The following is a 56,691-nucleotide window of genomic DNA, read 5'->3' on the forward strand; positions in this document are numbered from 1 at the left end:
CACCACGCGACCATCACGTCTGTGGCAGACAGTGCACACGGTGGCCTACGACCTGGTGTCGCTGATGTCGTTGAAGGAGAGCACGTGATCACCACGCGACCATCACGTCTGTGGCAGACAGTGCACACGGTGGCCTACGACCTGGTGTCGCTGATGTCCTTGAAGGAGAGCGCGTGACCGTGTCCCGCACCGGCGGTGATGTCGTCGTCGAGACGTTGGAGGCTTTGGGCGCGAGCACCGTCTTCGGCATCCCCGGCCAGCACGCCCTCGGCCTGTTCGACGCGGTGCGGCGCTCAAAGCTGCGGTACGTCGGCAGCCGGACCGAGGTCAACGCCGCGTTCGCCGCCGACGGCCACGCGCGGATCACGAGGTCCGTGACGCCGTTGCTCGTGTCGACCGGGCCGGGTGCCCTGCAGACGTTGGCCGGTCTGCAGGAGTCAGCGGCCGCATCGGCGCCCGTGCTGGGCATCTCGTCGCAGATCCCGCTGGCGGGCCTTGGTGGCGTGCGCGGCGGGTACCTGCACGAGCTGACGGACCAGCTGGCGTCGTTCCGCCACATCGTGAAGCACGCGCGCGTTGTCCGGCGTGCGTCGCAGATCCCGTCGGCGTTGGCCGAAGCGTGGGAGATCGCGCTGACGGCACCGCACGGGCCCGTGTGGCTGGAGATCCCGCAGGACGTGCTGCTCGGACCGGCCGGGGTTCCGCCGGTGACGTCGGTGTCGTGGTCGCCGCGCGCGCTGCCCCCGCGGCCGGAGCTGGTCGCGGAAGCGGTGCGGTTGCTGGACGGTGCTGAACGGCCGGTGGTCCTGGCCGGCGGTGGAGCGTCCGGGCCGGAGCTGGTGGAGCTGGCCGAGAAGCTGCGCGCGCCGGTCGTCAGCACGTTCGGCGGCAAGGGCAACTTCCCGTGGGAGCACCCGCTGTCGGCGCAGTCGTGGCTGGAGGACCGGCACACCACGGAGTTCCTGGCCGACGCGGACGTGCTGCTGGTGGCCGGCTCCGGCCTCGGCGAGCTGTCCAGCAACTACCGCACGTTCCGGCCGCGCGGCACGGTGGTCCAGGTCGAGGCGGACCTCGGCAAGCTGGAGGCGAACTACCCCGCGCTGGGCATCCACGCCGACGCACGCCTCGCCCTGCGCGCGTTGGTCTCCGGTGTCACGGCCAGGGCCGCCGACGGCGTTGCCGAGCGCCGCGTCGCCGAGCTGCTGTCCCGGGTGCGCGAACGCTTGCGCGGTCAGGACCTCGACCTGGAGCTGGAGGTGCTGCACGCGGTGCGCGCCGCCGTGCCCGACGGCACCCCGACCTGCTGGGACATGACGATCCTCGGCTACTGGGCCTGGTCGGCCTGGGACCCGCGCGGTGGTGCGCAGTTCTCCGCCCAGGGCGCGGGCGGCCTCGGCTACGGCTTCCCCGCCGCACTCGGGGTCGCGGCGGCGGGCGGCGGACCGGTGCTCGCGGTCTCCGGCGACGGCGGTGCCATGTACGGCATCTCCGAGCTGGCGGTCGCCGCCCAGCACGGGTCGCGCGTGGTGTGGCTGATCGTCGACGACGGCGGCTACGGCATCCTGCGCGAGTACATGACCGACGCCTTCGGCCAGGCCAGCGGCACCGAGCTGGCCCGCCCGGACTTCGTCGCGCTGGCCGCGTCGTTCGGCGTGCCCGCCACCCGCAGCACCCCCGGGACGCTGCGGGAGGACCTCGCCAAGGCCTTCGCGGACGGCGGACCGCACGTGGTGGTCCTGCCCGCCGTGCTGCGCATGTTCGCCCCCACGCACCTGGAGCACCCGTGATCGTCGCGAACCTCGTCAACGGCACCTCCGCCCCGGCCGCGGCCACCTCGCCGCTCGTCGACCCCGCGACGGGCCTGGAGACCGGCCGCGCCGCCGTCTCCCGCGCCGCCGAGGTCGACGCCGCCGTCGCTGCTGCCGCCGCCGCGTTCCCCGGCTGGTCGCGCACCACCCCGGCGGACCGCCAGCGGGCCCTGCTGGAGCTCGCCGACCTGGTCGAGGCGAACGCGGACGCCCTCGCCGACGCCGAGGTCCGCGAGACCGGCAAGATCCGCTCGGTGCTGCTGGACGAGGAGGTCCCCCAGTGCGCCGACCAGCTCCGCTTCTTCGCGGGCGCCGCCCGCGCGCTGGGCACCGCCGCGGCCGGCGAGTACCTGCCGGGCCACACCTCCTACCAGCGCCGCGAGCCGGTCGGGGTGATCGCGCAGATCACCCCGTGGAACTACCCGCTGATGATGGCCGTGTGGAAGATCGCCCCGGCGCTGGCCGCGGGCAACACGGTGGTCCTCAAACCCGCCGACACCACCCCGTCGTCCACGGTGCTGCTCGCGTCGCTGGCCGCACAGGTGCTGCCGCCGGGCGTGTTCAACGTCGTCCTGGGCGACCGCGACACCGGCCGGCTGCTGGTCGAGCACCCGGTGCCGGCGATGGTGTCGCTGACCGGCTCCACCCGCGCCGGCGTCGAGGTGGCCCGGTCCGCGGCCACGACGGTGAAGCGCCTGCACCTGGAGCTCGGCGGCAACGCGCCGGTGCTGGTCTTCGACGACGTGGACGTCACCGCGACGGCGGAAGGCGTTGTGGCAGCGGCGTTCTACAACGCCGGGCAGGACTGCACCGCCGCGTCCCGCGTGCTGGTGCACACCGCGGTGCACGACGAGCTCGTCACGGCGTTGGTGCGGGCCGCCTCGGCACAGGTGCCCGGAACGGACTTCGGGCCGCTGAACTCGCAGGCCCAGCTCGACCGCGTGCTCGGGCTGCTCTCCCGGACCACCGGGACGGTCCACTGTGGAGGGAAGCGGCACGGCTCTGCCGGGTTCCACCTGGAGCCCACGGTGGTGTCCGGCCTGTCCCAGGACGACGAGCTCGTCCAGGAGGAGGCGTTCGCGCCGGTGATCACCGTGCAGCCGTTCACCTCCGACGACGAGGCCGTGGCGCTGGCCAACGGCGTCCCGCAGGGGCTGGCGTCGTCCGTGTGGACGCGGGACGTCGGCCGTGCCACCGCGGTGAGCGCCCGGCTCGACTTCGGCATCGTGTGGGTGAACACGCACGGGCTGGTGGCCTCGGAGATGCCGCACGGCGGGTTCGGGGCTTCCGGTTACGGCAAGGACCTGTCGATGCACAGCCTGGAGGACTACACGCGCATGAAGCACGTGATGATCGCGCACTGACGCGCTGTTGACCTCCACTTAGCTGGAGCTCCTAGCGTTCGTGCCATGTTCGCGATTCGGCAGCACGAGTTCGGTCCGGCGGAGAACCTGCGCTTCGAGGAGGTGCCCGACCCGGAGCCCGGTCCCGGTCAGGTGCGCGTCACCGTGGCCGCCGTCGGCGTCCACTTCGTCGACACCATCATCCGCAAGGGCGGGTTCGGGCCCGTCGACTTCCCGACGACCCCGGGGCGCGAGGTCGCGGGCGTCGTCACCGCGGTCGGTGCCGGGGTGACGAGCGACTGGGTCGGGCGCCGGGTCGTGACCCACCTCGGCATGGGCGGTGGCGGGTACGCCGAGCTCGCCGTCGCCGCGGTGGAGGCGCTGCACCCGGTGCCCGACGACGTTTCGTTCGAGGCGGCCGTCGCGATGATCGGCACCGGCCGCACGGTGGTCGGCGTGCTGGACGTGGCCCGGCTGACGGCGGACGACGTGGTGCTGGTGACGTCCGCGGCGGGCGGCATGGGCACGTTGTTCGTGCAGGAGGCGCGCGCCGTGGGTGCCCAGGTGATCGGGCTCGCGTCGGGCACGAAGCTCGACCACGTGATGGCCAACGGCGCCGACGCCGCCATCGACTACACCCGGCCCGGCTGGGGCGACGCGCTCAAGGACATCACCGTCGTGCTCGACGGCGTCGGCGGCGAGGTGGGCACGGCGGCGCTGAGGACGCTCGGCGTCGGCGGACGCACGATCATCTACGGCTGGGCGTCCGGGACGGCCACCGACACCAGCGTCGACAACCTGTACCCGAAGTCGCTGACCGCGGTGGTCGCGCTGGGGCCGGGGCTGCTGCGGCGCGGGCTGCGGGCGCTGGAGGACGAGTCGATGGCCGGGCTGGCGAGCGGGCGGTTCGTGCCCGCGGTCAACCCGCCGTTCGCGCTCAAGGACGCGGCACGGGCGCACGAGGCGCTGGAGTCCCGTGCCACCGTGGGCAAAGTGGTGCTCAAGCCGTGAAGCAGGGGCCGTTCCCGCGAACGGGAACGGCCCCTGCACCAGCGCTCCGTCAGGCCTGGACCGGCACCTCGACGAACTTCTTGCCCGCGGTGTTCTCGACGACGACGGACTTGACGTCGTTCGGCGCGACCAGCGCGGAACCGTCGAGGTTCGTGCCCTCGGCCGCACCCTTCTTCGAGACGAGCCAGGAGCCCGCCTCCTGCCGGGTGCCGTCCTTGGCCACCACGAAGATGCGGCACTTCTCGCCCTCGGGGATGCCCGCGATCGCGAAGTTGGTCCGCACCCAGCCGGTGGCCGGGACGACCTTCACGGTCATCGACGCACCGGTCACCGCGTCGGTGGCCGTGGCGAGCTTCGTGCCCGCCGGGTCGGGGGCGACGCTCTGGGTCGGCTGGGCGATGCCGCCGTCGCCGCCGGGCGAGGTGGCCTTGCCGACGAAGACACCGGCACCCAGGACCAGGGCGGCCACCACCGCGGCGGCGGCTCCCAGGGTGATCTGACGACGGCGGGCGACACCGCCGCGTTCCGAGCGCACCTGGCGCAAGGTGCGCTGCAACACCAGATCTCCGCCCTCCGGCGGGCCGTCGAGCATCGCCTCCGGTGGCACCTCGCCGAGGAAGGCCTCCATGGCGCGGAGGTCCTCCAGCTCACGGGTGCAGCCGGGGCAGGACGCCAGGTGCTGTTCCACCTCGCGCACCTCCTGCTCGTCGAGTGCTCCGAGGACGTAGGCACCGAGCAGCTGCGGATCGTGCTGCGTGGTCATCCGGCCACCCCCTTCAGTGCGACCTGCTGACCGCCGAACGTCTCCCTCAGGGCCCGCAACGCGTAATACGACCTGGACTTCACCGTTCCCGGTGGCACCCCCAGGGCCTGTGCCGCCTCCGTGACGCTGCGGCCGCGGAAGTAGATCTCCATCAGCACGTCCCGGTGGTCGGACGACAACCGGTCGAGCGCTTCGAGCACCACCACCGAGTCGACCACCTGGTCCGCGTGGTCGCGCTCGACCGGGGGCGTGGCCGGCGACTCGGCCACCTCCTGCGGGCGCGCCGCCTTCGCGCGCACCCGGTCGGTGACGATGTTGCGCGCGACGGTCAACAGCCAGCCGCGCACCGATCCCTTGCCGTTCACGAGGGCGTCGGGGTGGCGCCACGCGCGGACGAGGGTCTCCTGGACCACGTCCTCGGCCGCCGCCCGGTCGCCGGTCAACCGCGTCGCGTACGCCAGCAGCGCCCGACCGTGCTCCTCGTAGAGCGACCGGATCAGTGCCTCGTCGGCCGCTGTCTCCCGTTTGCGGGAGAACAAAGCCGCCATCCACCCACTCCTCCCCGCCCACGAACACCTCGTGTGGGCGTCCTGTTCCAAGACCTCAGCCGACACACGAGCGGGCACGGGCTTCGGTTCAACGGAGTTCCGACGAAAGTGAGGCGGATGGTAGCGGTGGCGGTGCCGCGGCTCACCGCATCCGGTTCAGGTGCGCGGCCAGCTCCCGCATCGCCGCGTCGGGCATGACGTTGATGAACATGCCGTGGTCGGTCGCCGGGTCGCGCAGCTCCTCGGCGAAGCTGTCGATAGCGAACGGGCGGCCCGCGGGGATCTCGTAGCCGACGGTGACGTGCAGGCGCGGAACGGGGAACGTCTTGGGCGGGCACGCGCCCCCGGCCGACGCGAACACCACGTGCGTGCGGTGCGAGGCGCTGTCGGTGTTGTTGCCGTCCCAGCAGCTCGGGAAGTCGTAGGTGCGCAGGGTCCGCACGCCCGGCGCGCACAGCGGGTACTTCGTCGTGTACCGGTCCGGCTGGTCGGCGCAGCCCCACCTGGCCCGCGCGTTCGGGCCGTAGCCGGTGGTGAACGCGGTCGGGTCACCGGTGATCAGGCGCAGGAACCGCGGCATCGGCAGCACGTCGCTGACCGGGCTGCCGTCGTAGCGGACCTCCACGCTCGCCGGGGGCAGCACCTCGCCGGTGTTGCCGTGCAGGCCACCGCCGTCGGCGTGCGCGTCGTGACCCGTTCCGTCGGTGAGCCGCAGCACCGGCCAGTAGTAGGTGGAGCGGTCGTCCTCCTCGCACGTGGACGAGGCCTGTGCGAGAGAGGCGTTCGTCGACATCGCGTCGGCCGACTCGTTGCCCACGTACTCGTGGGTGTGGTGCGCGCCGAACGGGATGCCGGGCGACACGACCGGGTTGTCGGCGTTGAGGTGGCGCTTCTCGTTGGTGCCGCAGCGGATCACCACGCCGGGGGTGTCCGGCTCGGTCCACGCGTGGTCGAGCTCGCTCACGAACATGTCGGCGCCGGGCGTGCCGTTCGAGGTGCCGCCCAAGAGCACGACCCCGGCGGCCACGACGACGATCACCGCGAGCACCGCGACGACGACGGTCGTCGGTCTGGTCGGTGCCACGGCACCAGCCTGCCCTGTGCGGTGCGGCGGCGACAGACCGGGGTTCCGCCCCGGGGTCTCCCACACCGGCCGGGTGGCGTGGGAGATCCGCCCGTGCGGTCAGGAACGCCGAGGTCAGCCCGCCGTGATCAGCGGCTGCCGGTCGTGGTCGACCACGCTCACCCCGGACACGTCCGCCGCGCGGACCATCGCCGACCCTGCCAGCGTGACCTCGCCCTCGTCCGCACGCCAGGAGCCGGCGGTGAACGTCCGGCCGTCCTTCGTGTGCACGACCAGCCAGCAGGCCTTCCCGTCCGGCACGCCGTCGACCGTCGCGACGAGCCGCAGTCCGCCCTCGGTGTCGGTGACCGCCACGGCCAGATGCGCCCCCTCGGACGAGGTGCCCCGCAGGACCGCGTCAGCGGCCTCGGAGCCGTGTCCCAGCCACACTCCCCCAGCCAGCACACCCGTGACCACGAAGGTCGTCGTCAGTGCCGTGATGCGTCCTCGGCGCCGCACGGCGTGATCTCTCTCTTGGCGGACCGTGCCCAACGTGCGCTGCAGGACGTGGTCCGCGTTCGGCGGTGGACCGTCGAGCGAGGCCTCCGGTGGTGGCTCATCCCTCGGCAACGGGCACGGAACGCGGGAACGCCGCACTTCTTCTCCTCTTCCGCAGTACCGCGCTCTCGCGGTGACCGACACCTTCAGAACGGGTCGCGGAGGAAGTTGGTTCACCGTGGACACAGAAAGGTGATCAGTCCCGAAGTGCGTTCTTGACCGGGCCGCTGAGCAGGCCATACGGTGTCATATATGATATATGACCGACCGGGAGCACCTCCCGCGTCGCGCACGGACTTCGTTCTGGAATCGATCAAAGAAGCGATTCTCAACGGAAAGCTGAAGCCCGGTCAGCCGCTCGTGGAAACAGATCTCGCCGCGTGGCTGAGCGTGTCGAAGACGCCGGTGCGGGAGGCGCTGAAGACCCTGGCCGGGTCCGGGCTGGTCGTCCAGAGCCCGTACAAGGGCGTCGCCGTGCGCACGGTCGACGCCGCGCTGGCCACCGCGGTGTACGACGTGCGGGTGCAGCTGGAACCCGAGGCGCTGCGCCGCGCGGTGGTGCTCGGGGCGTCGTTCGAGGAGGCCGGGCTCGCGCTGGAGGACACCGGCGACCTCGCGCGCCGCAGCCTCGCCAACCGGCGGTTCCACCGCGCCCTCTACGCCGGCTGCGGCAACCCGCTGATGGTGCAGATCCTCGACGGGCTGCACGACCAGGCGGCGCTCGTCACCGTCGCCGGGTGGGGCATCCGCCCGACCTGGGAGGCCGAGGCCGCCGAGCACCGCGCCGTCCTCGCCGCCGCCGTGGCCGGTGAGAGCAGCCGCGCCGCCGTGCTGCTGCGCGACCACCTGAAGACGTTCGCCGACCGAGTGACCCAGGAGCTCGCCGATGTCGTTCGATGACCTGTCCGAACAGCTCGCGTCCGTCGTGGCGGTCACGGTGACGCCGTTCGACGCCGAGGGGGCCGTGGACGAGAAGGCCTGCGCGACCGTGGTCGACCGGGTGGTCGACGGCGGGATCACCGTCGTCACGCCGAACGGCAACACCGGCGAGTTCTACGCGTTGTCCCCGGCGGAGACCGAACGCGTGCTGCGGGTCACCGTCGACACCGCCGCCGGACGGGCCTCGGTGCTCGCCGGTGTCGGGCACGACCTGGACACCGCCGTGCGGGCCGCCCGGTTCGCCGACGCGCACGGCTCGAACGGGGTCATGGTCCACCAGCCGGTGCACCCGTACCTGTCGCTGGAGGGGTGGGTCGGCTACCACCGGGTGATCGCGGACGCCGTGCCCGAGCTGAGCGTGGTGCCGTACGTGCGGGACCCGCGGATCGGCGGCGAGCAGATCGCCGCGCTCGCGGACGCGTGCCCGAACGTGGTGGGCGTGAAGTACGCGGTGCCGGACCCGGTGCGGTTCGCCGCGGTGGCGCGGGACGCGGGCCTGGACCGGCTGACCTGGGTGGCGGGGCTCGCGGAGCTGTCCGCACCGGGCTGCTTCGCCGTCGGCGCAACGGGTTTCACCTCGGGGCTCGCGAACGTGTCCCCGCAGCTGGCGGTGCAGCTGCTGCGCTGCCTGCAGGCCCGTGAGGCCGGTGCGGCGATGCAGCTCTGGGAGTTCGTGCGCGGGTTCGAGGAGCTGCGGGCGGCGGACGGGTCGGCGAACAACGTGTCCGTGGTGAAGGAAGCGCTGGCGCAGCTGGGTGTGTGCCGCCGGGACGTGCGCCTGCCCGCGAGCGTGCTGGACGAGGCAGGCCGGTCGGCCGTGGGTGTGGTGCTGAGCTCGTGGAGCCTGCTGTGACGCCTTCCGGGAGGAGGTTGCGCAGCGCCGCGTGGTTCGAGGGCGAGGGGCTGCGGGCGTTCTCGCACAACGCCCGGATGCGCCAGCTCGGGCTGAACGCGCAGGAGCACCTCGGCAAGCCGGTCATCGCGATCCTGAACACGTGGAGCGGCATCAACCCGTGCCACATGCATCTGCGCGAGCGCGCGCAGCAGGTCGAACGCGGCGTGTGGCAGGCGGGCGGGTACCCGGTGGAGTTCCCGGTGTCCACGCTGTCGGAGACGTACCAGAAACCGACGCCCATGCTGTACCGCAACATGCTGTCCATGGAGGTGGAGGAGATCCTCCGCTCCTACCCGGTCGACGGCGCGGTGCTGATGGGCGGGTGCGACAAGACCACGCCGGCGTTGCTGATGGGGGCGGCCTCCGCCGGTCTGCCCGCGATCTTCGTGCCGGCCGGGCCGATGCTGCGCGGGAACTGGCGCGGGCAGCGGCTCGCCTCCGGCACCGACATGTGGCGGTTCTGGGACGAGAAGCGCGCGGGGACGATCACGGACGCCGACTGGGCGGAGATCCAGTCAGGGCTCGCCCGCTCCCCCGGCACGTGCATGACGATGGGCACGGCGTCGACGATGACCGCGGCGGCGGAGGCGCTCGGCCTCACGCTGCCCGGCGCGTCGTCGATCCCGGCCGTGGACTCGGCGCACCACCGGATGGCGGCCGCCGCCGGTCTGCGCGTCGTCGAGATGGTCGGGGAAGGACTGGCGATCGGTGACGTGCTGTCGCGCGAGGCCTACGAGGACGCGGTGCGCACCGTGCTGGCGCTCGGCGGGTCGACGAACTCGTGCATCCACCTGATCGCGATGGCCGGGCGGTCCGGAATCCCGTTGTCGCTGACCGACTTCGACCGGCTGTCGCGCGAGGTGCCGGTGCTCGCGTCCGTGCAGCCCGCCGGCGAGCACCTCATGGAGGACTTCCACTACGCCGGTGGGCTGCGCGGACTGCTGTCGCGGTTGAGGGACACCCTGCACCTGGACCGGACCACCGTCACCGGTCGCACGTTCGGCGAGGACCTCGACGGTGCCGAGGTGCACGACCCGTCGGTGATCCGGCCGCTCGACGACCCGATCTCACCCGAGGGCGGGCTCGCGGTGCTGCGCGGCAACCTCGCGCCGGACGGTGCGGTGATCAAGTACGTGGCGGCGGACCCCGCGCTGTGCAAGCACACCGGTCCCGCCGTGGTGTTCCACGGGTACGAGGACCTGCGGGCGCGCATCGACTCGCCCTCGCTGGAGGTCGCGGAGGACTCGGTGATCGTGCTCGCGGGAGGTGGCCCGAAGGGCGGGCCCGGCATGCCCGAGTACGGGATGCTGCCGATCCCGGACAAGCTGCTGCGGCGGGGTGTCCGGGACATGGTCCGCGTGTCGGACGCCCGGATGAGCGGAACTTCTTACGGTGCCTGCGTTCTGCACGTCGCACCGGAGGCCCACGTCGGCGGGCCGCTGGCGTTGGTGCGCGACGGCGACCTCGTGACGCTGGACGTCGAGGCGCGGGTGCTGCGCGTCGAGCTCCCCGACGAGGAGCTGGACCGGCGGCGGGCCGCCTGGGTTCCGCCGGCGCCGACGTTCGAACGCGGGTACGGCGCCCTCTACTACGAGCACATCACGCAGGCGAACGAGGGCTGCGACTTCGAGTTCCTGGCCCGCCCCGGCACCACCCCCGACCCGAACGCGCGCTGAGCGCCCTACCCCGGCTCCACCGGCAGCGAGGGGAGCACGGCGCTAGGCCTTGGACTCGACGCTGCCGATCGTGGCCGGAAGCCGGTCCTGGGCCTCCTGCCAGTCGTTCATGCCGTAGAGCTCGGTGCGCAGGTAGGCCACCACGAGCTCGCGGACCGCCTGCACGCGCTGCGGGTTCTCGTCGGTGGTCTCGGCGACGTCGTAGCCGGAGACGCCACCGAGACCGTGCTCGCCGCCGGCGAGCGTGAGCAGCGCCTTGCGGCCGGGCGCCAGGTGGTACGGGTCGGCGTGCCACGACGGACCGGCGGTGGTGAGGTGCTCGGAGCCGTCGTTGTCCCCGGCCACCACGAGCGCAGGGGTGGTCATGCCCGAGAAGTCCGTGGTGGCCATGAACCCGTAGTGCTCCTTGACGAAGTCGGTCAGCGCGTCACCACCGCCGGTCGCGGCGAGCAGGACGCCGGCCCTGACCCGCTCGTCCCTCAGGCTGACGCCCTCGGTGGTCATGCCGAGCAGCAGGCTCGCGGTGTGGCCGCCCATGGAGTGCCCGACGACGGCGACGCGGCCGGTGTCGAGGCGACCCTGCAGCTGCGGCACGGCCTTGACGACCTCGTCGAGCCGGTCGAGCAGGTGCGACAGGTCCTCGGCCCTGGAACGCCAGAACAGCGGTGCCCCCGGCGTGTCCGCGGGGAGGTCCAGGGTGCGGGAGCTGAGGTGCGTCGGCTGCAGGACGACGAAGCCCTGCTCGGCCCAGTGGTCGGCCAGCGGCGCGTAGCCGTGCAGCGAGGACAGGTGGTTCGAGTAGCCCTGCCCGTGCGACAGCAGGATGATCGGCAGCGCGGTGCCCTCGGTCGGCGCGGAGACCTTCAACTGCAGGTCGACGGGCCTGCCGGGGATCTGGAGCACGACGGGGCTCACCGTGAGGACGGTCATGGGTTTCCCTTCGAGTAAGCTTCAGCCGCGTAATCGGAGCGACGTTCCGGAACGATACGGAGCACTGTTCCGCTTTGTCAACCGTGCCTCGGAGAGGAGTGCCGTGCCACCACGCAAGCGGTCCGACGCCGTGCGCAACGAGCAGACCCTGCTCGCCGCCGCGGCGGCCGTGTTCGTCCGTTCCGGCGTCGACGCCCCGATCAGGGAGATCGCGGCCGAGGCCGGCGTCGGCATGGGCACGATCTACCGCCACTTCCCCACCCGCGCCGACCTCGTCGTGGCCGTCTACCGCCACCAGGTCGAGTCGTGCGCGGCGGCGGGCCCGGAACTGCTGGCCGCCGCGGACTCCGCGTTCGTCGCATTGCGACGGTGGGTCGACCTGTTCGTCGACTTCCTGGTGACCAAGCACGGCCTGGCGCAGGCGCTGCAGTCCGACGACAGCGGGTTCGCCTCGCTGCACGCCTACTTCCTGGACACGCTCGGGCCGGTGTGCCACGCGCTGCTGACCGCGGCGGCCGACGCCGGGGAGGTTCGCGGGGACGTCCAGCCGTACGAGCTGATGCGCGGCATCGGGAACCTGTGCATCGGGCAGGCCGACGAGCGGTACGACCCGCGGCGGCTGATCGCGCTGCTGCTGGACGGGCTCCGCTGGACCTGACTCCCCGCACCGCCCCTGCCGGGACTTGACGCCGACCGCCCTGCGCACCCGTCATGATGGGCCCAACCGGCAGCTGAGGGCGAGGTACCAGTGGCAGTCACCATCCGCGACGTGGCACGCAGGGCGCACGTGTCGGTCGCCACCGTGTCGCGCGCGCTGACCTCACCCGAGCTGGTGCGCCCGGAGACCCGGTCGCGGGTGCTGGCCGCCGCCGCGGAGCTGGGGTACCAGCCCAACCGCGCGGCACGGGGGTTGATCACCGGCAAGACGGGCAACATCGGCATCGTCGTGCCGGACCTCGACAACCCGTTCTTCACCGGTGTGCTGAAAGCGGTGCAGGCGCGGGCTTTGCAGGCGGACTACGCGGTGTTCGTGGCCGACAGCGACGAGGACCCGGTGGCCGAGGCGCGGCTGGTGCACGCGATGGCCAAGCAGGTGGACGGGGTCGTGCTGTGCGCGCCGGGGCTGGAGGACTCGCAGGTCTACGAGGTGGCCGGGGCGACGTCGCTGGTGCTGCTGAACCGGCGGCTGCCCGGGGTGCCGTCGGTGCTGATGGACTCGGCGGGCGGGATGCAGGCGGTCGTCGACCACCTGGTCGCGTTGGGACACCGGCGGATCGCCTACCTCAACGGGCCGCGCACGTCGTGGTCCAACCAGGAGCGCCGGCGCGGGCTGCTGACAGCGGTGGCACGGCACGGGATCGAGCTCGTCGACCTCGGCCCGTTCGCGCCGCGCTACGAGGGCGGGTTGCAGGCGGCGGACCTGGCGGTGGCGGCGGCCACGACGGCGGTGGTCGCCTACAACGACATCATGGCGCTCGGGGTGCTGGCGCGGTTGCGGGACCGCGGGATCTCCGTGCCGGGCGAGGTGTCGGTGACCGGGTTCGACGACCTCACCTACGCGGCGCTGTGCTCGCCCGCGCTCTCCACCGTCGCGATGCCCGTCGCACAGGCCGGGCGGACCGCGGTGAACCTGCTGCTGGACTGGTTCGACTCCGACCACGACGAGGTGCCGCAGGTCGTGCTCGGCACGCAGCTGATCGTGCGCGGGACCACCACACCGCCGAAGAAGTAGGGCCCGGCAAGCAAAAGGCGGCCCCGGCCAGCGCCTGGGGGGAGTGCGCTGAAAGCCGGGGCCGCGAGAGCGGCTGGGCCCGAGGGGGGAGGGGGCCGTGCGCCGCTGGTGCACCACTCTGCCCTGGGATCGGGAAGAAAGCCAGGGTGGATGTACCTGTTTTTGGATTTCTCGTACGTACGGGTTACGCGTAGAGACCTTCGTACAACGGGGAGTGAAGGCGGTGCACCACGGACCGCTTGACCTTCAACGTGGGCGTGAGCTCACCTTCCTCCTGCGACAGATCCCTTGCCAGCAGCACGAACTTCTTCACCTGGGAAACACCGGCGAAGTGCGAGTTCGCTTCGTCGACGACTTCCTGCACGAGCGCGCGCACGTCCGGGTGAGCCACCAGTGACTCGATGTCGCCGGGAAGTCCACGCGACGCCGCCCACGGACCGATCTCGTCCGCGTCCAGTGTGATCAGAGCCACACAGTACGGTTTGCGGTCGCCGTACAGCACCGCGTGCGAGATCCACCGGGACTGGCGCAGGGCGTTCTCCACGTTGGCGGGCGCGATGTTCTTGCCGCCCGCGGTGATGATGATGTCCTTCTTGCGCCCGGTGATCGTCACGAAACCGTCCTCGTCGATCTCGCCGAGGTCGCCGGTGTGCAGCCAACCGTCCTCGATGGTCTCCGCCGTCGCCTCGGGGTTGCGCCAGTAGCCCGCGAACACGTGCGGGCCGCGCATCAGCAGCTCGCCGTCCTCCCCCAGCCGCATCTCCAGCCCCGCGATGCCGGTGGCACCGACCGAGCCGAGCTTGAAGCGCTCCAAGGTGTTGATGGTGCCGATCGCGGTCGACTCGGTCATGCCGTAGCCCTCCAGCACCGGCACCCCGGCCGCGTGGAAGAACCGCAGCACCTCGGTGGAGATCGGCGCGGCACCGGACAGCGCCTGCTCCAGCCGGCCGCCGAACACCGCGCGCACGTTCGCGAACAGCGCGTCGGCCTGCTCGAACGCCGCCGCCATCTCGGCGGGCACCGGTTCGCCCGCGGCCCTGCGGCGCCGCACCTCCAGGCCCAGCGCGACCGCCTGGGACAGTTGCGCGGGCTCGACGGCCGACGTGACGAACGTGTAGATCTTCTCGAAGATCCGCGGCACCGACGGCAGGAACGTCGGCCTGACCTCGGCGAGCTCGGGGATGACCGCCTTCATGTCGCCGCCGAAGTAGGCGAGCTCGCCGCCGCGGTACATCGTGCTGAACATGACGATCTGCGCGAAGACGTGCGCCAGCGGCAGGAACAGGTAGACCGTGCCCTGCATGGCGTCGATCCGGGTCTCCTCGGCCAGCAGGCACAGGGCGACCCAGTTGCCGCTGGTCAGCACGCACCCCTTGGGCGGGCCGGTGGTGCCGGAGGTGTAGATGATCAGGCTCGGGTCGTCCGGGTGGACCGCCGCGCGGCGGGAGTCGAGCTCGGCGGCCAGCGGCGAGGTGCGGCCGGTGTCGCCCAGCTGCGCCACCGTCGGCCGGTCGCCGGCGGGCTCGATCGTGAACACCGCGCGCAGCTCGGGCAGCTCACCGCGCACCGCCTCGACCTTGGCGCACTGCTCCTCGTTCTCGGCGACCACGACGGACGCACCGGAGTCGCCGATCACCCAGGCGATCTCCTCCGGCGTGCTGGACGGGTAGATCGGCACGACGATGCCGCCCGCCGCCAGCACGGCCAGCTCGACCGCCACCCACTCGTACCGGGTGCCGGCGAGCACGCACACCCGGTCCCCGGAGGACAGTCCCGCGTGGACGAACCCGGACGCGAGCTCCAGCACCAGCTCCGCGACCTCGGCGAAGGTCCGCTGGTGCCACCGGCCGTCCTCCTTGTACCGCCACGCCACCGCGTCGCCGTACGCCTGCTCCGCGAGGAACGGCAGGTCGGCGGTGCGGCGGACGGCTTTCAGGGCGTTCGGGCTGGTGACTCCTGCGGTCATTGCGGCTCCTGCGCGCGTCGGGGTGGGGGGATCAGGCGGGAACGACCTGGACGCGGGTGCCGTTGAGCACGGCGGTCCCGGAGAGCGGGTCGATCCGGAGGTCGTCGGTGAGGAGGTTGACGTTCACGCCGGCGTGCTCGCGGGCCACGGACATCCGCGTGCCGGGCTGGTCGTGGCCCCAGCCGTGCGGCATCGACACGACACCGGGCGCGATGTCGGCGGTGACCTCGACGAGCACCTCGACCTTGCCGACGCGGGAGGTCACCTGGGCGGTGCCGCCGTCGGTCAGCCCGATCCGCTCGGCGTCAGCGGGGTTCACCTGCAGCGTGCACAACGGCTTGCCCTTCACCAGCGCGGGCACGTTGTGCATCCAGGAGTTGTTGGTGCGCAGGTGCCTGCGGCCCACGAGGACCAGGTCGGTCTCGGGCGCGGTGAGCGCGGAGAGCACGCGCGGCAGGTCGTCCACGACGGCCTGCGGGGTGAGCTCGACCTTGCCGGACGCGGTGCGCAGGACCTCCGGCAGGCGCGGGGTCAGCGGACCGAGGTCGATGCCGTGCGGGTTCTCCAGCAACTGCCGCAACGACACCCCGTACGCGCCGGTGCGGAGCTTGAGGTCCAGCAGGCGTTCCTCGCGCGTCTCCCCCTCTGGCTCGAAGTCGGCGCCGGCCTTCTCCTTCAGCCCCGCGAGCTGGACCGCGGCCACCGCGTCGAGGTCGGCGTCCGGGCCGAGCCCGCTGAGGATGGTCGCGAGCCGGAAGAAGATGTCCGCCTCGTCGACGCGGTCCTCCTCCAGCGGGATCGGTGCGCGCGAGTACTTCACGACGTTGCGCACGGAGTTGCTGAAGAACGCGAGGTCGTAGTGCGCGCGCCGGGACGGCGGCGGCGTGGGCAGGATGACGTCCGCGTGCCGGGTGGTCTCGTTGAGGTACGGGTCGACGCTGACCATGAACTCCAACGACGCGAGGGCGTCGCTCACGCGTGCGGAGTTCGGCAGCGACAACGCGGGGTTGCCGCCGATCGTGAACAGCGCGCGCACCTGGCCTTCGCCGGGCGTCTCGATCTCGTCGACCATCGTGACGGCGGGGAACTCCCCCATCACCTCGGGGTGGCCCTTGACCCGGCTGTGCCAGCGGCCGACGCCGAACCCCTTGCCCCGTCCGGGGCCGCGCCGGGTGTGGGCGGGCAACGGCCACATCACGCCGCCCGGCCGGTCGAGGTTGCCGGTGAGGACGTTGAGCGTGTCGATCGCCCACGACGCGACCGTGCCGAACTCGACGGTCGTGGTGCCGATGCGCCCGTAGACGGCGGCGCGCTCGGCAGCGGCGAGCTGCCGGGCCAGGGCGCGGATGGTCGCCGCGGGCACGCCGGTGCGCTCCGCCACGGCGTCCGGGCCGAAGCCGGCGACGAGCGCGCGGACCCGGGTGTGGTCGGTGACGTGCTCCGCGAGGTCCTTGAGGTCGACCAGGTCCTGCGCGAACAGCTCGTGGACGAGGGCCAGCAGCAGGAACACGTCGGTGCCCGGCCGGATCACCACGTGCTGGTCGGCGGCAGCAGCGGTGCGGCTGCGGCGCGGGTCGACCACGACGAACGACCCGCCGCGCCGCTGCAGCTCGCGGAACCGGCCCGGCACGTCCGGCACCGTCCACAGGCTGCCGTTGGAGGAGAACGGGTCCGCGCCCAGCACGAGCATGAAGTCGGTGCGGTCGATGTCGGGCACCGGGATCGAGAAGACGCTGCCGTACATGTGGCCGCACTGGACCTGCTTGGGCATCTGGTCGACGGTGCTGGCGGTGAAGACGTTGCGGCTGCCGAGCGCCTTGCGCAGCGGTCCGGCGTACAGGCCGCCCGCGAGCGAGTGCACCACGGGGTTGCCCAGGTACATCGCCACGGAGTCGCGGTCGGGGAAGTCCTTCAGCCGCTCGTCGACGTGCGCGAACGCCTCGGCCCACGTGACCTCGACGAACTCGCCGTCCCGCTTGACCAGCGGCGCCCGCAGGCGGTCCGGGTCGGCGTCGAGCGCCCCCAGCGAAGCGCCCTTGGGGCAGATGAAGCCCCTGCTGAACTCGTCGTCGCGGTCACCGCGCACCTTCGTGATGCGGTCGCCGTCGACCGTCAGCTCCAGCCCGCACGTCGCCTCGCACAGCGGGCAGGTCGTGAACACGGTGCTCATGCGTCCCCTTGTCCGGCTTTTTTCCCCAACGCGTACCGATCGGCGGCCACCGGGCGCAAGCGCCCTGCCGAGGTCAACCCGAACAGCTCACTGACCGCCCCCGCAATCATGTCGGGCCGGCGCAGGGTGTGCTCGAAGCGGAAGCCGACGACCGCGCGCGAACCGCCGAGCAGCCCGGTCAGGTGCACCGACTCGTCCTGGTCGGGGCCGTGGCAGACGACCCGCCCGAACGGCGCCAGAGCGGCCAGGGAGGCCTCCAGCGCGCCGCCGGGGTCGAGCACGACGTCGACCCGCTGGTCCTCGTTCGCCCGGACGAGCCGCGCGGCCAGACCGTCCCGGCCGGAGTCGACGGCGACGTCCGCGCCGAGCGCCACCGCCGTTCGCCGACGGTCCTCGCTCGATTCCGTGGCGATCACACGGCCCGCTCCGAAGCTGCGCGCGAGTTGGACGGCTATCGCACCGACCTCGCTCATCGCGTCGTGCACGACGATCGTCTCGTCCGGCCCGAGGTGCGCGCACGTGCGGAGGAGGTGCCACGCCGTCGTGCCCGCTCTGGCCAGCACCAGTGCTTCGTCATCGGTGACACCGGCGGGGACGGGCAGGTGCACCCGGCCGGCGATGACGACGACACGACGGCCACCGTCCTCGACCCGGACCTCGTCGACCGCCGCCGCTGTGCGCATGAACCCCATCTCAGGGGTGCGCGGCGCCGGGCTGTAGTGCGGCTTCCACAACAGCTAAGGAACCGGCGCCCCGGTGCGGCCGGGTGAGCCCACCACCCGGCTGGGACCCCGGCTCAGCGCTGCTGCCGGGCGTCCAGGACGCGGGCGAGCTCCAGCCGCGACGACACGTGCAGCTTGGCGTAGACGCGGGACAGGTAGACCTCGACCGTGCGCGGGCTGTAGTGCAGGGCGGCGGCGATGTCCCGGTTGCGCATCCCCTGCTGCACCAGCCGCGCCACGTTCTCCTCGGCCTCGGTGAGCAGCCCCGGTGCCTTCGACCGCGCTCGCGGCACCTTGGCGCCCAACGCCCGCAGGCGCGTTCCCGCCCGGCGGCGCAGACCGTGGACGCCGAGCCGCTGGAACGTCGTGTACGCCTGCACGAGCGCCGGCACCTCGTCGCCGGTGACCTCGCCGAGGGCCAGCTGCGCACGGGCCTTCTCGAACTCCAGCCCGCCCAGCGCGGCCTCGGTCACGGCCTCCCGCACGGGGTCCGGATCGCGGTGCACCAGGCCGGTGACCCGCCGCAGGGTCGTGCGCGACCACGGTGACACCCGCTGCGACGAGACGGCGGTGAGCCGGTCGAGGGTGTCGAGCGCGCTGTCCGTGCGGCCGCGGTCCAGGTCGAGCTCGATGGTGCGCGCGACGAGGACGCACGAGTAGGGGGCCTCGAACCGGTCGCCGACGTCGGTCAGCAGCAGCGCGCAGGCGTCCTGGACGGCACCGCGGGCGACGAGGTGGTCGGCCAGCGCGATGGTGTGCAGCCGCGCCATGTTCACCGACCCCGGCGCGGGCAGCTCCGCCAGCCGCGCGGCCACGTCCAGCTCGCCGCGCCACGTGCGGATGGAGAGCTCGACCGCCTGCAGCACGCCCAGCGCCTGGTCGGCCCGCGCGGCCTCGACGTCGGCCCGCCAGCGGCCGATGCCGTCGAGCGCCGCGTCCCAGCGCCCGCCGAGCCAGTCGAGCATCACGCGGGCGGAGGCCCGTTCGGCGCGGAACCCGTGCGAGCCCACCTGGTCGACGAGCTCCTCGGCCCGCCGCAGCCGCCACGACGCGTCGTGCACCAGCCCGGTCAGCGCGCTGGTCGAGGCGCACACCGACAACGCCTGCAGCTCCAGCATCGGCTGCCCCGCGCTGCACGCCAGCGCGCGGTTCGCGTACTCGACCGTCTCGTCGTGGCGGAACAGCAGCGACGTCAGCATCGCGAGGTGCTCGTTGACGATCACGCCCTCGGCCGGTGAGCCGACCGGCACCGCCGCGACCCGCGCCACCTCGGCCGCCGCGTCCGCGTGCCGCCCGGTGTGGACGAGCAGCACCGCGCGCTGGGCCTGCAACGTCGCGGGCGCGCCGGTGCCGGCCACCTCTCGGTCGGCCAGCTCCATCGCCTCGGCAATGCGCCCGACGGAGAACAGCGAGGAGATCACGGCCGTGGCGACGCGGGCGCGTTCCGTCCCCGCCGGCAGGGTCTCCAGCGCGGCCAGGCCGGGACCGACCGCGAGCGCGGGCCGGGACGCCCGCGCGAGCACCCTGCACTGCAGCGCGAGCAGCTCACCGCGTTCGGGTGCGTTGTGCGGCAACAACTGCAGCGCCCGCCCGCACAACGCGGCCGCCGTCTCGGGTGCCGTGGACCGCGCGAGCCCGGCGGCCTCGGCGAGCACCGCGACCGCGGCCCGGTCACCGGGCGCGGCGGACTCGGCGAGGTGCCACGCGAGCTGCAGCAGGTCGACGGGCAGGCCCTGCGCGCGGTCGTCGAGCAGCCGCGCGGAGATCAGGCTGTGCAGGTGGCGGCGCTGGGCAGGGCCGACCTCGTGGTAGAGCGCCTCGCCGACCAACGCGTGCGAGAACCGGTACCCGCGCTCGTCGTCGTGCACCACGATGTGCGCGCGCAGCAACTCGTCGAACGCCTCGACGACCGTGAGCTCCGGCAACGACGCGACCCTCGCCAGCAACGGGATCTGGTCGAGCCGCACGCGCCGGAACACCGACACGGCCCGCGCGACCACCCGCGTGTCGTCCTCCAGCGGCGCCACCCTGCGCAGAACGGCCTCCCGCCGGGTCAACCGGATCGCGTCCGGCGGCACGGACAGCCGCACCCGCCCGCCGTCGAGCGCCACCAGGTCGAGTTCCCGCAGCGACCGCGCGATCTCGGTGACGAAGAACGGGTTCCCGTCGGCCCGCTGCTGGACCTCCCTGGCCAGTGCCTCGTCCACGGGTGCCTGAAGCACCGCCGCCACGATCCGCGCGACGTCCGCGTCCGGCAGCGGGGCCAGCTCGATCCGCACGACCTCCGCGTGCTGCTCGACCCGGTCCAGCAGGTGCTCCGCCCCCGGCTCGCCGACGTGCGACCGGCTCGCGGTGACCAGCACGAGCGGGGCCGCCGCCACCCGCCGCAGCACCAGCCCCAGCAACGCCAGCGAGTCGTCGTCGACGTGGTCGAGGTCGTCGACCAGCAGCGCCGCGGGCCGCGCGGCGGTGAGCTCGGTCAGCAACCGCACGACCTGGTCGCAGGCGCGCCCGAACCAGGCACCGGAGTCGTCGGTGACCTCCAGCGCCGCCAGTGCTTCCGCGTGCGCGCCGACGGCCGGCGTGCCGGTGCCGGGGTCGAGGCTCCGCACCGCGGCGAGCACCGCGCCGTACGGGATGCGCTTGCCCAGCACGTCGGAGGCGGAGGTGAGGACGCCGCAGCCGCGTTCCCGCAGGCGGCGGGCGAGCTCGGTGAGGAGGCTGGTCTTGCCGATGCCCGGTTCACCGGTGATCGCCACCGCGACCGTGCCGGTGGCCGGGGCGTGCTCGACGCAGGTCAGGACGGCGTCCAGCTCGGCGGCGCGGCCGAAGAACCGCGGGGTGGCGCGCAGCGGAGTGTCGGGGATGACGGCCTCCTGGGTCGGGCAGGGCTGCTCCGCAGTGTTCCACGGAGGCGGGACGGCGGGTGCGATCCGGTTGCGGGGCCGGGTGCACGGGGTAGGAAGGGGGTATGGATCCGGTCAAGGCGTTGAAGCAGGTGGCCTTCCACCTCGAACGAGCGGGCGAGCCGACCTACCGCGTCCAGGCCTTCCGCAACGCGGCCGCCGTGCTGGCCGAGCTCACGCCGGAGGACGTCGAGGAACGCGCGCGGCTCGGCACGCTGACCGACCTGAAGGGCGTCGGGAAGTCCACCGCCGGCGTCGTCGCCGACGCCCTCGCGAACCGGGAGCCGCGGTACCTCGCCAAGCTCCGCCACGTCGACCTCACCGGCGGCGAGGAGCTGCGGGCGCGGCTGCGGGGCGACTGCCACGTGCACTCCGACTGGTCCGACGGCGGCAGCCCGATCAGGGACATGGCGGAGGCGGCGCGCGACCTCGGGCACGAGTGGATGGTGCTGACCGACCACTCGCCGCGGCTGACCGTCGCGAACGGACTGTCGCGGGAGCGGTTGCTGAGGCAGCTCGACGTCGTGGCGGAGCTGAACGCGGAGCTGGCGCCGTTCCTCGTGCTGACCGGGATCGAGGTCGACATCCTCGACGACGGGTCGCTCGACCAGGACGACGACCTGTTGGAGCGGCTGGACGTCGTGGTCGCGAGCGTCCACTCGAAACTCAGGATGCCGCGCGCGGAGATGACCGAGCGGATGCTCACGGCCGTGGCGAACCCGCACGTCGACATCCTCGGCCACTGCACCGGACGGCTCGTCGTCGGCAAGGGGCGGCCCGAGTCGCAGTTCGACGCCGAGCGGGTGTTCGAGGCGTGCGCCGAGCACGGCACCGCGGTGGAGATCAACTCACGGCCGGAGCGGCTCGACCCGCCGCGGCGGCTGCTGTCGCTGGCGGTCGACGCCGGGTGCACGTTCTCGATCGACAGCGACGCGCACGCGCCCGGCCAGCTGGACTGGCTGAGCTACGGCTGCGCGCGGGCGCAGGAGTGCGGGGTCGACCCGGACAGCGTGATCAACACCCGACCGGCAGCGCTGCTGACAGCCGGGTGAGGTGCCGCGCGCCGGTCGTGTGACTGGGCTCCCACCGGGCACCGCCAGGGGCCCAGCGCGTACCGCTACACCGGCAACGGCCTCATCCGGTCCGGCATGTGCGCCCGCAGCGCGTCGTGCAGCGACGACACCCCGGCGGCGTCCAGCACCAGGGAACCACCGGCGCAGGCCAGCTCGGCCTCCCCGGTCCGCTGGTCCGGCACGTACGTGAGCTCCACGTCCGGCACCGAGCACGACTCGGCCGCGCGGATCGCGACCAGCAGCTCCGACACCCGCTCGTACCCCAGCCGCGTGCTCCACCGCACCGCGGCCGGGGGACGGACGAACAACCGGAGCCCTCCTGCGGCACGGCGAACTTCCACGCACGTCAACACCGCTGCACCCTTCCTGCAACCCTGTTTCACGGCGAGACTAGCCAGGACCGCGCCGCATCAGAGGCCGCCATCACCCGTTCGGTTCACCGGCAGCAGGGCTTCTCGAACTCGGAATTCCGTGCGGTGGAGAAGTCCTCCACCAGCGGGACTCCGGTCGGGCGGCGTCGCCGGGCTCGCGGACGAGCGTCCGGCGGAATGTCGCGTCCTGGGGCGAAGCGGAAAAACCATCTGCACCCGAAGGAAGCATGCCCTCGCGGTCCACGGGTGATGTCGCGATGCGCGGACAGCACGCACGTCATCACTCGGAGTGACCGTCCGAAGTGGACTAAACCCGATGTGTAACACCGGGAGCGACGGGTACTCACCCTTCGACGACCCAATCTGAGGAGGAGGTTTCGTGACCACCATTGAGAAGTCGGTGGACGTCCACGTGCCGGTGAGCACGGCGTACAACCAGTGGACCCAGTTCGAATCCTTCCCGGCGTTCATGGACGGCGTCGAGAAGATCGACCAGATCACGCCGACCAGGACCCACTGGACCACGAAGATCGGTGGTGTCGTCCGCGAGTTCGACGCGGAGATCACCGAGCAGCACCCCGACGAGCGCGTCGCGTGGACGGCCGTCGAGGGCACGCCGCAGGCCGGCGTGGTCACGTTCCACCGGATCGACAACGACACGACGCGGGTGCACGTCCAGATGGAGTTCACCCCGGAGACCATCACCGAGAAGGCCGGAGCGGCGCTCGGCGTCGTCGGCCACCGGGTGGAGGGCGACCTGAAGCGGTTCAAGGAGTTCATCGAGAACCGCGGTGTCGAGACCGGAGCGTGGCGGGGCGACGTGACGCCGCCGCCCCAGGTCTGATCGTGGTGCCCGTTGACGCCAGACCAGCACGCGGCGTTCGAGGAGCTCGCCCGCACCGCCCGTGACTCGTCGCGCTACTACGCGCTGCGGGACCGGCTCGTGCGCGAGTACCTGCCGCTCGCCCGGCACATCGCTCGCCGCTTCAGCGAACGCGGCGAGCCGATGGAGGACCTCGCCCAGGTGGCGGCGGTCGGGCTGATCAACGCCATCGACCGGTTCGACGTGGGCCGGCAGACGGACTTCCTGTCCTACGCCGTGCCCACGATCACCGGCGAGGTCCGCCGCCACTTCCGCGACCAGTGCTGGGCCGTCCGCGTGCCCCGGCGCCTGAAGGAGCTGTGCGACTCGATCGACGGGGCCACCGCCGAGCTGTCGCACCGTTCCGGGCGGTCTCCCACCCCCTCGGAGATCGCCCGGCACCTCGGCGTCGGGCTCGCGGACGTCTACGAGGGGTTGCGCGTCGAGAAGAACGTCGCGGTCGCCCCGCTGGAGGCGCTGCAGGACAACTCGGCGGACGACCCGGCACTGGAAGGCGTGGAGATCCACGAGGCCCTGCAGCCCATGCTGCGGGGCCTTCCCCGTCGGGAACGCACGATCGTGGTGCTGCGGTTCTTCGGCCGGCTCACCCAGACGGAGATCGCCCGCAGGGTCGGCATCTCCCAGATGCACGTCTCGCGACTGCTGACGAAGTCGCTGGAACAGCTGCGCAACGACCTGCTGGCAGACGAGTGACGTGGGCGAGCGGGAACGCCCGTCCCTGGTGATACTGACGGGATGACCCGGTTGCGGTGGCCCCAGAAGCTGGCGATCGGCACCGGCGCCCTGCTCGCGCTGTGGGCCGTCGCCGGCTTCTTCGTGACCGGTTTCTCGCCGTTCGCCACCGAGACCGGCACGTGGGTGCTCGGCCTGCGGGTCAACCCGCTGCAGAACGCGCTGCACCTCGTGTTCGGGGTCGCGCTGCTGCTGTCGTTCCGCAACCTCAGGGCGCTGAGCGGCACGGCGTTGCTGGTGGCAGCGGCACTCCTGGTCACGTTCGGCCTGGGCACGGCCCGCTACGACGAGCAGGTCGTGAACGTGCTGAACGTCAACCCCGGCAGCAACGTGCTGCACCTCCTCGCCGGGTTCGCCGCACTGGCGGTGGCGCAGGGCGCGGTCTGGTGCCGCCGGTGCGACCGCGCCCCGCGGCTCAGGAGGTCCTGAGCCGGGGCCCGCGGCTCAGGGCGTCCTGAGCAACCGCAGCACCGCCCGTTCCGGGTCGCCGCCGCCGATCACCGTGCCGCTCTCGAACGCCTCGACCAGGCGCGGGTCCACGTAGGACTTCCGCGCGACGGCCGGGGTGTTGCCCAGGTGCTCGGCCACGTCCTTCATCACCGCGCTGATGGCTCGCTTGGTGGGCTTGCCGCGCTCGCGCAGCGCCTCGGCGAACGCCTTGGCCGCGGCCACCGTGGCGTGCCAGGTCCGCAGGTCCTTGACCGTGAACTCGTCGCCGACCAGCTCGCGGAACCGCTCGTTCACGTCGTAGGCGGTCATGTCGAACACGCGGCAGTCCGGGGTCCGGTCCCTGAGCAGCGTCCGGACGGCGCGGGCCAGCTGCGGGTCGGTGATCTCCTCGTCGACCTGCACGCCGTGCTTGGCCGGGAAGCGGAACCTGACCCGGTCGCCGCGCACCTGGAGGTGCTCGCAGAGCAGCGTGGCCACGCCGTGGCTGCCGTTCTCCTCCGCGTACTCCTCGTGGCCGACGCGGAAGACGCCGAGGTCGAGCATGCGCAGGGCGATGGCGAGCAGGCGGGTGCGGCCGCGCTTCCTCATGTCGGCGACGATCTGCGCGCGGAACTTCGGCAGCTTCGGGGCCAGCTTCAGGACGCGGTCGAACTTCTCCGCGTCCCGGTTCGTGCGCCACTGCTCGTGGTAGAGGTACTGGCGCCGGCCGGCGTCGTCCACACCGATCGCCTGGATGTGCCCGTTCGGGTGCGGGCTGATCCACACGTCCCGCCACGCCGGTGGGATGACCAGGGCCTTCACCCGCGCGACCTCGTCGGGGCCGAGGGGCTCGCCCGCGGTGGTCGCGTAGCGGAAACCCTTGCCGTGACGACGGCGGGTCCAGCCAGGACCTGCGGTGTTGCTGCGGCGGAGTCTCACCTGGACACCTCGTGGTTGATCAGCATGGGTGCCGGGTACCCGCTCGCCGATGAAAGATGACTGCGCCGTCGGTGTGGAACGGGGGTTCCTCCTCGTCGACCCCTGGTCACGGCGGCCGGTGGCACTCGCACCGCAGGCTGCACGCGCACGTGGGGGTGCCTTCGACGGCGGCGGCGCCGGAGGCGTCGAACGCGCTGCGGCCCTGGTCGCCGGCGCTGCTGGTGCACTCGTCGCACCCGCGCTGCGCGAACGCGGCGCGCTGTCTACTGTGGAGCGCCAGATCGACTGGCTGCGGCACAACGGCTGCGGAGCCGCATGCCGTCGCTCCGACCCCGAGTCCCCCGTGGACATGCTGATCGCCCGAACGCGTGAGGAAACCTGATGCGCCTCCCTGCTCCCCGCGGCCACATGAGCGCCGCGCTGGTCGCCGCACTCCGCTCGGCACCGGGGCCGCGACCGGCCCTGCTCGTCAGCGGCGGCACCAGGGAGCCCGCGGCGGACGACGACCTGCAGCTGTCGCTGTGGATCTGCTACGAGCTGCGCACCCGCAACTTCGACGACGTGCACCCGGCCTGGGACGACCACCCGGCGGCGGCCCAGTTCCTCGCCGTTCTGGAGGCCCGCTGGGAACAGGGCCTGCGCGCGCTGGAGGAGACGACCCCGGCGGTGCCGCTCGACCCCGCCGCGCGGGCCGAGCTGCGCAAGCACCACGCGTTCTGGCACCCGCGCCGCGAGATGCGCTCAGCCCTGCGCGACCTCCACGGCGACGCCTACGGCTCCCGCGACGAACGCACGCACTCAGTGCTGTTCACCGTGACGCTGCGGGACCTCGACTGCGGCACCGGCGTCGACGACATGCCCGTCGCCACCCTGGCGCTGGCCAACGCGCTGAGCCTGTTCGGCCTCCACCGGCGCCTCGTCGGCGCGCTCGTGGGCTTCCTGACGGCGGTCGACACGATCGGCGGCGACCCGTTCGCCCAGCTGCTGCCCGTCCAGTGCCCGCCGGACGACGTCCGGCTCGGCTTCACGGCGTGCCACGAGCTGCACGCCCGGCTCGTCCAGCACGTCCACACCGCCTGTGAGGCAGGCCGCTCTTCCCTGCGGGGCCGCTGGCTGCTCACCAGGGGCCGCGTTAACGTGGGATGCTGAACGCCGCGAAAGGAGCAAGCGTGCCCGACCCCACCACACTGGCCACCGTGGTAGTCGACCGGATCGCATCCGACGTCGTAGTGCTGCACGTGGCCGGGGAGCTCGACACCACCAGCTCGAGCGAGCTCATCGCTCCGCTCGACACGCACGTGGTGGACGCGAACCGGGCGGTGGTCGTCGACCTCGGCGGCGTCCGCTTCCTCGGCTCCGCCGGCCTCGAGGCCCTCGTGCTCGGCCAGCAGCGCGCCGGCCGCACCGGCGTCGAGTTCGTGCTGGTCGCGTCCACCCGTGCAGCACTGCGGCCGATCGAGGCGACCGGGCTGGACACGGTCTTCACGATCCTGCGGTCCGTGGACGAGGCGGTGGAGCGCTACTCGGCCTGAACCTCGCACCCGGCCACCGCGTCCGGGGAACGCCTTCGCGCACTGGACCGCCGGCACGTGTCCCCGGTGGTCGTGCTGCGGTGTTCCCGGGGGTGGTGAGCGTGCTCACCGGACCGTTCCACCAGGTCAGTCCTGGCCGATGTCCTCGAACCACAGCTCCGGCTGCTCGGCGATGAACCTCGTCATCATCTCGACGCACGCCGGGTCCTCGACCACCGTGATCCCGACCCCGTGCTCCGCCAGCCAGTCGTGCCCGCCGGAGAACGTCGTGGCCTCCCCGATCAGCACGTTCGAGATGCCGAACTGCCGCACCAGCCCGCTGCAGTACCAGCACGGCGACAGCGTCGTGACCATGGTCGTCCCGCGGTAGCCGCGCTGGCGGCCGGCGTTGCGGAAGGCGGAGGTCTCGGCGTGCATCGAGGCGTCGCCGTCCTGGACGCGGCGGTTGCGGCCCCGGCCGAGCAGGCGGCCGTCGCCGTCGAAGAGCGCGGCGCCGATGGGTATCCCGCCCTCGGCGAGTCCCGTGCGCGCCTCTTCGACGGCGACGGCCAGCATGTCGGAAGCAGCGGTCATGCCGTTCAAGCTACTTCGTCTTGAACAGTTTCACCGTCATCGACGTGCCCGACTGCTTGGTCACCCGCAGGCCGACGCCGACCGCGGGCAGCTTCACGCCCGCGTTGGGCTGCTCGGCGAACCAGTACTGCCTGGTGTCGTCGAACACCGGCTGGGCTGCGGCACCGCGGACGTAGGACGCCTTGCCGTTGACGTGCAGCGTGAAGGAGTCCGACTTCTGCAGCGAGAACGGCGCGTCGTAGCCGCCGATCGTGGGCGACCAGCGCTGGCCTTCGAGGTTGTAGAGCGGGGCCGGGTTGGCGTCGATCGGCAGGACCAGGCCCTCACCGGGGTGCTCGCTCACGTTGTTGTCGAGGTAGTACGTGTTCCACAGCGAGACGAGCAAGCCGTCCTGGTACGGGAAGTGCTCCACGAGGTCGGGCCTGTCCGGGAAGCTGTACCGGTACGGGCCGGTGCGGTTGTACTGGCCGTAGGACTCGTAGGTGCGGTTCGACGCGATGTAGAACTGGTCGAACGCCTTCGTCTCCTTGCCCTCGGTGGTGCGGAAACCGCGCGTGGTCCACACCCCGGCCGTCTCGCCGCCGTCGGTCAGCACCGGGGTGCCGTCCGCGACGACCGTGATCTGGTCGGCGAAGAAGCCCTGCGGTGCCAGCGCTCCGTCGGTGCGGTAGGCCAGGCGCAGCTTGGTGTTCTTGCCGGCGTAGGCGTCGAGGGGGACGGTGATGTCCACCCACTGGCCGCCGGACGAGCCGCTGACCGCGGGGGCGTTGCCGGAGTCGCGCGCGAACGGCTGACCGCCGGCGGTGCCGTCGAGCTGGGTCCAGCTGCCGTCCGCGTTGGACGCTTCGACGTAGAGGTAGTCGTAGTCCGCCTCGATGTCGTAGCGGGCCTTCAGCGACAGCGACGCCGTGGTCTTGCCGCGCAGGTCCACGGGCGCGGTCATCGAGTGGTCGAGGTCGTTGCCCTTCTCGCTCCACCACATCTTCGTGCCCGCGAACGGGGCGCCGTAGTCGAACGACCTGGAGATGTCCGGCAGCACGACCACCAGCCCCTGGGCCTTGGCGGTGTTGTACTCGTGCGGGCCGAGCTGGAACGTGCGCTCCTGGCCCGCGACCGCGATCTCGTAGTCGAGCCAGCCCAGCTGCAGCTTGTCCCACGCGGAGAACTCGTTGGCGCGCTCACCGGTCGCCTCGCCGGGGGCGTTGACCCGGTTCTGGCCCATGATCGACCACCAGTTGACGCCGTTCGTGCCGCCGTTGGTGTCGTAGTGGTCGGGCAGGCCGAGGTCGTGGCCGTACTCGTGCGCGAACACGCCGACGCCGCCGTTCTCGGGCTGCACGGTGTAGTCGCCGACCCACAGGCCGGTGTCACCGATGGGCGCGCCGCCGAGCTTGTTGGTGCCGGGGCCGGAGTTGTAGTTCTTGAACGCGTAGCCGCGGTGGCTCCACAGCGCGTCCTCGCCCTGCCACGGGTCACCGTCGGCCTGGTCACCACCGGCGTGCACGATCTGGAAGTGGTCGATGTAGCCGTCGGGCTCGTTGAAGTCGCCGTCGGAGTCGTAGTCGTAGCGGTCCCACACGTCGTACTCGCGCAGCGCCGCCGTGATCTGCTCGGTGGTCTCCCCCGCGGCCTTGCGGTCGGCGACCCACTGGGTGACGGCGTCCTTGATCAGCTCGCGGGAGTTGTTGCAGATGTTGTCGCCGCACGGGTAGCCGTTGCTGCGGCCGTAGCGCGCCTCGTTGTAGCGGACCTTCACCCAGTCCGTGACGAGCCCGTCGACCGTGTAGCGGCCGGAGGACTGCCGGTCGTAGAAGTTCGCGACCGAGTTGGCGTCCTTCGCCCGTGAGAAGTACAGGTCCTGGAAGTACTGCCGGCTGAAGTCGGGCCGCCAGATCGTGGTGTTGTCCACGGCCCTGTCCGGCTCGGGGATCTGGTTGCGCAGCGGCCCGTCGAACCGCACCGGGCCCGGGGTGTTCGGGTTCGTGTCGCGGTCGGGGTAGTCGGGGTGCCGCTCGTCGCCGAACTCCGCCAGAACGACGAAGACCTTGTCGGTCTTCTCCCGCTTGAGCTCGACGTACTGGTCCTTCGCCTGCTTCTTGCCGACCTTCGCCACGGTGCTGGCACCGCGCTTCTCCGCGGTCACCTCCCCGGTCAGCACCTCGGCCAGCGCCTGCTGCTTCAGCGCACGCCGCTTGAGCTCCAGCTCGTGCGGCTGCTCGTCGCTCTGCTGCCGCACCTGCGCCTCGGGCCGCTCGACCGGCGTCGCGACGGCCGGGACGGCCAGGCCGGTCGTCAGCACCGCGAGCGCCGCTGCTCCCGCCAGTGTTCTTCGCACGTAGGTCCCCTCCTCGGAATCCGGAGGGCGACGCTACGTAGTTGGCCTGCCGCCCGGCACGTCCGAAAGTCGGTTGTCGGACCCGGGACCACATGCTGAACGTCGTCTCAGCGAGTTGCCAGGCGCCTCTCAGCTTCCTGTGGCTTGATGGACGTACCGGAAGTGGAGGGGCCCATCGTGATCGGCTTCGTGCTCGGCTGGCTGCTGACGCTGTTCATCCTCGTGATGATCGCCAGGATGGTCGTCGACTGGGCGGTGGCGCTGCGGGCGCGCGGCGCCTGGGTGCCCAAGGTGCAGCGGGTGGCGTACGCGGTGACCGAACCGGTGCTGTCGCCGGTGCGCAAGGTGCTGCCCCCGGTGCGGTTCGGCGGCTTCGGGTTGGACCTGGCGTTCACGGTGGTGTTCATCGCGGCGCTGGTCCTGCGCTCGATCGTGTGGTGAGGACGCCGGGGTTGAGCACCCCGGCGGGGTCGAGGGCGGCCTTGGCGGCGGCCAGCGCCGTCCCGAACACGTCCGGTCGCTGACGGGTGTACCAGGGCATGTGGTCGCGCCCGACGGCGTGGTGGTGGGTGATGGTGCCCCCGGCGCCGCTGAGCGCCTCGGACACGGCGGCCTTGATCTCGTCCCACTGCTGCCGCAGGCTGCCCCACCGCCCTGGCGCGTAGATGCCGTAGTAGGGCGCGGGCCCGTCCGGGTGGACGTGGGTGAAGCGGCACGTCACGATCCCGACCCCGCACACCTGCCTGAGCACGGCCGTCGCCGCTTCCGTGACGGCCGCGTGCAGCTGCGCGAACCGGTCCCACGTGCAGGCCGTCTCGAACGTCTCGGTGATCATCGCGTGCTGCGCCATCGCATCGCGCTGGTAGGGCATGCGCAGGAACGACGCCCGCCACCTCCGCGCCGCCCCCTCGACCACCTCCCCGCCCGCGCAGAGCTCCAGCGCCCTGGCGAGCTGCGCGTCCACGGGGTGGTCAGCCGACTCGAACGCCAGCACGAGCACAGACCTGCTCGACCCGGCGTTGAGGAACGCCTCCGCCGGGTCAAGCAGCCGGCAGTTCGCCGGCCGCAGCCCGGACTGCACGACCGCCCGCACCGCCTCGACCGCCTGCCCCCAGTCCGCGAACCGCACCGACGCGCCGGCCCGGTGGACCGGCGGGGCCTCCAACCGCAGCCACGCCTCGGTGATCACGCCGAGGGTTCCCTCCGAGCCGAGGAACAGCCGGTCCGGCGACGGCCCGGCCCCGCTGGCCGGCACCCTGAGCGACTCGCTCGTTCCCACCGGGGTCACGACCCGCAGCGACTCGGTGAAGTCGTCGATGTGCGTGGTCGCCGTCGCGTAGTGCCCACCCGCGCGCGTCGCGAGCCACCCGCCCAGCGTCGAGAACTCGAAGGACTGCGGGAAGTGCCGCAGCGTGAGCCCGTGCGGCTTGAGCTGCGCCTCCAGCTCCGGCCCGAGCACACCGGCCTGGACCCGCGCGGCCCGGCTCGTCGGGTCGACCTCCAGGACGCGGTCCAGGTTCCGCAGGTCGAGCGTCACCACGGGCGCGTCGATGTCCCGCGGTTCCACGCCACCGACGACCGACGTGCCGCCGCCGAACGGGATCACGGCGATGCCGTTGCTGCCGCAGTGGTCCAGCACGTCCACGACGTCCTGCTCGGTGCGCGGCCTTGCGACGGCGTCGGGAATCGGGCCGATGTCGCCGGCCAGGTTGCGGACGACGTCGCGATAGGCCTGGCCGCGGGCGTGGGTGAGGCGGTCGACCGGGTCGGTGGAGCACAGGTCCGACGGCGGGACGCGGGACGGCGGGAGGTCGAGGTCCGCGGGGTCCGGTGGCTCGTGGAACGTCAGGTCCGCGTCCGGGAGCACGGCGCGGACCCGGTCGACCAGCTGCTGCCGTTCGGCTGGGGTGACGGCGTCCTCGACGTTGCCCCAGCCCCACCACGACCTCGTTGCCATGGCGAGCAACGGTAAGCGGGACGCACGCGTTTCGTAAGGGCTATCCGGCGCCGAAGCACACGAAACCGACCGCCGCCGCGTACGAGCCATCGTCGGAAGCGGCCCGCTGCACCTCCGCCAGCGCCTCCGCCGGCGACAGCCCGTCGGCCAGCTTCCGGTGCAGCTCCACCATCACCGGTGCGGTCCCGTCGGTCGGCACCGGCACCACGGGCGCGATCAGCGTCCGCGTCCCCAGCCCCAGCAGCGCCGCCGTGAACCCCATCAGCTCATCGCCGGGACGCACGGCGGACTGCCCGGTGTCACACGCGGACAGCACCACGCGCGTAGGCGGTGTACGCAGTCGTTCGATGTCGTAGACCGTCAGAGGTCCATCGGCCAGTTCCAACGCGCTGAACAACGGGTTGTCGACGCGGAACGAGCCGTGTGCCGCGATGTGCGCGAGAGCGGCACCGTCCATTGCGGACGCCACGGCCGAAACGGTTGCGTCGTCATCAATGAGCACACGGCCGGGCACGTGCGCGGAGACGGCCTTGATCTCGTCGGGTGCGGCGGCCATCCGCGGGCCGGCGGCCAGGACGGCTTCTCCGGACGCGTCAGGCGCAGCGGCAGCACGCAGCCACACGGACGCTGACGGCGCCACGGTCACCTGACGGCCGAGCACGCCCCACGGCAGGCTGTTCAGCGCACCGGTCGGTACCACCACCAGTGGACGGCCGTCGATGTGTGGCGCCAAAGGTGACAACAGCCGCGCAGACAGCAGAGAAGCGGCATGGGCGGCGGAGGAGCGGACCACCGCCAGGTTCGGCAGCCCCGGCGGCAGGGTCACGAGGCGGTGCAACGCGAAGCGCAGCAGGCGGATCTCGCGGACCACGCCCTCAAGGGCACCCAGCACGTGCAGGGACGTCCGGCCGTCGGCCAGGACCACGGCCAGCAGGGAGCCGTCGTACTCGACGAACTCGACCAAGGCGGAGGAGCCCAGGGCCGCCGCCAGCGAGGACACCGGCGGCGGCTTGAACACCGCTCCCCCGCCCGACATCTGCCGGGTCAGGTCGCGGACGCGTTGTTCGGCGCGGACCAGCTGCGCGCGCAGCGCCCCGGCGGGTTTGCCGGCCAGCACGGCCGACTCGACGTCGGAGGTGACGGCGCGCAGGGTGGCCAGCGCGTCCTCCAGGCGGGGGTCGTCGGGGGGTGACACCGACTTCATCCGCAGGGCGCCGGCGCGCCAGCTCTCGGTCCACGACAGCACGCGGGCCGCGTTGCCGGAGGCCACGGCCAGGCGCAGGCCCTCCTCGGCCAGGGCCTGGCCCTGCGCGCCGGTCAACGCGCGCAGCTCGGCGGCGCCCAGGGACACGCGGTACTCGTCGAGCAGGGCGATGCCGCGGCGCAACGCGGAGGAGGTGCCGCGGACGTCACCGGAGAGCTTGCGCCGCAACGCCTCCGCGTACCAGCCGCGGACGCGCAGACCGGCCGGGCCGCGGGAGCGCGACGCGGCGGCCCTGGAGAGCTCGGCCACCGCCCGCACGCGATGACCGAGGTCGGCGGCCACCAGACCGGCGTCGATGCGGGCCTCCAACGCCGGCAGCCGCCAGTCCATCGCGTCGAGCTCGTCGGCCACCCGCGACAACGCCACCCGCAGCGAACGGGTGCGGTCACCGCGCAGGACCGCCGCGTGCAGTTCGAGGTAACGCGCTCCGGCCGCCCACAGCAGGCGTTGCTCGCGGCGGAACCGGCGCCGGGCCTCCGCCGCGAAGGCGTTGGCGGCGTCCAGGTCGTCGTCCAGCAGGGCGATGCGGGCGCGGAAGAACAACGCCTCGGAGGTCGCGAAGGGGTTGCGAAGGGCCTTCAGCTCGGTGATGGCGCGGTCCGCGGCCACTCGCGCCTCGTCCACCAGGGGCACCGACACCAGCAGCTCCAGCCGGTTCACCAGCAGGGCGGGGCGGGGCACGTCCAGGCTGCGGTAGACCTCGTCGGCCTTGTCGAACAACGTCAGGGCCGCGGGCACGTCGCCCGAGCGGGTGGCCATGATGCCGGCGTTCCAGTGCACGTCCGCGACACCGAGCTCCTGGCCCAGCGAGCCGAGCAGCGCGGCGGCCACGTCGAAGTCGGCGGAGGCCTCACGCATGTTGCCGACGTACGCGCGCACGAGACCGCGGTTGTTGTGAGCGCGCGCCTCGACCAGTTTGTCGTCCACGCGCCGTGCGCCGGCGATGGCGGCCGTGTAGTCGCGCTGTGCTTCGTCGTATCGGGTCAGGTAGTGGAAGACGACACCGCGTTGCATGAGAGCGGCGACCGCGTCCGCACCCGACAACGACGGCATGGCCACGTCCAGCGCGCGCAGTGCGGCGCGGTGGCGGCCGGTGTAGGCGAGCACCCACGCCAGCGACATCTGCGCCAAAGCCGACAAACGGGGCAGTCCCGCGTCCGTCGCGATGCGGATCGAGCGGCGCAGGTGGCGGATCGAGCCGCTGTAGTCGTGCAGCTCGCGCAACGCGAGACCGATCGCGCGTTCGGCGATCGCCCATTCGGAACGGTCTTCCGTCGCGCGGAGGACGGCGCGGGCCATCTCGACGGCCGCACGCGGGTTGCGCTGCCTGGCCGCCAGCGCGTCCTCCGCACAAAAGTCGGTCACGGCGTCACTTTATCCGCTGTGGTAGCTTGATCAAGCTCGGTCGGGGCCCCCGTCAAACGCTGCTTTGTGAGGCCGTGGTGTCGAAATCGCCGGAACGTGCTGAGCTGTACGAAAGAGCTTTTCAGCAGCTCATCGCCGAGGACAAGAACATCAGCTTCCACGCCGAACGCGGGCGTGAATTCCTTTATCGCCCAGGTCAGTTGCTCGTCGCGCCGGCCGACCTCGACCGGGTGATCGCGAAACTGCGGCAAAACAATGTCGACGCGCGTCCCGCGGCCGGATTCGGTGGAATGGCCCGGTTGATCCTGCCGAACAACCCCGAAGACATTCCGCAGATCGTCCGGTTGTTGAGGGATCAACGGAACTGGCCGAACGAACGCGTACCGCTCGTCCAGCCGCACCACGTCGTCGTGGGACACGGCGGAAACGTCATGGGCAACCCCGGCGACCGGCCGCGGCCGACCGACCCGCTCACCCCGCCGAAGGCCGACGACCGGCTCTCCGGCATCCGCGTCGGCATCCTCGACACCGGCATCTCCTCCGGCGCGCAGCTGGAGCACGCGGACTGGTTCAAGAACCGGTTCGTCAAGGAGCCCGACGACGTCGACCCCGCCTACACCAGCGGCGCGCTCTTCGGGCTGCAGGGCGGCCACGGCACGTTCGTCGCGGGCGTCGTGCAGAGCGCGGCGTGCGGTGTCGCGCTCGACCCCGAGATCGCCCTCGACCTGAACGGCTTCGGCGACGAGGAGCAGCTGGTCGCCAAGATCGCCGAGATGGGCCGCAAGAAGGTCGACCTGCTCAACCTGTCCCTCGGCTGCTACACCGCCGACGACGTCGCGTCCGAGCCGCTGCGCGTCGCGATCACCGCGCTGCCGCAGGAGACGGTCGTGGTCGCCTCCGCGGGCAACCGCGGCGACCAGCGCCCGAGCTGGCCCGCCGCGTTCTCCCGGGTCACCGCCGTCGCCGCGCTCGCGCTGAACGGGGACGGCTCGATCGTGCCCGCCTGCTACTCGAGCTTCGGGCACTGGGTCGACGCGTGCGCGATCGGCAACCGCTCCTCGACCTACCTCAAGGGCGAGTGGAAACTGCCCGGCGAGGGCGACGCGACGCCGTTCGCGCTGTGGGCGAACTGGGCCGGCACGTCGTTCGCCGCGCCCTGGGTCACCGGGCGGATCGCGGCCACGATGGTGAAAGACGGCCTCACCGCAGCTCAGGCCCGTGACAAACTGCTGGTGGACCCGGAGTTCCACGCCGGTTACGGGACCTTCGTCAAATAACCGGCGAGGAGGTTGTATCTGGGGAGCAACCCCGGCCTCCGCAGGTCGTGACCGCAAGGAGTCGACGTGACCTCAGCATCCCCGATCGCCGCGCTCGTCAGCGCGGCGGCCGAGGGCGACCAGGGTGCGTGGAACGAGATCGTGGACCGCTACACGCCGCTGGTCGTGTCGGTGATCTACAAGCACCGGCTGCGCCCCGCGGACGCGGCCGACGTGAACCAGACGCTGTGGCTTCGGCTCGTGGAGCAGATCGGCCGGCTCCGCGAGCCCGAGGCGCTGCCCGGCTGGATCATGACGACCACCCGCAACGAGTGCCTGCGCGTGTTGCGCGTGCAGCAGCGGACGCACCTGTACGACCCGCTGTCGGAGTCCGACGCGCTGGAGTCGGAGCAGGACGCGGACGTGGAGGCGGACCTGCTGGCGGTGGAACGGCGGCAGGCGCTGCGCGACGGGTTCGCCGAGCTCACCGAGCAGTGCAAGCGGTTGCTGACCAAGCTGATGACCGACCCGCCGCCGAGCTACCAGGTCGTGAGCGAAGAGCTGGCGATGCCGGTCGGCAGCATCGGGCCGACCCGCATCCGCTGCCTGGAGAAGCTGCGCAAGACGACGGCGATCTCGGCGTTCCTGGGATCGCCAGCCAAGAAGGCCACGCAGGTGAGAGGAGGTGTGTTGGGTGCGGCACGACTGGGACAGTGACGAGGTGTTGCTCGACGCCTTGCGCGACGCGGTGAGCACACCGCCCGCCGATGCGGTTCCACCGGAGTTCCTCGAAGCCGCCAAGGCGGCCTTCACCTGGCGCACCGTCGACGCGGAGCTGCTGCTGATCACCTCGTACGACTCGGTGCTGGACGACACGCTCTTCGCCCGCGCCCGCTCGACGTCCACGGCGCGGCAGCTGGTGTTCGACGCGGACGGCGTCACGCTGCAGGTCGAGGTGTCGGCGGCCGGCGTGACCGGGCAGCTGGTGCCCGCGGACGGCGACGTGACGCTGGTGTCGCCCGCCGGCGACGTGGAGACGGCGCCGGCCGACGAGCTGGGCATGTTCGTGATGGGCCCCGGCCCGCGCGGCCCGGTGCGGTTCCGGTTCGCCGGCGGCTGCACCGACTGGTTCATCCTCTGACCACACCTCGCGAGAGGCGCGCTGTCGTGGTGCACGTACCGCTGCACGAGTCCGGCGTGCACGTCACCGGCGCCCCGGCCGAGCCGCGGACGCCAGCAGCACACCCGATCGGGTGCTTCTTGCTGTCACGCGGGGGCCCCGCGTTCCCCTCAGGGTCACGCAGGGCCCCCGCGTGCACTTCACATCAGGCGGCGTCCACGAACGTGGACGGGCCGACGGTCACCGCGGCGGAACGGAAGTTCGCCTCCACCTCGGCCTTCTCCTTGGCGTTCGGGTTGGGGTTCTTGCACGACGTGCCGGCGCTCGCACCGGACATCAGGTCGGTGCACAGCCCCGTCCTGCGGTCGGGCATGCCCAGCAGGTGCCCGAACTCGTGGGACGAGATGCGCACCGTGTCGTGGCCCTCGTTGACCGCCTGACGACCCATGACCCACCGGCCGCGGCCGAGGCTCGTGACGTAGGCGCGGGGCCACTGGTTGTCCACGGTGACGGTGATGTTCGCGGCGCCGGTCACCTTGACCAGCCGCACGTTCACCACGCTGTTGTTCCACACCTGGGCGCCCTGGTCGACGGCCGCCTGGAACTCACCGGCACCGCTCGAGTTGTACGTGAGGGTGCGGGGCGCAGCTTCCGCGGTTCCGACGAGGCCGACTGACAGGGCGGCAGCGCTGGCAACCACGGCAATTGTTTTGCGCAGGAACACAGGAATCTCCTCGCAATGCAGGGTAATTGCTCCCCGACTGTATCGAAGCAGCGTTGCCGCACAAGAAGAGTCAAGTGTCAATCAGCGCCGGAACGGTCCAGACACTTCGTAGGTGATCCCGCCGCTGCTGCTGCCGGACGTGCCGCGCTGCGAGGAGAAGTACAGCCTGCTGCCGTCGGGCGAGAACGCGGGACCGGTGATCTCGCTGCTGCTCTGGCCGGGAACCCGCAGGAAGGGGGCCACGACACCGGCCGGCGTGATGATGCAGATCTCCATGTTCCCGCCGTCCTCGGCGACGAACAGGTCGCCGCCCGACGACCGGATCACGTTGTCGACACCGGTGAGCGGAGCCGTTCCGCTCGTCACGAGCGAGTCGTCATAAGTGAGGCTGATGGTGCTTTGTGATGCGTTGTAAGCCCACACCCGGCCGTCGCCTTTGGTGGTGAACCAACAGGTGTCGTCGGCGTAATAGCAGCCTTCGCCGCCGTTGAACCGCTTGGCGCCGCTCACCTGGTTGCGCGTGGCCGTCGGGCTGCCGTCCGGGTCGGGCACCCGCGCCCAGCCGACGCTGCCGGACGTGCCGCTGCCGCCGGTCATGACCTCCAGCGTGCCGGAGCTCAGGTCGCCCCACGTGGTGGGCGTGAAGCGGTACAGGCACCCGTCCGGCACGTCCTCGGTCAGGTAGACGACTTTGCGCACCGGGTCGGCCGCGCACGCCTCGTGCTTGAACCGGCCCATCGCCGGGCGCTGGACGGCCGCCTTGACGCCCCACGGGTCGGTCTCGTAGACGTAGCCGCGGTCGACCTCCTCGCACGACAGCCACGTGTTCCACGGCGTGGCACCGCCGGCGCAGTTCACGTTGGTGCCGCTGAGGGTCCGGTAGGCACCGGTGATGGTGCCCGACTGGTCGAACCTCACGGCGCCCACGCCACCGGTGGAGGACACCTCGCTGTTGGACACGTAGATCCAGCCGGTGCCGTCGGCGAAGCACGCGCCGCCGTCCGGTGCGGGGTGCCAGGTGTAACTCGTGCCCGCGACGCGCTGGCCGGAGCGCGCGATCACGCGGCTGGAGAAGCCCTGGGGCAGCATGAGCCCGCTGCTGTTGACCGGTTGCAGGGAACCGTAGGGGCTGGGACCGGGCTGGGCCCCGGCGGCGAAGGCCTCACGCCAGTTGGCGCCACCGAACGCCGCCGCTGCGGTCCCGACGACTGCGACACGAAGAAAGTTCCGACGCTCCATGCCTTGGAGCGTGCCGCAGATGGGGGCCGCCCGGGATGAAGGTCAGGCGAATGACCGTTGACGCGCCGGGGTGAACCCGCGGCGGACGCGGGACGGGGGCGGCGGGTCCGCCACCCCCGTTCGCGTTCAGGCGAACGACGGTTGCCGCAGCGCGTGCTCCACCAGGGTGATGAGGATCTGCTTGGTGGACTGCCGGTTGCGGGCGTCGCACGGGATTATCGGCACCGACGAGGCGATCGTCAGCGCGTCCCGCACCTCCTCCGCGCGGTGGTGCATCAACCCGTCGAAGCAGTTCACCGCGACCACGTACGGCAGGTCGCGGTCCTCGAAGAAGTCGATGGGCGCGAACGCGTCGTCGATGCGGCGGGTGTCGACCATGACCACGGCGCCGATGGCGCCGCGGACCAGGTCGTCCCACATGAACCAGAACCGGTGCTGTCCCGGCGTGCCGAACAGGTACAGGATCAGGTCCTTGTCCAGCGACACCCGGCCGAAGTCCATGGCCACCGTGGTGGTGACCTTGCCCGGTACCGCGGACAGGTCGTCGACCCCTACCGAGGCCTGGGTCATGACGGCCTCGGTGGTCAGCGGGGTGATCTCCGAGACCGAGCCGACGAACGTCGTCTTGCCGACGCCGAACCCGCCCGCGACGACGATCTTCGCCGATGTCGTGGTCAGGTCGGCCCCAGGTGACCCCGGACGACCCGGAGCACCGTTGCTCATGGGAACTTCTCTCTACTCAGGACAGAACTGCTCAGGCTCGCATCGAGACGTGCAGCTGGGCGCGGATCTCCGGCGTGAGCTGGAGACCGACCCGCTCCACCAGGCGGGTCATCGCGTAGCCGATGAGCCCGATGTCGCAGTTGGGTGCGGCGAGCACGGCGAGGCAGGACCCGTCGCTGATGGACATCAGGAAGAGGTAGCCGCGTTCCATCTCGACGACGGTCTGCTTGACGTCGCCGGCCTCGAAGCAGCGCGCCGCGCCGAGGTTGAGCGAGACGAGACCGGACGAGACGGCGGCGAGCTGCTCCGCCCGGTCGTGCGGCAGTCGCTCCGACGTGGCGAGCAGCAGCCCGTCCGCCGAGACGACGATCGCGTGAGCGACACCGGCGACCCTGCTGACGAAGTCCTCGACCAGCCAGCTGAAGTTGTCCAGTTCCTCAGTCGCGGTGGTCACTGGTGTTCCCTTTCTGCGATCACGGGGATGTCCCCGACGGCCGAGTCGAAGAGCGAGTCGCGGCCCATCTGGACACCCTTCTGGTACGTGGCGAACCGCTGGCGCAACCGTTCAGCGGAACGACCGCTCGCGGCGACGGTCGCCAGCTGCGGCACCGGTGAGGACGGCTTCGGGGTCGAGCCGGGCACCAGGCGCGCCTTGGGGACGCGCTTGGGCAGCCCGTTCTCCGTCGTCTGCGCGGGGGTGCCGGACTCCAGCGCACCGGCGGCACGCCAGCCCTCGTCGGCCGAGCCCCAGTCGGACGCGAAGTCGGCGACGGCACGCGGCACGGCCGTCGGGGCCTCGGTCTTCACGGACTCCGGCGAACGCTGCCGCTTGGGCAGGCCGTTCACCGTGCTCGGTTCTTCCTCTTCCTCGTCGGACGTGTGCTCCACCGCTGGGACCCCTGCCGGTGCGGGCACCGACGGGGACGCGGACTCGGGAGCGGCCGGCGTCTGGAACCACCGCGACAACGCGTCCGCGGAGATCTCCTCGTCGTCGTCGCTCACCGCGGGGAAGATCTCGGTGGCGGCCTCGACGGGTCGTTCGACCGGCGGCTCGTAGGAGTACCGGTCCTCGACGGCGGTCTCCTCCGCCTCGATCCGCGCGGTGAACAGGCCGTCCGCGGACGTCTGCTCGATGCGGTGGCGCCCGCTGGGCTCCTCCTCCGCCGTCTCCGCCGACGACACCACGACCGGGTACTCCGGCGTCCACTTCGGAACACCGGAGAGGCCCTCGCCGGTGCTCTCGACGGCGGGTGCCGGCGAGGGCGCGACGGCCGGGAGCGGCAGCGCGGGCGGCGGGCCCTTGTGCAGCAACGAGGCCGGCAGCACGACCTGGGCGGTGACACCACCCTCTATGTCGTCGTTGTTCGCCAGCGTCACGCGGATGTCGTGCCGCTTGGCGAGCTGGCCGACCACGTACAGGCCCATCTCGCGGGCCACGGAGACGTCGACCTCCGGCGGCTCGGCGAGCTTCGCGTTGAACTCGACGACGTCCTGCTCCTGCATGCCGACACCGCGGTCGTGGATGCGGATCGCGACCTCGCCCTTGCGGGTCTCTATCGTCCGCACCGTCACCTTGCTGGTGGGCTTGGAGAAGGCCGTGGCGTTGTCGAGCAGCTCGGCCACGAGGTGCGCGAGGTCGTTGACCACGCGGCCCTGCACCATGAGCTCCGGCGTCGGCGCGATCTGCACGCGCGCGTACTTCTCGACCTCGGAGACCGCGGCGCCGAGGACCTCGGCGATCGCGACGGGCCGGGTGACGCGGCGGTTGACCGTCGTGCCGGAGAGCACGAGCAGGTTCTCGCTGTTGCGGCGCATCTGCGTCGCGAGGTGGTCGAGCTCGAACAGCGACGCCAGGTGGTCGGGGTCCTGCTCGTCCTGCTCGAGCCGGTCGATCACGCTGATCTGCCGCTCCACCAACGCCTGCGAGCGCCGCGACAGGTTGATGAACATGTCGTTGACGTTCGCGCGCAGGGCCACCTGCTCGACGGCGAGGCGGACTGCTTCGCGCTGCACCAGGTCGAACGCCCGCGCGACCTGGCCGACCTCCTCGGTCGTGTTGAGCGGCACCGGGACGATCGCCTCCTCGGCGGCGCGTTCCGGGTCGCGGTGCGACCGGATTCGCTTGATCGCCTCCGGCAGCTGGTTGCGCGCCACGTCGAGCGCGCTGCGGCGCAGGATGCGCAGCGGCCGCAGCATGGACTGCGCGACCATCGCCATGAGACCGAACGCGAGCAGCAGCGAGATCGCGACCAGTGCCGCGTCCCGCCAGGCGTCCGAACGCGCCGTGTCGGCGAGACGCGTGGTCGTCGCGTCGGCCTGGCCCTCCAGGTCGCCCGCGACCTGGGCGACCAGGTTCGCGGTGTCCTGGCCGATCTTCAGCACCTCGGCGTCGGTGATGGTGATCGTCTCGCGCTCGAAGTCCTGCGCGAGCGCGAGCCGCACCAGCCGGTTGCGACCGTCCACGGCGGAACCGGACACGACGTCCTGGAACCGCTGCCGGTTCTCCGCCGACGCCAGGTCGTTGAACTCCGTGAACGCGGCGTCCAGACGGGACTGCGCGGCACGCAGCTCGTCGGCGGCACCGGGCGCGAAGCCCCTGCGCAGCGCGGTGGACGTCAGGATCGCGTTCTGCTGGCCGAGCTGCTCCTGGGCGCTGTAGAGCGCCTGCGCGGCCGTGACCAGCGGCACGATCTCCGGCTCGCTCAGGCTCGACACCACGGCACGGTGCACCTGGCTGAGCGAGGCGCTGATCTGGTTGTACGCGCTGATGACAGCGACGTCCGGGTACTTCGTGCTCAGGATGGTCACCCGCAGGCTCGCCAGTCCGTCGAGGGACTGCAGCGACTTGGTGAACGACTCCTGGAGGGGCGCGCTCAGGCCGGAGGCCGTCGCGCCCGAGTTCCGGTACTTGTCCAACTCCGTGTCGGTAAGACCGGTCTTCGCCGCGTGCTCGGGGCACGCGTTCTGCCTGCCGGCGGCCACACACTGGACCGCCCAGTCGCGCTCGACCTGCAGAGCGCTCTCCACCTTCGCCGCCTGGTGGCTGACAGCGAGCTCGCGCTGGACTTTGCCGAAGAGTTCGACGTCGTCGAGCTGGGTGTTCAGCCGCAGGCCCGCGAGAGTCGCGGTGCTCAGGGCCGGAACCAACAACACCACTGCGAGCTTGCTCCGCAACCGCCAGTTGCGTAGGCGGAACCGGTCGATGCCTCGCTGGTCCTCACGACCGCGCACCGTCAACACTCCCCGCCCCGTTTAATAGCTGCAAACCTGGTGGATCTTGGAGTAAAACGCACCGTTCTCATACCGCCGTTCGGACGACAAAACAGCTGGTTCGAGAATCAACAACTGTGCAGGGGCGGCTAAACGGCCCCTTGCCGATAATTCTTGCGGCGCAGACGACCGCCGCGGGGGGCTTTCGATCACGGCGCGATCACAGCCCCCCGCGCTGTTCGTCAACTACCGGAGGGCTGGATGAGCATCGGCTTCACGTCGAGCTCCTTGTCCAGCATCCCGTAGCGCACCATCAGCTGGACCACGCGCTGCAGGCGGGTCGCGTCGAGCGTCGTCGGGAACGCGCCGAAGTGGACAAGACCTGCGGTTTCCTTGTCGACCTTGGCGTACTCGACCAGCAGCGGCTCCACCGTGGGGCGGTCGGTGGCGTCGGCCTGGCCCTTGGCCATCGCGCGCTGGAACGCGGCGACGGTCTTCGGGTTCTCCTTGGCGAACGCGCCGGTGGTGGCGTAGCCCGCGATCGGGATGTTGTCCGTCGGGCCGGTCGCGGCGTCCAGGACCTTGATCTGGCCGGCGGCGCGCTGGGCGCGGGTGATGAACGGCTCGACCATGAAGGCCGCGTCGACGGTCTTGTTCTGGACCGCCGCCTGCATGTCCGGGAACGGCATCTCCTTGAACTTCACCGAGTTCACGTCGACGTTCGCGGCTTCGAGGGTGGCCTTCGCGGTGAGCTCCGCGATGTTCCTGAAGGTGTTGATCCCGATGGTCTTGCCGGCGAGGTCGGCAGGACTCTTGATGGCCGAGTCACCGTTGGCCAGGATCAGGAACATGTCCGGCTTGGCCTGGTAGCCGTCGGAGATCAGCTTGAGGCCGTCGACCGCCTTCGCGGTGTCCTTCGCCTCCGCGGCGAAGAACGAGACCCAGTTGCCGAACGTGAAGTCCAGGTCCTTGCTGATCAGGCCGGGGATCGCCTTCGCGCCACCGTCGATGACCTTGAGGTTGACCTCAAGGCCCTCCTGGGCGAAGTAGCCCTTCTTCATCGCGACGTGGACCGAGGCCACGTCGAGGATCGGCAGCACCCCCAGGGTGATCTTGGCCTTCTCGACCTTGCCGCCGCTGTTCTGGTCGGCCGGGGGTGACTGCTCTTCGCCGCCGAGCAGTCCACAGCTCGCCACGGTGGCGAGCAGCGTGGCGAGGGCGATGCCACGGACGGCGGTGCGGCGGACTCTTCGAGTCATCGGGAGCACTCTCCTGTCGGAGCGGTGTCGTCGTTGCGGGGATTTTGTCGCGACGGTCAACCACTCAGAGTAATGACGCTGCTCCAAAAGACCCCAGTTGACCGACACGAGCAGGTTCCAGTCCACTACCTGCGGTGAGCATCTAAGCACAGCAGGTCTAGGGCTAGGAGAACCCCAGTTGAAGCGCGCTGTAGCCGTCGTCGGCGCCGGGCCGGCCGGTCTGACCTTGGCAAACTTGATCCAGCAGTCAGGCATCGACTGCGTGGTGCTGGAAAGGGCCAGTCGTGCCCACGTGGAAACCCGGCCACGGGCGGGAGTCCTCGAACACCGCTCCGTGACGATGCTGGAGTCGCTCGGACTCGCCGATCGTTTGCTGATGGAAGCAGACCGTCACGGAACGTGCGAATTCCGGGTGAGTGGACAGGTGTTCCAGGTCGCGTACTCCGACTTGTACGGCGGCCGGGAGCACTACGTCTACCCCCAGCAGGAAGTGGTCAAAGACCTGATCGGAGCATTCCTGGCCGCCGGTGGTGACATCCGGTTCGAGGTCAGTGACGTCGAGTTGCGGGATCTGACCAGCTCTCACCCGTCCGTGGCCTGGACCAGCGCAGACGGGGTACGCGAAGAAGTTTCATGTGACTTCGTGGCGGGCTGCGACGGATTCCACGGGGTGTCCCGTCCGAGCATTCCCGAGGGAGTGCTGACGGAGTTCACGCACCAGCACGGGATCGAGTGGCTCACCATTCTCGCGGAGGCCCCTCCGTCGACTAAAGCCGTGATTTACGCGCTGCACGCCGACGGTTTCGCCGGACACATGCTGCGCAGCCCGTCGGTATCGCGTTTCTACCTCCAGGTGCCGGTCGGGACAAAAGCCGAAGATTGGTCGGACGAACAGGTCTGGGAGGCGTTGCACAAACGCTTCGCGCTGCGCGACTCGTCGTGGGAGCTGAACGAGGGCAAGATCATCGAAAAGCGCGTCCTCGACATGCGCAGCCATGTGGTCGAGCCGATGTCCTACGGGCGGCTGTACCTGCTGGGTGACGCAGCCCACATCATCACCCCGGTCGGCGCCAAGGGCATGAACCTCGCCATGAACGACGCCGCAACCTTCGGACGTGCACTGATCGCCTACTACGACACCGGTTCCGAGGACGGGCTGAAGACCTACTCAGACGACTGTCTCAAAAGGGTCTGGCGGGCCCAGGAGTTCTCGCAGTGGATGGTCAACATGATCCACACCGATGTGAGCTCCCCCTTCTTCGGACGGTTGGCGCAGGCCAGGTTGGAACACCTGGCCGAGTCCCCTGCCTACCGGGCGACCTTCGCCGAGAACTATGTGGGGCCCTAACGGGTGAAATCCCGGGTCCCCTAACGAGTGATCTCGATCCCCTAGGGACCTCGTTTCGTCACGATCTGGGGCCAACTCCCGATGCCGGGGGATGTCGATCATCCATACGGTTCAACCCGACATCCCCCGATCACCACATCAGGAGCCTGGTTCCATGAGCACCCTGCACGACTTCACCCTCTCCCTGCTGAGCGACCTCGACGCCCGCGAGGCGTTCCAGCTGGACCCGCAGGGCGTGCTCGAGTCCGCCGGGCTGGGCGACATCACCCCCGGTGAGATCCAGGAGATCCTGCCGCTGGTGCTCGACACCGCCTCCGTGGCCAAGGTCGACGCCCTCGACGACGTGCTCGCGAACGCCGGCGACATCGCCGCCGCGGACCAGCTGAAGCTCGTCACCGGCAACCTCGACGGTCTCACCTCGATCACCGACGTCGCGAACCTGGGCGCTCCGTCCGCCGTGACCGCGCTGGTCACCGACTTCGGCAACGTCGGCGACGTCGCAGGCACCCTCGACGTCGTCTCGGACGTCACGACCGTCGTGCAGGACAACTCGGTCGTCAGCACGGTCACCCACGTCGCGGACGTGCAGGACGTCGTGAACACCGACGTGCTGGTCAAGGACCTCGACACCGACGTGCTCGTCAAGGACGTCGCGAACACCGACGTGCTGCTCAAGGACACCGACATGCTGGTGAAGGACGTCGCGAACCTCGACCTGGACGTCGAGAACGTCGTGGACGTGAGCGACAACGTCGTGCAGGACGTGGCGCAGGTCGGCGACGTCCACAACTCCGTCGGCCAGGTCGTGGGCGACCTCAACGTCGGCGACCTCGACCTGCTCGACGGCGGCCTGGGCAACGGCAACGACCTGAACATCCACTTCTGAGCCACCGGCAGCGCACGGGCGCTTACCGCCACCTGTGAGCGCCCGGACCACCCTCCCGCACACCTCGCACGGTGACGGCCTCCTCGTCGGCTGACAGGCGTTCAGACAGCCCCGTCCGTGCGACGCGGAACGGCTCCGGACCACTGCGGTCCGGAGCCGTTCTGCGCGTGGATTTCCCGTCGTCCGCACCGGGTCTGCGGCAGCTTGGTCTTTTTCCCAGGTTTTCCCAGTAGGGCTCTGCACTCACGCCCGGTGGTACAAAGTGTCCACTCCGCGCTCCAGCACCCGGCGGACACCGCGGAGGTCCACCCGCGACCCCCGCTCGCCGCCCGTGTCCGCCAGACGCCACACGTCGGCGGGCTCCACACCGGCCGGCAGGTCCAGGTACCACGAGAACCCGGCCGGTCGCGGCGGAGCGCCCGCCTCGACGAGGTAGGAGTTGACGAACGCGTTGACGACGTCCTGGTCGGGGAGCAGCGGAGCCGGGGTGCGCACGACCCGGCGCGGGCCGGCGACCCACGCCAGCAGCAGCGAGAACCCGTTGTCGGACAACGGGAGCAGCCTTCTGCCCTGCAACGCCACCACGCGGCCGGGTGGCGCGGCCGAGATCTCCTCCGGCTCCGCGTCGACGATGAGGAACAGGTTCCAGTCGCTCACGCGGCAGAGTGTGTCAGGAGCTGACGGTCTCGCTGAGCGACTCCCGCTCGGCCTCCGCCCACTTCTCCACGTCGAGCGAGGGCTTGCCGACGTTGAGCAGCCGGGCGACGCGCGAACGCAGTGCCACGAAGGCCTCGTCCGTGCGCGTGGTCACCTGGTCGCGCTCGGCGGGCAGCGGCACCTCCAGGTCGGCCACGAGACGCGCGGGAGAGCCGGACAGGACCAGGATGCGGTCACCCAGGTACACCGACTCGTCGATGTCGTGCGTGACGACCAGGACGGTCGTGTCGTGCTCGCGGCGGACCCGCAGCAGCAGGTCCTCCAGCTCGAAGCGGGTCTGCGCGTCGACGGAGGCGAACGGTTCGTCCATCAGCAACAGGGCCGGCCGGTACGCCAGCGCCCGCGCGATGGCCACGCGCTGCTGCATGCCGCCGGAGAGCTGCCACGGCCGCTTCTTCGCCGCCTTGCCGAGCCCGACCCACTCCAGCGCCTCGGCCGCGCGGGCCTTGCGCTCGGCGCGCGGCAGGCCGCGCAGCGGGAACTCCACGTTGCCCTGCACGGTGAGCCACGGGAACAGCGACCGCTGGTAGTCCTGGAAGACGACGGCGAGGTGCGAGCCCTTGAGGGACACGTCCCCGCGCGACGGCTCGATGAGCCCGGAGATGGTGCGCAGCAAGGTGGACTTGCCGCAGCCAGAGGGGCCGACCACGCAGACGAGCTCGCCGGCTCGCACGGTGAACGACAGCCCCCCAATGGCTTCGTAGTCGCCGTAGGTGTGGCCCAGGTCGGCCACCTCAAGCATGTTGCTCATCACGACTCCTCGGTTGCCAAGCCAAAGCCCTGCGTTCCACCGCGAGCAACGCGGTGTTGAGTCCGTAGCCGAGGACGCCCAGCAGGACGATCCCGGCCCACATGCGCGTGTAGTCGAACTCGCGCTGCGCCTGCATCAGCTGCGAGCCGATGCCGTTGTCGGTGGCCACCAGCTCGGAGATCACCATCAGCACGAGCGACAGGGAGAGCGAGACCCGCAGTCCCGCGAAGATCTTCGGGGAGGCCGCGGGCAGCACGACGCCGAGCACCCACTGCCAGCGCGGGATGCCGAACACCGCGGAGGTGTCCACTTTGGTCACGTCGACCGAGCGGGCGCCGTCGACGCTGTTGAGCAGCACCGGCCACACGACGCCGAACACGATCGTCGCGAGCTGCATCGACGTGCCGCCCTTGAACAGCAACAGGAACACCGGCACCAGCGCGGGCGGCGGGATCGAGCGCAGGAACACCAGCAGCGGCCCCGCGTACTCCATCGCCCGGTCGGACCGGCCGAGCAGCAGGCCCAGCGACACGCCGATCACGCAGGCGATCGCCCAGCCCGACAGCAGCCGGCCCACCGACGGCAGGATGTGCTCGGTGACGTTCTGCGGCTCCAGCACCCACCACTCGTAGGCGGCGGTGACGATCTGCGACGGCGGCGGGAAGAACGGGTCGTCCGCGAGCCAGCCGAGGACCTGCCACACCACGATCAGCACGGCGAACACGGTCCACCGTTGAACGAATCGGTTCACCAGGCCACCCACCGGCGCCGCACGCGCTCGAGACCGTTGTTGAGCAGGACACCGATCACGCCCGCGACCACCGTGCCGGCCAGGACCTGGTCCATCCGCCCGGCGCCGCTGCGGGCCTCCATGATGAAGTAGCCGAGTCCGATGTCGGCGCCGGCCATCAGCTCCACGCTGACCATCACGATGAGCGCGGTGGTGGCCGCGAGCCGGATTCCGGTGAGGACGAACGGCAGCGCGCTGGGCAGTGCCACCCTGAACAGCACGCCGACGCGGCCGGTGCCGAAGACCCTGGCCGTCTCGACCTGCAACGGGTCCAGTTCGTCCAGTGCGTAGATGGTGTTGAACAGGATCGGCCACACCGCCGCGTACACCGCGAGCGTGATCTTCGTTTCCGGTCCGAAACCGAGGATCACCAGCGCGAGCGGAATCAGTGCGACGGAAGGGATCGGGCGCAGGAACTCGACGACCGCGCGGGTCGCGTGGCGCACGGCGGGAACGCTGCCGAGCACGAGTCCACTCGGTACCGCGACGGCGATGGCGACCACGATGGCGATCAGCAGTGCCAGCACGGTGGCCACGACGTGGCGGAGGAAGACCGGGTCGACCAGCTGCGCGGCCAGCTCTCCGAACACGACGGACGGTGGGACGAGGGCTTCCGCGGGGACGAGGGTGGAGCGTCCTAAGAGCTCCCAGAGCGCGAGGAACCCGGCGATGCCGAGGAGTCCCCTTGTGAACGCACGCACTCGGTCACCCTAGAGAGTTGATCACTCAACCACAATGCGTGTCGAGGCAACTCCGGGGTGTTTCCCGCACATCAGCGGCAGTCAGCAGACCTCGACGCGCTCCGCTTCGCCGAAGCTCTTAACCCATTCGGAGTCCGTGAGCCGCGCACGCCCCTCCGCGCACATCTCGCGGCGGATGCGCCCGGCGTCGAGCTCGTAGGTCAGCAGCTGCGGGTCGGTGCCGCCGCTGCGGACGAGGAAGTCGTCGTGCGCGGGCCGGTAGGTCGCGTACACCGAACCGCCGTGGCCGGTGACCGAGGCGAGCCGGTCGGGCTGCCTGCCGCCGGGGTAGAGCCGGTACACCTCGAACGTCTGCGCGCGCACGACGGCGATGCGGTCGTCGGTGCCGAACGTGACCCAGGCGCCGCTGGGCACCGTGGTCGACAGGGTGGCGGTGGGCACCGGGGTCCCGCCCGGCACCAGCTGCCACACCTCGACGGTCGACTCGGGGGTGTGCTCGCCCGCGAGCCAGCGGCCGTCCGGGCTGTAGGTGAGCCGGTTGACCAGGCCGGGGCGGACCAGCGGCTGGGCGGCCGGCTCCAGGGTCGCGCCGATCCGCCACTGGCTGATCGTGGTGGTGCCGCCGGCCCGGTCGTGCAGCGCGGTGGCGAGTTCGCGGCCGTCGCGGCTCAGCCCGACGCCGTCCGGGCTGCGCACCGGCATCTGGATCTCCTCCGGCGCCCGGCCGTCGGCGAGGTCGAGCAGGATGGCGCGGCCGCGGGTGTTCGGGTTGAGCAGGCCGGGGTCGGAGTCGTCGTGGTAGCCGACGACCCGTGAGCCGTCCGCGCTGAGGTCCTGTGCGCGGAACCCGGCGGGCAGCCGGTAGAGCAGCGACATCCGGGTGTGGTCGGTGACCGACCACAGGTACTGCCGGCCGCCGGGGTCCTGGGTGATGGCGCGGCGCTCGGCGAGGTGGGTGACCTGGTGGCCGGCCGGGAACCGCTCACCGGGCACGGGGTCGGTCTCGTCGATGCGCCACATCCGGTCGGTGCCGTCGCCGTCGCGCACCGCGGCGAGCTCGCCGCGCGGCCCGGTGAGCACCTTGGCGTTCTCCGCCGGGGTGCCGGTGAACCCGATCCGCCGGGTCCAGGCGTTGGCCAGGCGCAGGATGCGTTCCGCGTCCTGCGAGGGCGCCACCCGGTAGCCGACGAGGGCGAACTTGTCCGCGAACGGCTTGCCCTGCTCCATCAGCGACGTCGACTCGGCCATCGCCTGCCGCCCGAACGCCTCGTCGGTGAGCTGGGTGATGCGCTGCTCGTTGGTGAGCGCGTAGATCACGCTGCCCGGCACGAGCGCCGCGAGCACCGCCGCGACGGAGATCAGCGCCACCGAGCGGCGGGTCTCGCGCCGGGCGCTCAGCTCGACGAACCGGCGTTCCGGCGCGGTGAGGAAGTCGCCCAGGCCGCGGGCCTTGCGCAGCCGGGCACCGCGGTAGAGCGCGCCGGGGTCGCGGTCGCTCGACTCCCACAGCTCGATCGCGGTGACGAGCTGCTGGTGCGTGCGGAGGTTCTCGTGCTCCTCGTCGATCCACCCGCGCAGCCGCGGCCAGCGCAGCACCGCGTCGTGGGCGAGTCCTGCGCCGTCCTCGCCGAGGACGACGAGCCGGGTGCGGACGAGCAGGTCGAGCAGCCGCGGCTCGACGTCGGGCTTGCTGGTCTTGCGCTGCAGGACCCCGTTGCGCTGCATCGAGACCAACCGCAGGAACACGGTGCGGACGGCGCGCTGGTCGGCCTCGTCGAGGGCGGAGAAGAACGTCTCGGCCGCCTGCGCCATGACGTGCTCGATGCCGCCGGACTCCTCGTACCCGGCGAGCGACAGCGTCATGCCGCGCTTGCGCCGCCAGGTCTCGATCAACGCCTGCGACACGAACGGCAACGCCGGCTGGCCCGCCACGTCCGCCACCAGCCGCGCCACGAGTGCGGTCTCGACCGACACGCCGAGCTGGCCGGCGGGCTCGGTGACCGCGCGGCGCAGCTCCTCCGCGGTCATCGGCTCGATCAGGACCTCGTTGCCGGGCAGGACCCGCGCGAGCCCGGGGTGCGCGTGGCAGCGCCGCCGGAAGTCGGAGCGGACCGCGACCACGACCCGCGGGCAGCGCAGCAGCGCGGTGACGAAGCCGGTGGCCTCGAAGGCCTTCTCGAAGTCGTCGACCAGCAGGACGAGACCGGGGCAGTGCTGCCGGACGCGCAGCCGCAGGTGGTCGGGGTCGGCCGCGAGCTCGGCGGCCAGCTGCTCCGCGGTGGTGCCGAAGAGGCCGGCGAGGGCGGCGGCCAGCGCGTCGAGCGGGCGGTCGGAGGGAGTGACGACGACGGCGTGGTCGAACGCGGGCAGCAGACCGGCTTCGAGCAGGGAGGTGCGCCCTGACCCGGACGGCCCGACCACGGCGGTGAACGACCCGCTGCGCGCGAGCACCCGCTCGACCAGCGCCTCACGGCCGAAGTACCTCTTGGCGTCCTTCTCGTGGAACGGTGCCGCGCCGACGTAGGGGGCGCTCGGCTGCAACGGCGAGACCTGCTCGGCGGCGAGCTCCCGCCACCGCGCCGTCCACTCCTTCGGATCGCCGTCGCAGGCGCGCACGAAGGCCAGCGTCAGCGCGAGCGACGGCAGCTTGCGCCCACCGGCCGCGTCCGACAGCGCCGTGGGCGAGTAGTTCGCCCTGCCCGCGAGCTCGCGGTAGCTCGGTTTGCCCGCCTGGTCGCGCAGTCTGCGCAGGTCACCGGCGAACCGGAGCAGCGCGGTGTCCTCCGGCCCCAGCGGTCGTTCCCCTCGTGGCATGCCGCCTCCCGGCCGGATTGTCCACCAGAGGTTCGCCTGGCGTCTAACACCACGCTAACCGCTTGCGACCGGGATGTTCGCCGCCACGCGAACGTCACACGAACGAGACCCTCGCACCGTCACCCTCGGCCACTCTCCCTCGTGTCACGCGGGGCCCCCGCGTTCCCCTGAGGTGCACGCGGGGACCCCGCGTACCCCCGAAAGGCACGCGGGGACCCCGCGTACCCTCCGGAGGCGGTCAGTCGTGGCACGGTGGTGTGAAGGCGAGTCCGGCGAAGTAGCGGTCCCACTCGGCCCCGGTCATCCGCGGGACCGCCTGCTCGCAGATCCGCACCGCCGGGTCGCGCAGGTCGACGTTCCACAGCCGCACCGCCCGGTCCGCCCCTCCGGTCACCACCTCGTCGCCCCTCGGCGTGAGCCCGACGGCGGTGACCGGTCCGGCGTGCCCGCGCAGCAGCGCCAGCTCGACCGGCTCCCCCGCGCCGAGCCGCCACAACCGCACCAGGCCGTCGTCGGTCGCGACCGCGAGGCTGTCCGCGCTCAGCCACGTGCCGGTCACCTCCCCACCGCCGGAGGGGAGCTCCGCCCGCAGGGCCGGCGCGCGCGGGTCGCGGGCGTCCCAGAGGTGCACGGCGGTGCGGCCGGCGGTCAGCAGCAGGTCGCCGGCGAACTGGGCGTGGCCCGCGAACTCCGTGGTGAGCGACAACGGCGTGAGCCGGCGCGGGTCCGCGGCGTCGAGCAGGTGGACGGCACGGCCGGTGGTGACAGCGGCGAGCACGCGGCCGTCGGCGCGGAAGGCGAGGCCGGCGAGCGGGCCCAGGCCGGGCTGGGCGGTGGCGAGCAGCCGGGGGCGGCCGCCGCGCAGGTCGGTCCAGGAGCCGACCGCGCCGTCGGGGCCGGTCGTGACGAGGGTGCTGCCGCGCCAGGCGACCGCGGTGGCACGGGCGGGCAGCACGCCGAGGTCGCGCGGCTTGCCCAGGGAGATGTCGACGAGGTGGACGGTGCCGTCCTCCCCCACCGACGCGAGCAGGCCGCCCGCCGGGTCCACCGCCAGCGCGACGACGGCGCCGGCGTGCCGGGTGGCCTCGTAGGACGTGCGCGGCGCGGGCAGGTCGTCGAGGGTCGTCAGCACGACCAGCCCGTCGCGGTGACCGGTGACGACCTGCTGCTGCGTCGGGCCGACGACGAGCGCGGTGACCTCGGCGTCCGCCGCGCGCAGGGTCTGCACCGGCACCTCCTCCTGGCGCAGCGCGTTGCGGGCCTGCGGGAGCGGCACGAGCCGGTAGGCGGCGAGCGCGACCTGCTGGGCCAGCGCGGGGTTGCCCGACCGCAGCGCACCGGCCTCGGCGACGGCTTTCAGCACGGCGGTCGTGGTGCGCTGCTCCTCGGCGGTCCTGGTGGCCCGCCACGCGAACACCGTCGAGCCAGCGGCGACCACCAGCAGCGCGACCAGTGCGGCGAGCAGCTGGCGCTGGCGGCGGGTGCGGCGCCGCGCGCTCGTCGTGACCTCCTCCTCCGCGGCGCGGCTCGCGGCCAGGAACGCGCGTTCGCGGGAGGTGAGCGCGAGCCCCGCGGGCACGTTGGCGAGCCGCCGGCCGCGGAACAGCGCCCCGGCGTCGCGGTCGAGCGCCTCCCACGTCCGGGTGGCGTCGGTGAGCTCCCGCTGTGCCCTGACGTTCTCCCGGTTCTCCTCGACCCAGTGGTGCAGCGCCGGCCAGCTGCGGATCAACGCCTCGTGCGCGAGCTCGACGCCGTCGCGGTCGACGACCACCAGCCGGGCGGCGGCCAGCGCGGCGAGCACGGTCTCGCCGGCCTCCAGCTCGTCGCGGTGCGCGCGGCGCTTGGTGCCCTCGGCGGTGACGAGCCGCAGCAGCACCCGTTTCACCTGCTCGGCGGGCAGCCCGGCGAGCAGGTCCTGCGCGGTGCGGGCCACGGCGTGCTCGACGCCGCCGACCTCCTCGTAGGCCGCGAGCGTCAGCGTCATCCCCCGCCGGTGCTGCCAGGTCTCCGCGAGCGCGTGCGACAGCAGCGGGAGCACGGCTGCCTGCCCGACCGCGTCGGCCATCAGCCTGGCCAGCAGCGCGGTCTCCACCTTGGCGCCGGCGTGGGCGGCGGGTTCGGTGATCGCGAGCCGCAGCTCGTCCGGTGTCATCGCGCCGACCATGACCTGGCTGCCGCGCAACGCCTCCACCAGCTCCGGGTACTGCGCGCAGTGCCCGTAGTAGTCGGCCCGCGTGCCGATGACGACCTTGGCGCACCCGGTGAGCGCCTCGATGAGCCACGTCCGGCGCGCCTCGCTGCGGCACACCGTGAACAGCTCCTCGAACTGGTCGACGACGACGAGCCCGGTGTGCCTGCGGGCGAGCTGTTCGGGCCGCGCGAGCTCGCCGGCCAGCTCCACCGCGTCCTGCCCGGTGAGCCGGGCGAGGGCGAGCGCGCACTCCTCCACCGGGTCGGCGCCGGGCGTGAACAGCAGCACCGGGCCGTCCGTGCGCGCCACCAGCCCGGCCTTCAGCAACGACGACTTGCCCACCCCCGACGGCCCGAACACGCCGGTGAAGCGGTGCCGCGTCGTCAGCAGCTCGACCGTGAGCCGCTCCCGGCCGAAGAACTTCGGTGCGTCATCGGGTTCGAACGCCTTGAGGCCGACGTACGGGCTGTCGGCGCCGGCCCGCGGCTGCGTCTCGGCGACCGCGCGCCACCGCAGCTCCCACTCGTCCGGGTCCGCCGCGCACGCCTTCGCGTACGCCCTCGTCACCGCGAGGCTCGGCAGCTTGCGCCCGCCCGCCGCCTCCGACAGCGCCGCCGCCGAGTAGTGCGCCCGTCGGCCGAGCTCGCGGTAGGTGGGGCTGCCCGCCCGTTCCCGCAGCCGGCGAAGGTCCGCGGCGAACTGCAGGAGACCGCTCTCGCCCTCGTCGAGAGGGCGTTCCCGTCTCGGCACCCCGTCATTGTTCAGAGAACTCCGTTCAGCGGCCAACGCCTGACCGTGAACAACCCGTTCGCCCTAACGTCGCCGAACCGGCACCGCGGTGTGCCGTGGGCAACACCGAAATGCCGCCCACGGCTACACCCTTGTTAACAGCGCGTTGTCCACTCGCGTGGAACGAAGCTGGACAACGGGATCGTCCGTAGGTTCGACGGTGCCGGTCACGGGGCGCCGGCGCTGACGAGGGAGATCCTGACGTGACCATTGAGGCGACGACGACGGCACCGCAGGCACCGGTGAGGATGGTCTGCGAGATCGCACGGGGCGTGCACGTGACCTGGCCGGGTGAGCCGCTGCGCTTCATCCCGGAGGGCACCCGGTTCTTCGTCGAGGCGTGGGTCGGCGACGGCTGGTACCGCGGCCGGCTGCGCGACGACCCGCGGCCGATGCACGTCAACGCGAGCTGCCTCGGCCTGCCCTGCGGCGACTGACCCGCGCCGGACGAGGACCGCCGTCGAGCCGTCTCGCCACGAGCGTGCGGCCGTCCGGGGACAGCCGCACGCCGATCACCGGTTCGGTGCGGCTTCAGCGGCGCGCCGGGTTCACAGGCCCACGAGCTTGTACAGCCCGCCGACCTCCTGCCGGTTCAGCACGCGCATCGAGCCGGGCCGCTGGTTGCCGAGCAGCACGTCGCCGACCGCGGTGCGCACCAGCGACTCCACCGGGTAGCCGACGTGCTCCATCAGCCGGCGCACGATGTGCTTGCGGCCCTCGTGCACGACGATCTCGACGAGTGCCTTGCCCGGCACCGCCGTGACCAGCTTGAACGAGTCGACCTTGACCGGGCCGTCCTCCAGCTCGACGCCCGCCTTGAGCTTCTTGCCCAGGCCGCGCTCGACCGGGCCGGGCACCTCGGCGAGGTAGGTCTTCTTGACGTTGTAGCTCGGGTGCATCAACCGGTGCGCCAGCTCACCGTCGTTCGTGAGCAGCAGCAACCCCTCGGTCTCCGCGTCGAGCCTGCCGACGTGGAAGAGCCGCTCCTTGCGGTTGCGCACCAGGTCGCCGACGCACGGCCGGCCCAGGTCGTCCTCCATGGTGGACAGGATCCCGAACGGCTTGTTCAGCGCGATCGTGACGACGTCCTCGCGGATCTGCACCCGCACGCCGTCGACGTGCACGACCGCGGTCTCGGGGTCGATCCGGCGGCCCTGCTCGCGCACCACCTTGCCGTCGACCTGCACCCGCCCCTGGTCGATCAGCTCCTCCGAAGCACGGCGTGAGGCGACACCGGCCTGCGCGAGCACCTTCTGCAGGCGCACGCCCTCGTTCTCAGACATCGTCGATCGCATCCACTTCGGGCAGCAGCGGAGCGATCGGCGGCAGGTCGTTCAACGACGACAGCCCCAACCGCTCCAGGAACAGTTCGGTCGTGCGGTACAGGATCCCACCCGTGTCGCTGTCGGTGCCCGTCTCCTCGATGAGCCCCCGTGCGACCAGGGTCCGGATCACACCGTCGACGTTGACGCCGCGAACCGCCGCGATCCGCGCCCTCGTGACGGGCTGCCGGTAGGCGATCACCGCGAGCGTCTCCAGGGCAGCGCGGGTGAGTTTCGCGCGCTGGCCGTCGAGCAGCAGCTTCTCCACGAACGGGGCGAACCGGTCTCGCGTGTAGAACCGCCAGCCGTCCCCCGCCCTGCGCAGGTCGATGCCGCTGCCGGACTCGGTGTACCGGGTGGAGAGTCTA

The 56,691-nt window shown here is 71.5% G+C and carries 52 protein-coding genes (1 of these 52 running past the window's edge); 22 read left to right on the forward strand and 30 right to left on the reverse strand.

All coding sequences use genetic code 11. The annotated features are described in order from the left end of the window. Positions 1–179 precede the first annotated feature (179 nt). From AB0A63_RS18690 to AB0A63_RS18700, 3 genes are read left to right on the forward strand one after another with little or no spacing between them, the layout of a single operon-like run. Positions 180–1,787, forward strand: a complete 1,608-nt coding sequence (locus AB0A63_RS18690; protein ID WP_360392699.1) for a thiamine pyrophosphate-binding protein — start codon at positions 180–182, stop codon at positions 1,785–1,787. Further along, positions 1,784–3,172, forward strand: a complete 1,389-nt coding sequence (locus tag AB0A63_RS18695) for an aminobutyraldehyde dehydrogenase (protein ID WP_360392464.1) — start codon at positions 1,784–1,786, stop codon at positions 3,170–3,172. Before AB0A63_RS18690 ends, AB0A63_RS18695 begins: the two co-directional genes overlap by 4 nt. A gap of 45 nt (positions 3,173–3,217) precedes the next feature. Continuing rightward, positions 3,218–4,162, forward strand: coding sequence for a zinc-binding dehydrogenase (locus tag AB0A63_RS18700; RefSeq protein WP_360392467.1), 945 nt, complete (start codon positions 3,218–3,220; stop codon positions 4,160–4,162). 49 nt (positions 4,163–4,211) lie between these two features. Here the strand turns inward: AB0A63_RS18700 and AB0A63_RS18705 are convergent, their stop codons facing one another. The 4 genes from AB0A63_RS18705 to AB0A63_RS18720 all read right to left on the reverse strand — a co-directional run bounded on the left by AB0A63_RS18705 (position 4,212) and on the right by AB0A63_RS18720 (position 7,055). Then, entirely contained in the window at positions 4,212–4,925 is a 714-nt protein-coding gene (locus AB0A63_RS18705) for a zf-HC2 domain-containing protein (RefSeq protein ID WP_360392470.1), read from the reverse strand. Continuing rightward, on the reverse strand, positions 4,922–5,473 hold the full coding sequence (locus AB0A63_RS18710; protein WP_360392473.1) for a sigma-70 family RNA polymerase sigma factor: 552 nt from the start codon (positions 5,471–5,473) through the stop codon (positions 4,922–4,924). Before AB0A63_RS18710 ends, AB0A63_RS18705 begins: the two co-directional genes overlap by 4 nt. A gap of 142 nt (positions 5,474–5,615) precedes the next feature. Continuing rightward, entirely contained in the window at positions 5,616–6,557 is a 942-nt protein-coding gene (locus AB0A63_RS18715) for a DUF1996 domain-containing protein (RefSeq protein ID WP_360392475.1), read from the reverse strand. A gap of 114 nt (positions 6,558–6,671) precedes the next feature. Beyond that, entirely contained in the window at positions 6,672–7,055 is a 384-nt protein-coding gene (locus tag AB0A63_RS18720; protein ID WP_360392477.1) for a hypothetical protein, read from the reverse strand. A gap of 291 nt (positions 7,056–7,346) precedes the next feature. Here AB0A63_RS18720 and AB0A63_RS18725 point away from each other — a divergent pair, with 291 nt between their 5' ends. The 3 genes from AB0A63_RS18725 to araD are packed head-to-tail and all read left to right on the forward strand — an operon-like array spanning position 7,347 to position 10,604. Next, positions 7,347–7,994 carry a GntR family transcriptional regulator gene (locus AB0A63_RS18725; protein ID WP_360392480.1) on the forward strand — a complete coding sequence of 216 codons (648 nt, stop codon included), beginning with the start codon at positions 7,347–7,349 and terminating at the stop codon, positions 7,992–7,994. Then, positions 7,981–8,886: a dihydrodipicolinate synthase family protein gene (locus AB0A63_RS18730; protein WP_360392482.1), complete on the forward strand. Its 906-nt coding sequence runs from the start codon at positions 7,981–7,983 to the stop codon at positions 8,884–8,886. Before AB0A63_RS18725 ends, AB0A63_RS18730 begins: the two co-directional genes overlap by 14 nt. Continuing rightward, positions 8,883–10,604, forward strand: coding sequence for an L-arabinonate dehydratase (araD, locus tag AB0A63_RS18735; protein WP_360392484.1), 1,722 nt, complete (start codon positions 8,883–8,885; stop codon positions 10,602–10,604). Before AB0A63_RS18730 ends, araD begins: the two co-directional genes overlap by 4 nt. Before the next feature lie 42 nt (positions 10,605–10,646). Here araD and AB0A63_RS18740 read toward each other — a convergent pair whose 3' ends face one another. Then, positions 10,647–11,534 carry an alpha/beta fold hydrolase gene (locus AB0A63_RS18740; protein ID WP_360392487.1) on the reverse strand — a complete coding sequence of 296 codons (888 nt, stop codon included), beginning with the start codon at positions 11,532–11,534 and terminating at the stop codon, positions 10,647–10,649. A gap of 103 nt (positions 11,535–11,637) precedes the next feature. Here AB0A63_RS18740 and AB0A63_RS18745 point away from each other — a divergent pair, with 103 nt between their 5' ends. Both AB0A63_RS18745 and AB0A63_RS18750 read left to right on the forward strand, forming a co-directional pair. Further along, positions 11,638–12,192, forward strand: a complete 555-nt coding sequence (locus tag AB0A63_RS18745) for a helix-turn-helix domain-containing protein (RefSeq protein WP_360392490.1) — start codon at positions 11,638–11,640, stop codon at positions 12,190–12,192. A 90-nt stretch (positions 12,193–12,282) separates the two neighbouring features. Beyond that, complete coding sequence (locus AB0A63_RS18750) at positions 12,283–13,266, forward strand: LacI family DNA-binding transcriptional regulator (RefSeq protein ID WP_360392493.1); 984 nt, start codon at positions 12,283–12,285, stop codon at positions 13,264–13,266. A 184-nt stretch (positions 13,267–13,450) separates the two neighbouring features. On the opposite strand, the gene AB0A63_RS18755 is transcribed toward AB0A63_RS18750, so the two are convergent. The 4 genes from AB0A63_RS18755 to AB0A63_RS18770 form a co-directional block, all read right to left on the reverse strand. After that, entirely contained in the window at positions 13,451–15,232 is a 1,782-nt protein-coding gene (locus AB0A63_RS18755) for a long-chain fatty acid--CoA ligase (protein ID WP_360392496.1), read from the reverse strand. A 31-nt stretch (positions 15,233–15,263) separates the two neighbouring features. Beyond that, positions 15,264–17,402, reverse strand: a complete 2,139-nt coding sequence (locus tag AB0A63_RS18760) for a molybdopterin oxidoreductase family protein (RefSeq protein ID WP_360392499.1) — start codon at positions 17,400–17,402, stop codon at positions 15,264–15,266. After that, positions 17,399–18,085: a zinc-binding dehydrogenase gene (locus AB0A63_RS18765; RefSeq protein WP_360392502.1), complete on the reverse strand. Its 687-nt coding sequence runs from the start codon at positions 18,083–18,085 to the stop codon at positions 17,399–17,401. The genes AB0A63_RS18760 and AB0A63_RS18765 overlap by 4 nt, the downstream gene beginning before the upstream one ends. 113 nt (positions 18,086–18,198) lie before the next feature. Continuing rightward, positions 18,199–21,057, reverse strand: a complete 2,859-nt coding sequence (locus AB0A63_RS18770) for an AAA family ATPase (protein WP_360392702.1) — start codon at positions 21,055–21,057, stop codon at positions 18,199–18,201. Positions 21,058–21,095: 38 nt separating this feature from the next. Here AB0A63_RS18770 and AB0A63_RS18775 point away from each other — a divergent pair, with 38 nt between their 5' ends. After that, complete coding sequence (locus tag AB0A63_RS18775; RefSeq protein WP_360392505.1) at positions 21,096–22,082, forward strand: PHP domain-containing protein; 987 nt, start codon at positions 21,096–21,098, stop codon at positions 22,080–22,082. A 65-nt stretch (positions 22,083–22,147) separates the two neighbouring features. On the opposite strand, the gene AB0A63_RS18780 is transcribed toward AB0A63_RS18775, so the two are convergent. Then, positions 22,148–22,411, reverse strand: coding sequence for a hypothetical protein (locus AB0A63_RS18780; RefSeq protein WP_360392507.1), 264 nt, complete (start codon positions 22,409–22,411; stop codon positions 22,148–22,150). A 442-nt stretch (positions 22,412–22,853) separates the two neighbouring features. On the opposite strand from AB0A63_RS18780, the gene AB0A63_RS18785 reads away from it, so the two are divergent. The 3 genes from AB0A63_RS18785 to AB0A63_RS18795 are packed head-to-tail and all read left to right on the forward strand — an operon-like array spanning position 22,854 to position 24,518. Further along, entirely contained in the window at positions 22,854–23,318 is a 465-nt protein-coding gene (locus AB0A63_RS18785) for an SRPBCC family protein (RefSeq protein WP_360392510.1), read from the forward strand. A 12-nt stretch (positions 23,319–23,330) separates the two neighbouring features. Beyond that, a complete protein-coding gene (locus tag AB0A63_RS18790; protein WP_360392512.1) occupies positions 23,331–24,050 on the forward strand; it encodes a SigB/SigF/SigG family RNA polymerase sigma factor in 720 nt (239 codons plus the stop codon). A gap of 42 nt (positions 24,051–24,092) precedes the next feature. Then, positions 24,093–24,518, forward strand: coding sequence for a DUF4383 domain-containing protein (locus tag AB0A63_RS18795; RefSeq protein ID WP_360392515.1), 426 nt, complete (start codon positions 24,093–24,095; stop codon positions 24,516–24,518). 15 nt (positions 24,519–24,533) lie between these two features. Here AB0A63_RS18795 and AB0A63_RS18800 read toward each other — a convergent pair whose 3' ends face one another. Next, the gene (locus tag AB0A63_RS18800; RefSeq protein WP_360392518.1) at positions 24,534–25,457 is read right to left on the reverse strand and encodes a DNA topoisomerase IB; all 924 of its coding nucleotides are present in this window, start codon (positions 25,455–25,457) and stop codon (positions 24,534–24,536) included. 49 nt (positions 25,458–25,506) lie between these two features. Here AB0A63_RS18800 and AB0A63_RS18805 point away from each other — a divergent pair, with 49 nt between their 5' ends. Genes AB0A63_RS18805 through AB0A63_RS18815 form a run of 3 tightly spaced genes read left to right on the forward strand, consistent with a single transcriptional unit; the run spans position 25,507 to position 26,989 of the window. Next, positions 25,507–25,839, forward strand: coding sequence for a hypothetical protein (locus tag AB0A63_RS18805; RefSeq protein ID WP_360392521.1), 333 nt, complete (start codon positions 25,507–25,509; stop codon positions 25,837–25,839). Further along, positions 25,839–26,606 (forward strand): iron-containing redox enzyme family protein, encoded by a 768-nt coding sequence (locus tag AB0A63_RS18810; protein ID WP_360392523.1) that lies wholly within the window; start codon positions 25,839–25,841, stop codon positions 26,604–26,606. The genes AB0A63_RS18805 and AB0A63_RS18810 overlap by 1 nt, the downstream gene beginning before the upstream one ends. A gap of 20 nt (positions 26,607–26,626) precedes the next feature. Next, positions 26,627–26,989: an STAS domain-containing protein gene (locus tag AB0A63_RS18815; protein WP_360392526.1), complete on the forward strand. Its 363-nt coding sequence runs from the start codon at positions 26,627–26,629 to the stop codon at positions 26,987–26,989. 126 nt (positions 26,990–27,115) lie between these two features. Here AB0A63_RS18815 and AB0A63_RS18820 read toward each other — a convergent pair whose 3' ends face one another. Then, positions 27,116–27,562: a nucleoside deaminase gene (locus tag AB0A63_RS18820; RefSeq protein WP_360392528.1), complete on the reverse strand. Its 447-nt coding sequence runs from the start codon at positions 27,560–27,562 to the stop codon at positions 27,116–27,118. Between the two features lie 10 nt (positions 27,563–27,572). Further along, a complete protein-coding gene (locus AB0A63_RS18825) occupies positions 27,573–29,897 on the reverse strand; it encodes an immune inhibitor A domain-containing protein (RefSeq protein WP_360392531.1) in 2,325 nt (774 codons plus the stop codon). A gap of 147 nt (positions 29,898–30,044) precedes the next feature. Between AB0A63_RS18825 and AB0A63_RS18830 the strand changes: the two genes are divergently transcribed. Continuing rightward, complete coding sequence (locus tag AB0A63_RS18830; protein ID WP_360392534.1) at positions 30,045–30,338, forward strand: YggT family protein; 294 nt, start codon at positions 30,045–30,047, stop codon at positions 30,336–30,338. Here the strand turns inward: AB0A63_RS18830 and AB0A63_RS18835 are convergent. Genes AB0A63_RS18835 through AB0A63_RS18845 form a run of 3 tightly spaced genes read right to left on the reverse strand, consistent with a single transcriptional unit; the run spans position 30,301 to position 34,902 of the window. Beyond that, a complete protein-coding gene (locus AB0A63_RS18835; protein ID WP_360392537.1) occupies positions 30,301–31,854 on the reverse strand; it encodes an FAD-binding oxidoreductase in 1,554 nt (517 codons plus the stop codon). The two genes, AB0A63_RS18830 and AB0A63_RS18835, sit on opposite strands and share 38 nt — an antisense overlap. A 40-nt stretch (positions 31,855–31,894) precedes the next feature. Beyond that, the gene (locus AB0A63_RS18840; protein WP_360392540.1) at positions 31,895–34,483 is read right to left on the reverse strand and encodes a CHAT domain-containing protein; all 2,589 of its coding nucleotides are present in this window, start codon (positions 34,481–34,483) and stop codon (positions 31,895–31,897) included. Further along, positions 34,480–34,902: a hypothetical protein gene (locus AB0A63_RS18845; RefSeq protein WP_360392543.1), complete on the reverse strand. Its 423-nt coding sequence runs from the start codon at positions 34,900–34,902 to the stop codon at positions 34,480–34,482. Before AB0A63_RS18845 ends, AB0A63_RS18840 begins: the two co-directional genes overlap by 4 nt. Between AB0A63_RS18845 and AB0A63_RS18850 the strand changes: the two genes are divergently transcribed. The 3 genes from AB0A63_RS18850 (at position 34,894) to AB0A63_RS18860 (ending at position 36,880) form a co-directional block, all read left to right on the forward strand. Beyond that, positions 34,894–35,760, forward strand: a complete 867-nt coding sequence (locus tag AB0A63_RS18850) for a S8/S53 family peptidase (protein WP_360392546.1) — start codon at positions 34,894–34,896, stop codon at positions 35,758–35,760. The two genes, AB0A63_RS18845 and AB0A63_RS18850, sit on opposite strands and share 9 nt — an antisense overlap. Positions 35,761–35,826: 66 nt before the next feature. Further along, positions 35,827–36,456 (forward strand): sigma-70 family RNA polymerase sigma factor, encoded by a 630-nt coding sequence (locus AB0A63_RS18855; protein ID WP_360392548.1) that lies wholly within the window; start codon positions 35,827–35,829, stop codon positions 36,454–36,456. Then, entirely contained in the window at positions 36,434–36,880 is a 447-nt protein-coding gene (locus AB0A63_RS18860; RefSeq protein WP_360392551.1) for a hypothetical protein, read from the forward strand. The genes AB0A63_RS18855 and AB0A63_RS18860 overlap by 23 nt, the downstream gene beginning before the upstream one ends. 184 nt (positions 36,881–37,064) lie before the next feature. Here the strand turns inward: AB0A63_RS18860 and AB0A63_RS18865 are convergent, their stop codons facing one another. The 6 genes from AB0A63_RS18865 to AB0A63_RS18890 all read right to left on the reverse strand — a co-directional run bounded on the left by AB0A63_RS18865 (position 37,065) and on the right by AB0A63_RS18890 (position 44,014). After that, a complete protein-coding gene (locus tag AB0A63_RS18865) occupies positions 37,065–37,559 on the reverse strand; it encodes a snapalysin family zinc-dependent metalloprotease (RefSeq protein WP_360392554.1) in 495 nt (164 codons plus the stop codon). 105 nt (positions 37,560–37,664) lie between these two features. Next, positions 37,665–38,822, reverse strand: coding sequence for an alkaline phosphatase PhoX (locus tag AB0A63_RS18870; RefSeq protein ID WP_360392557.1), 1,158 nt, complete (start codon positions 38,820–38,822; stop codon positions 37,665–37,667). Positions 38,823–38,948: 126 nt separating this feature from the next. Next, positions 38,949–39,545: an ATP/GTP-binding protein gene (locus AB0A63_RS18875; protein WP_360392559.1), complete on the reverse strand. Its 597-nt coding sequence runs from the start codon at positions 39,543–39,545 to the stop codon at positions 38,949–38,951. Between the two features lie 31 nt (positions 39,546–39,576). Then, a complete protein-coding gene (locus AB0A63_RS18880; RefSeq protein ID WP_360392562.1) occupies positions 39,577–39,999 on the reverse strand; it encodes a roadblock/LC7 domain-containing protein in 423 nt (140 codons plus the stop codon). Continuing rightward, positions 39,996–42,698 (reverse strand): nitrate- and nitrite sensing domain-containing protein, encoded by a 2,703-nt coding sequence (locus tag AB0A63_RS18885; RefSeq protein ID WP_360392564.1) that lies wholly within the window; start codon positions 42,696–42,698, stop codon positions 39,996–39,998. The genes AB0A63_RS18880 and AB0A63_RS18885 overlap by 4 nt, the downstream gene beginning before the upstream one ends. A 299-nt stretch (positions 42,699–42,997) precedes the next feature. Further along, a complete protein-coding gene (locus AB0A63_RS18890; RefSeq protein WP_360392566.1) occupies positions 42,998–44,014 on the reverse strand; it encodes an ABC transporter substrate-binding protein in 1,017 nt (338 codons plus the stop codon). 178 nt (positions 44,015–44,192) lie between these two features. On the opposite strand from AB0A63_RS18890, the gene AB0A63_RS18895 reads away from it, so the two are divergent. Continuing rightward, positions 44,193–45,362: a 4-hydroxybenzoate 3-monooxygenase gene (locus tag AB0A63_RS18895; RefSeq protein ID WP_360392569.1), complete on the forward strand. Its 1,170-nt coding sequence runs from the start codon at positions 44,193–44,195 to the stop codon at positions 45,360–45,362. 154 nt (positions 45,363–45,516) lie between these two features. After that, the gene (locus AB0A63_RS18900; RefSeq protein WP_360392572.1) at positions 45,517–46,248 is read left to right on the forward strand and encodes an IniB N-terminal domain-containing protein; all 732 of its coding nucleotides are present in this window, start codon (positions 45,517–45,519) and stop codon (positions 46,246–46,248) included. Positions 46,249–46,491: 243 nt separating this feature from the next. On the opposite strand, the gene AB0A63_RS18905 is transcribed toward AB0A63_RS18900, so the two are convergent. The 6 genes from AB0A63_RS18905 to AB0A63_RS18930 all read right to left on the reverse strand — a co-directional run bounded on the left by AB0A63_RS18905 (position 46,492) and on the right by AB0A63_RS18930 (position 54,962). Continuing rightward, positions 46,492–46,905 (reverse strand): DUF5956 family protein, encoded by a 414-nt coding sequence (locus AB0A63_RS18905; protein ID WP_360392575.1) that lies wholly within the window; start codon positions 46,903–46,905, stop codon positions 46,492–46,494. A gap of 13 nt (positions 46,906–46,918) precedes the next feature. Next, a complete protein-coding gene (locus tag AB0A63_RS18910) occupies positions 46,919–47,716 on the reverse strand; it encodes an ABC transporter ATP-binding protein (protein WP_360392578.1) in 798 nt (265 codons plus the stop codon). Further along, positions 47,700–48,467 (reverse strand): ABC transporter permease, encoded by a 768-nt coding sequence (locus AB0A63_RS18915; RefSeq protein ID WP_360392580.1) that lies wholly within the window; start codon positions 48,465–48,467, stop codon positions 47,700–47,702. Before AB0A63_RS18915 ends, AB0A63_RS18910 begins: the two co-directional genes overlap by 17 nt. Further along, complete coding sequence (locus AB0A63_RS18920; RefSeq protein ID WP_360392582.1) at positions 48,464–49,207, reverse strand: ABC transporter permease; 744 nt, start codon at positions 49,205–49,207, stop codon at positions 48,464–48,466. Before AB0A63_RS18920 ends, AB0A63_RS18915 begins: the two co-directional genes overlap by 4 nt. 81 nt (positions 49,208–49,288) lie before the next feature. After that, the gene (locus AB0A63_RS18925; protein ID WP_360392584.1) at positions 49,289–52,021 is read right to left on the reverse strand and encodes a helix-turn-helix domain-containing protein; all 2,733 of its coding nucleotides are present in this window, start codon (positions 52,019–52,021) and stop codon (positions 49,289–49,291) included. Between the two features lie 238 nt (positions 52,022–52,259). Further along, positions 52,260–54,962, reverse strand: a complete 2,703-nt coding sequence (locus tag AB0A63_RS18930) for a helix-turn-helix domain-containing protein (protein ID WP_360392587.1) — start codon at positions 54,960–54,962, stop codon at positions 52,260–52,262. A gap of 242 nt (positions 54,963–55,204) precedes the next feature. Here AB0A63_RS18930 and AB0A63_RS18935 point away from each other — a divergent pair, with 242 nt between their 5' ends. Continuing rightward, the gene (locus tag AB0A63_RS18935) at positions 55,205–55,438 is read left to right on the forward strand and encodes a hypothetical protein (RefSeq protein WP_360392590.1); all 234 of its coding nucleotides are present in this window, start codon (positions 55,205–55,207) and stop codon (positions 55,436–55,438) included. Positions 55,439–55,549: 111 nt separating this feature from the next. Here AB0A63_RS18935 and AB0A63_RS18940 read toward each other — a convergent pair whose 3' ends face one another. Both AB0A63_RS18940 and scpB read right to left on the reverse strand, forming a co-directional pair. Beyond that, complete coding sequence (locus AB0A63_RS18940) at positions 55,550–56,284, reverse strand: pseudouridine synthase (protein ID WP_360392593.1); 735 nt, start codon at positions 56,282–56,284, stop codon at positions 55,550–55,552. Then, positions 56,277–56,691, reverse strand: the final stretch of a protein-coding gene (gene scpB / locus AB0A63_RS18945; RefSeq protein ID WP_360392595.1) for an SMC-Scp complex subunit ScpB. 467 nt of this gene lie beyond the right edge of the window; 415 of the gene's 882 nt are visible here — the last part of the coding sequence; its start codon lies beyond the right edge, outside the window; the stop codon is at positions 56,277–56,279. The genes AB0A63_RS18940 and scpB overlap by 8 nt, the downstream gene beginning before the upstream one ends.

This window comes from Lentzea sp. NPDC042327 (assembly GCF_040647275.1).
Lineage (GTDB): Bacteria > Actinomycetota > Actinomycetes > Mycobacteriales > Pseudonocardiaceae > Lentzea.

Excerpts from the sequence above, each read along its gene's own strand:
- AB0A63_RS18700 (WP_360392467.1), top strand. The coding sequence starts at position 3,218 with ATGTTCGCGATTCGGCAGCACGAGTTCGGTCCGGCGGAGAACCTGCGC.
- AB0A63_RS18705 (WP_360392470.1), bottom strand. The coding sequence starts at position 4,925 with ATGACCACGCAGCACGATCCGCAGCTGCTCGGTGCCTACGTCCTCGGA.
- AB0A63_RS18710 (WP_360392473.1), bottom strand. The coding sequence starts at position 5,473 with ATGGCGGCTTTGTTCTCCCGCAAACGGGAGACAGCGGCCGACGAGGCA.
- AB0A63_RS18725 (WP_360392480.1), top strand. The coding sequence starts at position 7,347 with ATGATATATGACCGACCGGGAGCACCTCCCGCGTCGCGCACGGACTTC.
- AB0A63_RS18730 (WP_360392482.1), top strand. The coding sequence starts at position 7,981 with ATGTCGTTCGATGACCTGTCCGAACAGCTCGCGTCCGTCGTGGCGGTC.
- AB0A63_RS18740 (WP_360392487.1), bottom strand. The coding sequence starts at position 11,534 with ATGACCGTCCTCACGGTGAGCCCCGTCGTGCTCCAGATCCCCGGCAGG.
- AB0A63_RS18755 (WP_360392496.1), bottom strand. The coding sequence starts at position 15,232 with ATGACCGCAGGAGTCACCAGCCCGAACGCCCTGAAAGCCGTCCGCCGC.
- AB0A63_RS18760 (WP_360392499.1), bottom strand. The coding sequence starts at position 17,402 with ATGAGCACCGTGTTCACGACCTGCCCGCTGTGCGAGGCGACGTGCGGG.
- AB0A63_RS18765 (WP_360392502.1), bottom strand. The coding sequence starts at position 18,085 with ATGCGCACAGCGGCGGCGGTCGACGAGGTCCGGGTCGAGGACGGTGGC.
- AB0A63_RS18775 (WP_360392505.1), top strand. The coding sequence starts at position 21,096 with ATGGATCCGGTCAAGGCGTTGAAGCAGGTGGCCTTCCACCTCGAACGA.
- AB0A63_RS18795 (WP_360392515.1), top strand. The coding sequence starts at position 24,093 with ATGACCCGGTTGCGGTGGCCCCAGAAGCTGGCGATCGGCACCGGCGCC.
- AB0A63_RS18805 (WP_360392521.1), top strand. The coding sequence starts at position 25,507 with ATGAAAGATGACTGCGCCGTCGGTGTGGAACGGGGGTTCCTCCTCGTC.
- AB0A63_RS18810 (WP_360392523.1), top strand. The coding sequence starts at position 25,839 with ATGCGCCTCCCTGCTCCCCGCGGCCACATGAGCGCCGCGCTGGTCGCC.
- AB0A63_RS18820 (WP_360392528.1), bottom strand. The coding sequence starts at position 27,562 with ATGACCGCTGCTTCCGACATGCTGGCCGTCGCCGTCGAAGAGGCGCGC.
- AB0A63_RS18830 (WP_360392534.1), top strand. The coding sequence starts at position 30,045 with ATGGACGTACCGGAAGTGGAGGGGCCCATCGTGATCGGCTTCGTGCTC.
- AB0A63_RS18835 (WP_360392537.1), bottom strand. The coding sequence starts at position 31,854 with ATGGCAACGAGGTCGTGGTGGGGCTGGGGCAACGTCGAGGACGCCGTC.
- AB0A63_RS18870 (WP_360392557.1), bottom strand. The coding sequence starts at position 38,822 with ATGGAGCGTCGGAACTTTCTTCGTGTCGCAGTCGTCGGGACCGCAGCG.
- AB0A63_RS18875 (WP_360392559.1), bottom strand. The coding sequence starts at position 39,545 with ATGAGCAACGGTGCTCCGGGTCGTCCGGGGTCACCTGGGGCCGACCTG.
- AB0A63_RS18890 (WP_360392566.1), bottom strand. The coding sequence starts at position 44,014 with ATGACTCGAAGAGTCCGCCGCACCGCCGTCCGTGGCATCGCCCTCGCC.
- AB0A63_RS18900 (WP_360392572.1), top strand. The coding sequence starts at position 45,517 with ATGAGCACCCTGCACGACTTCACCCTCTCCCTGCTGAGCGACCTCGAC.
- AB0A63_RS18910 (WP_360392578.1), bottom strand. The coding sequence starts at position 47,716 with ATGAGCAACATGCTTGAGGTGGCCGACCTGGGCCACACCTACGGCGAC.
- AB0A63_RS18925 (WP_360392584.1), bottom strand. The coding sequence starts at position 52,021 with ATGCCACGAGGGGAACGACCGCTGGGGCCGGAGGACACCGCGCTGCTC.
- AB0A63_RS18940 (WP_360392593.1), bottom strand. The coding sequence starts at position 56,284 with ATGTCTGAGAACGAGGGCGTGCGCCTGCAGAAGGTGCTCGCGCAGGCC.